This is a genomic window from Streptosporangium fragile, from assembly GCF_039534445.1.
Lineage (GTDB): Bacteria > Actinomycetota > Actinomycetes > Streptosporangiales > Streptosporangiaceae > Streptosporangium > Streptosporangium fragile.
In genome coordinates, this window is record NZ_BAAAVI010000001.1 from 55371 (window position 1) to 113041 (window position 57671).

Here is a 57671-nt window from a genome sequence, read left to right on the forward strand (position 1 = left end):
CGGGTTCGGCGGTCTCGTCGGGCGAGGCGACCCCGGTGGCTCCGGCGAGCGTCGCGGCCCCGGCGGGGGCGGGCGGCGCGGGCTGCGCCGCCGGAGCGAGGGACGGGTCACCGACGAGAATACGCCGGTGCAGGCTCGTCAGGTCGGGGCCCGGCTCGATGCCGAGCTCTTCGATCAGCGTGGTGCGGGTGTCGGCGAAGGCGGCGAGGGCCTCCGCCGTACGGCCGCACCGGTAGTAGGCCAGCATCAGCTGGGCGCGCAGCCGCTCTCGCAACGGGTGGTCGGCGCTCAGCGCGATCAGCTCGGACAGCACGTGGGAGTGCCTGCCCAGCTCCAGGTCCAGGTCCATGAGGACCTCCACCGCGCTCATCCGCCGCTCGGCGAGCCGGCCGCGCTGGTGCTCGACGTAGGGGCCGACGGCCCCGGCCAGCGGCTCGCCCGCCCACAGCGCGAGGCTCGCGCGCAGACTCTCGGCGGCTCTCGCCAGGTCGCCCGCGCGCCGGGCGGCCTCGCTCTCCTGCACGCCCCGCTCGAAGCGGACCAGGTCGAGGGCTTCGCCGTCCAGCCGCAGCGCGTAGCCCCGGCCCACGGAGGTCAGCAGCTCGGGGCGGGTCCGCGGCGACCTGCCGGGTTCCAGCACCGCCCGCAGCCGCGAGACGTAGGTGCGCAGCGCGCCGAGCGCCCGGGGCGGGGACTCGTCACCCCAGATCGCGTCGATCATCTCGGCCGGCGTCACTGCCCGGCCTTCCCGGAGCAGGAGCATCGCGAGAATGGAGCGCTGCAGCGGGGTGCCCAGATCGAGCTCGGCCCCGTCACGCCATGCCTGGACAGGGCCGAGCACGGCGAAGCGCAACCCTTCTCCGCCGCCCCGAACAGCCATTTCCTGAAGCTCCGCCCTACCGAAAAGCTTTATGGCCAAATGATAGATCCTTCGTCGCTTACTCCGCGGGGAGAGGCTTGCTCGTTAACCCGGCCGTTGATCAGGCGTTAATCGGGCGTTGAGCCGTGTCCGTGATGCTGAGCCCTGTCGGGCATGGCCCTTACGGGGGCGGCCATGCCCGACGGGGGCAGCGGATTGCGGGTATGAAGAGCCGGCGGCGGTGACGAGGAGTGGTCTTCCGGCGTCTCGCCGATGATTTTCGTAAAAAGGCTCGGGTGAACATCAGGCCCGTCCGGTCTCCCGGGCGGGCCTTTTGTTCCATTAAGCGCTATAAGTGATGATTATCGGGATTATGCGGCCTCGACCATGCCCATCCGCGCGTGCAGCCGTTCTCGGACGAGTGGCCATTCCGAGCTCAGGATCGAGTAGTACGCGGTATCTCGGACCGTGTCGTCGGCGCCTCGGCTCTCCGCCCGCCGCACACCGTCAAGGTGCGCGCCGAGGGCCTCGATGGCGGTCCGGGATCGTACGTTCCGTACGTCGGCCTTGAGGGTGATGCGGTGGACCTGCCAGGTCTCGAAGGCGAGTGAGAGCATCAGGTACTTGCTCTCCCGGTTGACACCCGTGCCCTGGGCCGAAGCGGCCAGCCAGGTGTAACCGATGTCCGCCACGGACGGGACATCGCCCACCGCCCCACGTGCGCCCGGCGGCCAGGGCATGGGGCCCTGCCAGTACTCCAGGTGCATGAGACGGGTGGCACCGACCACGCGGTCGGTGTGGAGCCACCGGATGGCGAAGGGCAACGTGCGGCCCTCCGCCTGCTCAGCCAGAGCGGCCTCCACGTAGGAGACCATCTCGTCCCGGCCGTTGGGGACGCGAGTGAAGGCGTAAGTGGAACGGTCCTCACTCGCCGCGGCGACGAGGTCGTCGACCACCGCGAGGCTGAGCGGTTCCAGGCGCACGAGGCGCCCGGACAGGGTGACAAAAGCGGGCATGAGCACATGATGGGGGCTCAAACGCATGTGTGATGCCAAACGAAACAGGACATCTTGGTGAGCATCCAGGGATGCGTCCGACCTGCGGTACTCCATGGTGCGAATGCCCAGCTCAGCAGCGCTTACGCCACCTCGGACGGGCGCGGGTCCGGGGTAAAGTTTCACCAAAGTGATGCCGGCCTCGATCACCTCGCCGCGGGGGCCGGAACGGGGGAGGCGGGCCGGGGCGAGCGCGGTCGCCGCCGCGTGGTGTTCAGCCCGTCCAGGGCCTCGTCCAGGTGGTCCAGGGAGGCGGAGATCCAGGGCAGCCCGAGGGGGTCGGGGGCGGTCAGCGCGGCCAGCCGCCGCTCGGCCGTCTCGCCGTACAGCAGGCTGGTGGCCACCCGCACGCGCAGGGCCGCGGGATCGTCGCCGAAGGCGTGGCCGGGGAGCACCCCGACGCCGTACCGGTCGAGCAGATGCGCGGTCAGCTCGGCGGCGGAGGCGAAGTCGAGGCCGGCGAAGTCGGGGTAGAGGTAGAAACCGCCCTGCGGCCGGTCCACCCGCACGCCCGAGCGGACGAATCTCTCGTACACCGCCCGTGCCACCGCGCCGTGCAGACCGCGGCTCCGGTCGATCCGCTCGACGAGCTCCGGCGGTTCGGTGTAGGCGTACGCCGCCGCCTGCTGGACGGGCGCGGCGGGGCTGGACCAGATCTCGCTCGCCACGGCCAGCAGCCGGTCGCGCAGCGCGGCGGACGGGAGCCTGGCCACACCGATCCGCCAGCCGCCCAGAGCCAGGCTCTTGCTGAGCCCGCTGGTGATCACGGTGCGCTCGGGAGCCTGCTCCGCGGGGCTGAGGAAACCGGCGGACGGGTCGTGGACCAGGTCGCGGTAGATCTCATCGGAGATGATCATGAGGTCGAGCTCGCGGGCCACCTCGGCGATCCGCCGGATCGTCGGCGCGGTGGCGAGCGTGCCGGTGGGGTTGTCGGGGAGCGTGACCAGCAGCGAGCGCACGTCGCGTCCCCGGGCGCGCGCGTGCAGCACCGCGGAGGCCACGTGCTCGGGGTCCGGCACCCCGCCCTCTCCGGGGGGCGTCGGGATGAGCAGCGGGCGGGCGCCGACCAGGTCGGCCTGGGCGGCGTAGCTGACCCAGCTCGGCATCGGCAGCACGATGTCGCCGCCGATCGCCAGCAGCAGGCCGTACAGCAGCGGTTTGCTTCCGGGACCGCAGACCACCAGGCCGGGGTCGGTGGGCAGGTTCCGCCGCGCCCAGTATCCGGCGGCGGCCTCGCGCAGCGCGGGCGCCCCGGCGACCGGCCCGTACCCGTTCTGCCCGGCCGCCGCGGCCAGCCGCTCGCGCAGAGCCGGATGAACGGGCAGCCCAGCCTCCCCGAAGGCCAGGTGCAGCACCCGCTCGCCGGCGCGTCGTCTTCGTTCGATCTCCTCGTTGGCCGCCAGGGTGGCGGAGAGGGTGATGTCCATCTCGGGTCCCTTCCTCATTGCGGAACGTTCCCCAGCCTGATGGGGTGAAGGCATCAGGACAAGCTTCGGTTGTTGTGGGTGGGCGTAAGGAGAACTGATGCTTGATCTGCGGAGACTTGCGGTGATCTGCGAATTCGCCCGCCGGGGCAGTATCGCGGCGACCGCGGCGTCCCTCGGGTACAGCCCCTCGGCTGTCTCCCAGCAGCTGGCCACCCTGGAGCGCGAGACCGGGGCCGCGCTGCTCGACAGGACCGCCAGGAGCGCGGAGCTGACCGACGCGGGGCGGCGCCTGGTCGAGCACGCCGAGCGCATCCTGGCCATGGTGGAGACCGCCGAGTCCGACCTGTCGGCCCAGGCCGCGACGCCGTCGGGCCGGGTGACCGTGACCGCCTTCCCGACCGCCGCGGTGGCCTTCGCGCCCGCGCTGGCCAGGACGTTGCGCCGGCACAGCGCGCTCACCCTGCGGATGGGCCAGGGCCGCTCCGGGCGCGGCATGCGCGAGGTGCAGTCGGGGGAGGTCGACATCGCGCTGGTCGACGACTGGTACGGCTGGGTGCGCGAGTCGGACACCATCCGGGTCTTCCCGCTGCTGCGCGACCCGCTGGTGCTCGTGGTGCCGCGCAAGCACCGGCTCGCCTCCCCGGACGTCCCCGTCGACCTGCACGAGCTGCGGGACGAGCCGTGGATGGCGACCCCGGACGGTGAACCGTCCCGGCTGGCGGTGGACCGGCTGATGGCCGGGGTCGGCGGCCACCAGCCGGTGCCCTGGGAGTTCGAGGGACTCGGCACGATCCTCGGCCTGGTCGCCAAGGGCATCGGCATCGCCGCCGTCCCCGCCCTGGTGCTGGCCGCGGGGGTGCGCGGCGTCGTCGTCCGGCGGCTGCCCGGCACCCCGATCGGCCGGGACGTCCTGGCGATCGCCCGGGCCTCCGGCGTCCACCGCCCCGCCGTCTCGGTCACCCTCCGGGCCGTCCACGTCGCCGCCCGGCTGCTCGCCGCCGACCTGGAGGCGGTGGAGCTCGCCTCCCGGTAACGTCGGCACGTGCCTCCCTCCTACACGCTCGAACGCCTGCTGAACGACGGCGGGTCGAAGCTGGTCGCCGGGGTCGACGAGGTCGGCCGGGGTGCCTGGGCCGGGCCGGTCGCGGTCTGCGCGGTCGTCACCGACCTGTCGGACCCGCCCGCCGGGCTGACCGACTCCAAGATGCTCAGCCCCGCCCGCCGTGCCGCCCTGGTACCCGAGATCATCACCTGGGCCGCCGGGGTCGGGTACGGCGAGGCGTCACACGAGGAGATCGACGAGCTCGGCATGACCGAGGCGCTGCGCCGCGCGGCCCGCAGGGCGCTCGCCGCGTTGCCGGTCCGGCCCGACGTGGTGATCCTCGACGGCAAGCACGACTACCTGGGCGCGCCGTGGCCGGTGCGGTGCGAGGTCAAGGCCGACCTGTCGTCCGTCTCGGTGGCCGCGGCCTCCGTCGTCGCCAAGGTCCGTCGCGACACCCACATGGCGTCGCTGGGCTGCGCCGAGTACGGCTTCGCCGACAACGCGGGCTACCCCTCCCCGGTCCATCAGGCGGCCCTGGCCTCGCTCGGCCCGACGGAGCACCACCGCCTGTCCTGGTCCTACCTGGACGACCTGCCGCGCTGGCGGCACCTCAAGAAGCACCGCGACCCGCGCGCCGGTGAGGGCCAGCTCGGTCTCTTCGCCTGAAGATCGCGGTCCTCCGGGCCGGTCGCTCCGGACCGGCCCGTCGGACCGTGGTCTCTCGGGGCGTGCCGGCGTGCTCCGAACCTGAGCCGTCCCGGCCCGCCACGCCGCCGGCCGGTGGACGGTCCGCTGGAGGCGTCCGCGGGAGGCCGGGAAGCCCCTGTGTTGCGGGGGTCTGCGCGACACCGGGGAGCGCCGCCATGTCGGGCTCCGCGGTTCGCGTCCGACATCATCGGAGGGTGCGTATCGGAGTCTTTCTGGTGGCGGCCGGGTTCCCCGGCCGGGAGCCGGGTCAGGTGCTGCGGGACACGGTGGAGGCGATCGCCGTCGCGGAGGAGGTGGGGTTCGACGACGCGTGGATCGCCGAGCACCACTTCATGTCATACGGGGTGTGCCCGTCGGCGGCGACGCTGGCCGGGGTGGCGCTGGGCCGCACCACCAGGATCCGGATCGGCACGGCGGTGAGCGTGCTCTCCACCCGGCACCCGGTCGACCTGGCCGAGCAGGCGGCGATCCTCGACCAGACCTCCGGGGGACGCTTCACGCTCGGGGTGGGCCGGGGCGGGCCGTGGGTGGACCTGGAGGTGTTCGGCACGGGTCTGGACAGGTTCGAGCGCGGTTTCCGCGAGTCGCTCGACCTGCTCTGTGACGCGCTCGCCCGGGAGGAGGTCTGCGCGGACGGGGAGTTCTTCTCGTTCAGGAAGGTGCCGATGGTGCCGGCCGTCCGGCTCCGGCCGGTCGTCGCGTGCACCTCGCCGGAGACCGTGGCGATCGCCGCCGAGCGGGGGTTGCCGATGCTGCTGGGCATGCACGTCGGCGACGCGGAGAAGGCCGCCGTGCTGCGGGACTACGCGGCGCTGGCCGGGGACCCGCCGTCCCCGGCCGGTCACGTCGCGGCCGCCGTGGGCCACGTGGCCGACACGACGGAGCAGGCGGTGCGGGAGCTCAGGCAGGCCATGCCGCGCTGGCTGGAGCCGGGCCTGGCGGGCTACGTGCCGGTGGACGGGCGGGCGCGGCCGCCGCGCGACATCCCGGGATACGTGGACTTCCTCTGCGAGACGCATCCGGTCGGCTCGCCCGAGCGGTGCGTGCGGAAGATCCTGCGGACCGCGGAGGCCACCGGCCTGCGGCACCTGATCCTCATGGTGGAGGGTGCGGGAGACCACGCCCGCACCCTCGCCAACATCAGGCGGCTCGGGGCGGAGGTGCTGCCCCGGGTCCGCGGTTGAGATCTCGTGCCGTCGTGGGTGTCAGCAGTCGACGAGCTCGGGGCTCTGGTTGAGGATCTGCGACCTGGCGGTGACGAACTCCGCGTGGGCCGCGGTGGCGGACGGGGCGAAGACCGCGACCCGGTGACAGTTCTGGAATGCGAGCTTCACTCCGAAATGACGCTCCAGCGCGCCGCGCATGGCGTCACTGGCGAGGGCACGCAGGAGCTGGCCACGCGCGGCCTCGTCCGGCGGGGGCACGGTGTTGTCGGCGAACTCGGCGCCGGTGTGCTCGCGCTGCTTGACCAGATCGCTGATCAGCGACCAGGCGTACGGCAGCGAGTCCCGGACGCAGGCGACGAACGCCGCGTCGTCCACCTCACCGGCCTTGGCCTGGTCGAGAAGATCGTTCGAAACGGTCAGCGACATGCTGCGTTCTCCTCTCAGAAGGGGATCAATCAGACATTAGGTGAAGCGTGGTGATCTCTCCATCTAGCGGGAGAGCGACACTCGCGTGGGGCCGAAGACGAAGTCGGGGTCGATCTGCGCGGCGAGATCCTCGCCCGTGGCCCTGTTCGCCCAGGCCTCGGCGTTGCGGAGGTGGAAGAGCACGGCCTGGTGGCCGAAGCGGTCCCAGTTTTTCTCCTGGGCGTCGAGACGCTCCAGGATCGTCGCCAGGGCCGCGGTGTTGGCCGGTTCGAGGTCGCCGAGGGTGAACGGGCGGCCCTGCTCCATGGCGCGGATCGCCGCGGAGTGCTCCAGGCAGACGAGCAGGTCGTCACCGACCTGCTCGCGGAGGAACGCCACGTCGTCCGGGCCGTGCACCTTGTTGCCGATCACCGCGATCGGCACCTCGTAGTCGGCGGCGTAGTCGCGGTACTGCCGGTAGACGCTCACCCCCTGCCGGGTCGGCTCGGCGACCAGGAAGGTCATGTCGAAGCGGGTGAACAGCCCCGAGGCGAAGGAGTCGGCCCCGGCGGTCATGTCGACCACGACGTACTCGCCCGTGCCGTCGACCAGGTGGTTGAGGTACAGCTCCACCGCGCCGACCTTGGAGTGGTAGCAGGCCACGCCCAGGTCGTCCTCGCTGAACGGGCCGGTGACCATCAGCCGCGGCCCCTCGGGCGTGGGGATCGAGAAGCCCGCGTGAATCGGGTCGTCCTGCTCGTCGAGACGGAGCAGCCGCGAACCGCGCCCCGGCGGGGTGGTCTTGACCATGGCGGAGGCCGAGGAGATGCGAGGGTTGTCACCCCGCAGGTATTCCTTGATCTCGGCCAGGTGCGAGCCCATCGGGCGCGGCAGCGCGCTCTCGTCCAGACCGAGGACCATGCCCAGGTGCTGGTTGATGTCGGCGTCCACGGCGACGACCGAGGAGCCCCGGCTCGCTGTGTATCTCGCGAACAGCGCCGACAGAGTCGTCTTGCCGCTGCCGCCCTTACCGACGAATGCCACCCTCACGACGACGATCCAATCTGACGATGAAAACCATTGCAACTCCTTCGGGGGGACCATCATGCCACGCCCGCCAGGTGTGTGTGACGGCTATCACCAGGAGAAACAGGCGAGTGGCGGGACGGATGGGGTGGTTTCGCCGGATTAGGTGGGACTTGATCGTTTACCGGAGCCGTCGGCGTTGGGTAGCCCCCCGGCCGTACGGGGCGGCGGCGTCCGTCTTCCCGGGGCCCGGCGAGGAGACATACCAAACCGTATGGCATGGTGAGTGCGCGGCCGCGGTGCGCGGCCGGCCACGCATTCCCGGCAGGAGTGACCATGTCGCGAACCGTCGAACTCCCGCAGCTCCGCGCCCTGACCCAGGGCGCCGACCACGTGGACGTCAAGACCGTCCGGGGCGATCTCACCCTCGGCGAGTTCCTGGCCGGTCTCGTCGGCTGGGAGCCGGGCTGGATCCGCTTCCTCTACCGGGTACGGGGAGTGTTCGTGCGCCTGCTCGGCATGCGGCAGAAGGACATGCCGTCCGCCGCGGGCATCCGGCCGGAGGACATCTCGTTCACACCCGGTGACAAGCTCGCGTTCTTCACCGTCGTCGAGGGCGAGGAGGACCGGTACCTGGTGGCGGGCGCCACCGAATCACACCTCACCGCCTACCTGGCGGTGGTGGCCGAGCCGGGACGCTTCCACGTCGTCACGATCGTCAAGTACCACCGCTGGACCGGCCCGGTGTATTTCAATGTGATCCGTCCCTTCCACCATCTCGTGGTGCTGAGCATGGCCAGGGCCGCCGTCGGACGGTCGCGGGACGGGAGAAACCGGTAGGGGGTCTTCGGAGGCCGGTCCGGCGCGCGGGCTCGCGGCGCGGCTGCGGCAGGGTCTGCGGGAGGGGGGATCCCGGCGGCCGTCAGCCGCAGACGGTGTCGAGCGTGACAGTGCTCACCCCGGCGCGCGCCCCGGTGACCCCTCCCGGGACCTCCGGGCCGTCCTCGGCGGGACCGGCCGCGCGGGCGGCGGCCGAGGCGCCGGGCGTCGCGGAGGACGACGGGCGCGCGGGCGGCTTCGCCAGGGCGGCGGCGGCCTCGCGCTTGATCAGGTCGTAGTCGGGGTAACCGGTGTTGATCAGCGGCGGGACGAACTGCAGGCTTCTGATCTCCGCGTTCTTCACCTTCCCCGCCAGATCCACCAGGGCGGGCAGCATCTCACGCGGGATGTCGGTGGAGACGGCATTAACCGCGGCGGCGGCCAGCCTCTCGAAGCTCCTGAGCACCGTCACCGGGTCGGCCTGCTTGGCCACGGCGTTCATCAGGCACTTCTGGCGGCCCATCCGGACGTAGTCGTCACTGAAGGTGCGGGACCTGCCGTACCAGAGCGCCTCCTCGCCCGACAGTTTGCGCCTGCCCGCCTCGATCAGGCCCTCGTTCTGCCTGCCGTACACGATGGGCTCCTTGATGCGGACCCGCACGCCGCCCATCGCGTCGACGATCTCCACGAAGCCCCACATGTCGACCATCGCGTAGTTGGTCACCTCGATCCCGAGGATGCCGCTGACGGTCCTCTTCAGCAGGGACGGCCCGCGGTGGTTCCTGGGCGTCCTGGGCATGATCTCGGGGTGGTCCTCGGCGTACTGGTAGACCTCGTTGAGCAGGCCGGGACTGTAGGGCGGCTCGCCCTGGAAGCCGTCGGGGAAACGCTCACGGGCCGGGCCGGGCGGCATGGGGACGTCCTCCAGGTTCCTCGGCAGCCCGAACAGCACGGTGTCACCGGTGCGGGTGTCCACACTGGCCACGGTCATGCTGTCGGTGCGGATGCCGACCCGGTTGGCCGCCGCGTCGGCGCCGATGAGCAGGATGTTGATCCGCTCGCGGCCGTTCCACGGGTCCACCGGGACGGGTGTGGCGCTCTTGGCGAACACCGAGGTCACCACGGTCTGGGAGACGTAGGCCAGCCGGGCCGCGTAGGCCATGGGGGCGATCACCACCGCGCACAGCAGGCCGATCGCGGTGGCCGACAGCAACTGGGCCGTGGTGGTGAGCGACTCCGGCCGGACGAGCAGGTAGGAGCGGATGATCACGGCCACCGTGGCGGTCGCCAGCAGCAGCGCGGCCAGCGCGAAGGCCCACAGCCAGACGGGTTGCACGGCGAGGGCGAGCAGCGCGGGTCCGGCGGTCAGCGCGGCGGTGGTGACGCCCGCGGCGAGGATCAGCTCGATCCCCAGCAGCAGGGCGCCCGCCAGGCGGCGGCCCACCCAGATGTGGGCCAGACCCCACACGACGGCCGAGCCCACCGCCAACGCCAGGCTTGCCCCGACACCCGCACGTCCCCCACTACCTGCCATTTTTCTAACATCTCCCGTCCGTCTCCCCCTTGCATCACAGGTTAGTAACGCTTTTCGGATGAATGGCCATGTGGCCGTACGACGCGCGGGCGCAGGCCGGTCAAGGTTCGGTGACCGGGGCACGCCGGGCCGGGGGAATGTCAAGTTCCAGTCAAAAACGACACTTAATTGGTTTTGCACCGTAAGTGGGGGGATTCCCAGGTAAGGCAGTGAAGGGGGACACCTGGTGCGTAAAGTGATCAGTGCTTTTCTGATCGTGCTCGGCTGTGTCCTCGCTCCGGTCGCCCTGTTCGGCTTCTGGACGGCGCACGCTCTCATCTCACCGGGGCGCTACGTCGAGAGCGTGGCGCCGATGGCCCGGAACTCGGACATTCAGGACGCCGTCGCCAACCGCGTCACCGGTGTGATGACCCAGCGGCTCCGCGGCCTGGGCGTCTCGGCCGCCGGTGACCTCGTCCGCACCTCGGTGCGGGCCAAGGTCACCGGCGACGGCTTTCCCACCGCCTGGGAGGAGATGAACCGGGGGGCGCACCGCAGGTTCCTCGCGGTCCTGTACGGCGAGGGCAGCCGGGAACCCACGCTGCGCAGCGACACCGTCTCCCTCGACCTCCACCCGGTGTGCGAGCTGGCCAGGCAGGAGCTGCTGGCGGCCGGGCTCGGGACCGCCGCCCGTCTGCCCGAGCTGCACCCCACGATCCGGCTCGCCCTCTCCGCCGACCTGATCAGGGTGGCCCCCGCCCAGAACCTGCTGGTCTCGCTGAAGTGGATCCTGCCTTTTCTGCCGCCCGCGCTGATGACGGCGGGGGTGCTCCTGGCCCGCGACCGTGAGACCGCGGTCGTCGGCGCGGGTCTCGGCCTGGCCGGAGGCATGTTCCTGCTGGCCCTCGCCCTGTCCCTGGCCCGCAACGTCTACCTGCCCGGCTCCACCGGTCACACGTTGCCCGTCGCCGCCGCGGTCGTCTTCTTCGACGCGGTGACCGGGACGCTGCGGACCGGCGTGCGGGTGTTCTTCGCGGCCGGGCTGCTCGTCGCCGGAACGGTCTTCGTCGCGAAGGTCGGGGTCCTGCGCGCCCGGCTTCCCGTCCCGCCACCGCCGCCCATGCTCACCAGTCTGCGGCGCCCGCGAAGGATGTCGCCGTGGGTCGGTAGCCGAGCCGGTCGCGAGCGGCCGTGATGTCGAGGGTCCGCTCGACGGCCAGGTGCCCCGCGGCGTAGCGGGTCAGGCGGGGCGGGTGGGGCCGGCGCAGCAGCCGGAACGCGGTCTCGGCGGCCAGGGCGGCGGGGCCGGCCAGCGAGAGCGGGAGGTAGGACGGCTCGGCGGCGATGCCGCGTTCCCGCAGGATCGCGCGCAGGGCGTCGTCCAGGACGACGGGCTCGGCATCGGTCACGTTGAAGACGCCATGCTCGACCGGGCCCGCGGCGGCGAGCAGGCAGGCCCGCGCGAGGTTGTCCACCGAGGTCAGGCTGATCCGCTGGCGCCCGTCGCCCACCGCGAACAGCCGCCCGCCCCGGACCGCGTCGAGCACCCGGGGCAGCAACGTGGTGTCGCCCCTGCCGTAGACGGCGTGCGGGCGCAGGATGACCGCCCGGTCCAGGCACCGCTCCGCGGCGGCCTTGGAGGCGCCGTAGGCGTTGGCGTACCGCCCGACCGGGGCCTCGTCCTCGGTGGCCAGCACGGTCGGCCGGAACGGGTCGTACACGCTGGCCGTGCTGACGTGTACGAACCTGGCGCCGGGGAACGCCGCGGCGGCGTTGCGGGTGCCGTCCACGTTGGCCGCCCAGATGTCGCGCGGCGGCCCCCAGTCCGTGACGCTCCCGGCGCAGTGGATCACCGCGTCCGCCTCGTCGAACTCCGGCCGTTCCCCCAGCAGGTCCCACGGTGTGTACGGCGCCCCGCCGACGTGCGCGGGGTCCACCGAGGACCGCCTGCCGAAGGCCGAGACGGCCCAGCCCTCGCGCGCCGCCGCCCGGCAGACCGCCCCGCCCACGAACCCGGAGGCGCCGGTCACCGCGACCCGCAGCCGCGGGCGGGACGGCCCCGTCCCGGTCCCGGCCGCGGATCCCGGCTCGGCCCCCGTCCCGGGCTCAGGCACGGCGGGCCACCAGGGCGCGCAGTGCGGCGCGGTCGAGCTTGTCGGCCCGCCCCGAGCGGGGGAAGGCGTCCAGGGTCTCGATCCGGTCGGGCAGCGCGGCGGCGTCCACGATCCCGGGCAGTGCCTTGCGCAGCAGGCTCTCGTCGTAGCCGTCCGCCGGGACGACCGCCAGTACGACCTCCTCGTCCCCCGTCTCCGGGTCGGCGAGCCCCACGATCGCGGCCTCGGCCACCCCGGGCAGCGCGGCGACGCCGGGTTCGTACAGGCCGGGGTAGATGTTGAACCCGTCGCGGAGGATCATGTCCTTCTTCCGGCCGAGCAGCACCAGCCGGCCCTCGTCGAGGCGGACCAGGTCCCCGGTGGCGACCTCCTGGAGCGGTTCCTCACCCAGGTAGCCCCGGGCGAGGTGGGGCCCGGAGACGAACAGCTCCCCGTCGTCGGCGATCCGGACGCCGACACCGGGCAACGGCGCCCCGAGCAGGTCCCCCCCGTCATGGGCCAGCTTCTCCCGCGCCGAGGCGACGGCGATCGGCAGCGCCTCGGTCATCGCGTAGACCGACAGCACCTCGGGCCCGGCCTCGACCGCCCGGCGGAGCACGCCCGGCGGGGCGGGCGCGGCACCGAGCAGCAGGTAGCGGAGCGTCCGCGGCAGCCTGGGGGTCTCGCGCAGGAGCCTGTCCAGGCGCACGGGGACGGCGAAGGTGTGGGTGGCCCGCCGCTCGGCCAGCTCCGCGGCCTGGTCCCCGCCGCCGGGCAGCGACCAGGTCGCCCCGGCCATCAGCGCGGGCAGCCCGAGCATCAGCTGGTCGGTGTGCACGACGTCGCCGGGGCCCAGCGGGAACGCGCTCCTGAACAGCTCCAGCCCGGCGGCCAGCGACCCCCGGGTGTGCACCACGCCCCGGGGGCGCGCGGTGGTCCCCGAGGTGAAGATCACTGCCGCCGCCTGGTCCGCCACCGCCCGGTCCGTCATCCGGTCCGCTGCCGCCTGGTCCGCCGCCCCGCCCTGTCCGGCCCGGCCGGCGAAGTCGCGCAGGACCCGGGAGAACCGCAGCGCGCCGCGGGGGACGCCGGGCAGCCACGGGCCCGTGTAGAGGTGCCGTACGGGCCTGCCCGGGAGCGGCTCGCGGAGGTTGGGCAGGAGCAGGCCCCGGCGGCGGGCGAGACCCTTCAGCGGCCCGTTCAGGAGGTGGAGCAGCGACTCGGTGACCACCCAGGCCGGCCGGGTGGCCGCCATGCGGGCGGCCAGCACGTCGGGAGCCAGCCCGGGATCGGCGAGCACGAGCGTCCCGCCCGCCGCCACCGCCCCCAGCGCCAGCACCACCGCGTCCACCCCGGGCCGCACCGCGAACATCACCCCGTCTCCGGGCCGCAACGCCCCGCCGGCGTCCCCGCCGGACATCACCTCGCGGACCACGGCCACCCGGCGGGCCAGTTCGCCGTAGGAGATCTCGCGGCCCCGGCCGTCGATGAGGGCGGTCCGGCCCGGCTCCCGCCCGGCGGTGGCCGTGATTCCGCTGACGATGTCGTTCATGCCGCGCTGATCCACAGGTTCTCGTAGGTGGGGATGAGGACCCGCCTGGCCGCGCGCCGCCCGACGACGCGCACCCGGTGGGCGAGCAGGACGGCGGCCACCGCGCGGATCTCCGCCAGGGCGAGCGGGTAGCCGATGCAGAAGTGCGGTCCGGCGCCGAACCAGAGCCGCCGCAGCTCGGGCGGGTGCCCGCGGGACGGGTCGAACGGGCCGTACGCCCTGGCGCAGTTGTGGGTGACGATCAGCACCCGGTCGCCCGGCCGTACGGGCACCCCGCCGACGTGCGCGGCCACGCTCACCGAGCGCAGCATCACCGGGGTCGGCGTGGTGACCCGCATGGCCTCCTCGATCACCCGGTCCAGGTCGTCCACCGGGGTTCCGTGGTCGTGCAGGAGGGCGACGAGCCGGGGGACGAAGGTGGCGACCGTCTCGGTGCCCGTCAGGAAGAACGCCCCGGCCGCGCCCCTGGCCTCGGCGGCGGACAGCCCCAGGGCCCGCATCCGGCCCATGACCGTGGACTCGTCCCCGGCCTCGTAGGCGGCCTGGGCGATGTCGCCGATCCGGTCCAGCACCCGCCGGGCGATCGCCACCTGCCGCTCCGAGAGCCGCCGCGAGCGCAGCGAGACCATCGAGACGACGCGCTCCCCGTCCGCGAACAGCTCGCGGGCCCGCGCCTCGGAGACCTCGCCCAGCCCGATCACCCGGCAGATCACCGCCCCGGCCATCACCCGCATGGCGTCCACCAGGTCCACGGTCTCGCCCCGGGCCAGCCGCGTCGACAGGTCCGCGAGCGGGCGCCGCAGCACGTCGTCCACCTGCGCGGAGACGTACGAGGTGGTGAACAGCGGCATCAGCTTCCTGCGCAGTGCGAGGTGCGCCGGGCCCTCCATGTTGAGCAGTACGGAGGGGCCGAGCACCGGCGTCCACAGATCACCCGGCGATCCGGGGCCGTCCTTGCGGAAGCGCTCGTCCGTCAGCACGGCGCGCGCGACGGCGGCGTCGTTGACCACGACTCCCAGGCCGGGAACCCGGACCACGGGGCCCAGGCGGGCCAGCAACCGCATGAGCGGGTAGACCACGGGATGCGCGGCCAGATAGAGCCGGGTCTCGTGGTTCACCGGATGTCGATCACTTCGGGACGGTAGTGGTGGTCGGCGTACCAGGCCAGGGTGCCCACCAGCCCGTACGCCCGGAGCCTGCGCACCGAGCCGAAGACCACCACGTCGCGGCGTGAGGCGTACGCGGAGGTGAGCATCCGCACCCGGTTGACCAGCGCCCGGTCCTCGTGCACCTCCTCGATCGCGGTCCTGGGGAAGCCGCCCGCCCGCTGGTAGAGGTCCGCGGTGATGGCGAGGGCGCAGCCGGGCATCATCACGTACGGGCCCCGGTAGCGCGGATCCCGGTTGCCCGGCCGGAAGCGCCCGAAGGTCGCCGCCACCTGGATCACGAACGGGATGAGGTGGCGTTCCCAGAGTTTCAGCGGGAACTCGTCGGTCCGGGGCCGCAGCCGCCCGCCGACCATCTCCAGGCCGTCACCGAACGCCCGCCGGATGTTGCGCACCCAGTCCGGGCGGGGCAGGCAGTCGGCGTCGGTCCTGGCCAGGTGGGTCGCGCCGCGCGCGATGGCGTGGCGCATGCCGGTGTCGGAGGCGGCGCCCGTGCCCTTCCTGGTCTCCACGATCACCTCGACGCCGCGCCGCCGCACGATCTCGGCGGTGCCGTCGGTGCTCGCGTTGTCCACCACGAGCAGCGTGAAGTCCCGGTCGTCCTGCCCGGCCAGTGCTTCCAGCGTCGCCTCGATGCCCGCCGCCTCGTTGTAGGCGGGGACGATCACCCACAGGTCCATCACATCTCCGCCAGCATCACGCCGGTGCTGATCCCGCCGCCGAGCCCGAGGAGCGCCACCCGGTCGCCCGGCTGCCAGCCGCCGAGCGCGAGCTGGAGCGGGAGCGAGGTCGAGGCGCAGTTGCCGTGCTCGGGCAGGCTGACCACGAGTTTGTCCTCGGGGATCTGCAGCACCCCGGCCAGGAAGCGCAGGTAGGGCAGGGCCACCTGGTGCACCGCCACGATCGCGAAGTCGTCCCAGGTCAGCCCGGTGCGCTTGAGCGCGTTGAGGAAGATGTCCGGGCCGGCCAGCTCGAACGCCTCCTTGAGCCTGCGCCCGTCGCCCCGGAAGTAGGAGTACTCCGGGTCGCGCGGGTGCGCCGAGCCGCCGCCCGGCAGCGTGCCGATCGCCCACGCCGTGGAGTCGGCCGCGAAGTCGCGGTAGAAAATGCCACGTTCCATATCCGCGGTGACGAGCACCGCGGCCCCGGTGTCCGACAGCGTGTAGCCCGCGAAGGAGTCGACGAACTGCGCGCGGTCCCTGACCCGCCACCGGATCGCCCGTGACGGCACCTCGCCCGAGCAGACCAGCACCTTGCGGTGCGCGCCGGACAGGATCAGCGCCTCGGCGACCTGGATCCCGTTCAGCATGCTGTTGCAGGCGTTCTTGACGTCGAACACCGGGCAGGAGAGCCCGAGTTTGGCCGCCACGATGTGCGCGGTCGCGGGCTCGACCATGTCCTGCGAGGCCGACGCGAAGATGAGCAGGTCGACGTCCGCGTGGTCGAGCCCGCGCGCCGCCTCCGCGGCCAGGTCCGAGGCCTGCTGGTCGTCGCCGGCCACATGGCGCGTGCGGATCCCCGTCAACCGCTCTATGACGCCTCCGTGGGGCACGTAGCCCTCGATCCGCCGCTCCACGTCCGCGCTGGACAGGGTCCGTTCCGGCAGACAGGTCGCGACGCCCGTGATCCGGGCTCTCATCGATCTCCCTCGATAGCGTCAAATCTCCATATATTCGCGCAATGTATCGGAAAGGCCGTCATTTGTCCTGGTCATGAGGGCGAGATATGGCTCATGGCCGGGGTAATCGGAACGGTGCGCCCCCCGTCAGGCGGGGTCCACCGGGTCCGTCGGTTCTGCCGGTTCTGTCAGGACAGTTGGGTCTGCCGGGGTCGCCGGGTTTGTTGGCCCCGCGCGGGGACGGGCCGCGGCGGTACGGGGCGGTACGGGGTGGTGGGGTACGGCGGTCGCGTACGGCGCCGGGCGGGGAGTGACGATCCGGGACGGCGCGACGTGGCGGCGCGACGTGGCGGGGCGGACCCCGGCTCCCACCGGGCATGAGCGACCCTCATATGGGTAGCCGGTGTCGCCATGAGCGACGTTCGGACGGGGACGGTGACCACGAAGGTCCCCGCGCGGTTGGACCGGCTGCCATGGTCACGATGGCACTGGATGATCATTATTGGCCTCGGCACCGTCTGGATCCTCGACGGTCTTGAGGTGACCATCGTCGGCAACCTCTCCGCCCAGCTCGCCAAGGAGGGCAGCGGTCTGGCGATCACCCAGGCCCAGGTCGCCGGCACGGCCGCCGCCCTCTACGTGGCCGGAGCGTGCCTCGGGGCGTTGTTCTTCGGCTGGCTCACCGACCGGTTCGGGCGCAAGAAAATGTTCATCATCACCATGGTGGTCTACCTTGTCGCCACCGCCGCGACGGCGTTCTCCTTCTCCGCCTGGTGGTTCTTCCTGTTCCGTTTCCTCACCGGGTTCGGTATCGGCGGCGAGTACGCCGCCATCAACTCGGCCATCGACGAGCTCATCCCGAGCCGCCACCGGGGCCGGATCGACATCATCATCAACGGCAGCTACTGGCTCGGTGCCGCGGGCGGCGCGCTGCTGACCGTGCCGTTGCTGAACAACCTTCCCGTGAACATCGGCTGGCGTGTCGCGTTCGGCCTGGGCGTGGTGCTCGGCCTGGCCATCCTGCTGGTCCGCAGGCACGTGCCGGAGAGCCCGCGCTGGCTGTTCATCCACGGCCGGGACCGGGAGGCCGAGAGGCTGGTCGACGAGGTCGAGGAGCGGGTCGAGCAGGAGAAGGGCGTGCGGCTGGAGGAGCCCTCGCGGTCGATGACCATCCACCAGCGCAGGTCGATCGGGTTCGGGCAGATCGCGCACACCATGGTCGCCCGCTACCCCAGGCGTACGGTCCTCGGCCTGTCGCTCTTCGTCGGGCAGGCGTTCCTCTACAACGCCATCACCTTCGGGTACGCGCAGATCCTGTCGACCTTCTTCGGTATCGACACCGACGCCGGATACTTCTTCGCGGTCATCGCGATCGGCAACTTCCTCGGCCCGCTGCTCCTCGGGCGGTTCTTCGACACGGTCGGCCGCGTTCCCATGATCTCCGGCACCTACATCGGGTCCGGTCTGCTGCTCCTCGGCACGGCATGGTTGTTCAACCAGGGCGTACTGACCGCGGTCACGCTGACCGCCTGCTGGTGCGTGGTGCTCTTCTTCGCCTCCGCCGGGGCGAGCGCCGCCTACCTGACCGTCAGCGAGATCTTCCCGATGGAGACGCGGGCCATGGCCATCGCCTTCTTCTACGCGATCGGCACCTTCGTCGGCGGCGTCGCGGGTCCGCTGGTCTTCGCCGGTCTCGTCGAGAGCGGAAGGCCCGGTGACACCGCGCTGGCCTTCTGCATCGGTGCGACGCTCATGATCGTGGCAGGGCTGGTGGAGGTCTTCCTGGGGGTCAGGGCCGAGGGGAAGGGGCTGGAGGACATCGCCCGGCCGCTGAGCGCCGCCGCGCGTTGAGGGGCTTCGGAGTCCGAGCGCCGCCGCGCGTGGGGGGCTCCGGAACTTGAGCGCCGCCGCGCACTGAGGGCTGACGCCGTGCGCCGCGCGCCGGGAGATCCGGAGCGCTGAGCGCCGCCGCGCGTCGCGGACCGGCCTTGTGCGCGAGGCCGTTGGACGGAAGGGAGGCTTGATACGATAGTGATTATCATTTGAGCACCTGTTCAGGAGTATGCCCATGAAAGCCGCCGCCCGCCTGGACACGTGCACGACCGTCGAGCCCGACGAGGCCAGGGTGGCGGCGACCCGCGACCGGCTCGTCACCTCGGACGAGGCCACCCGGCTGGCCGAGCTGTTCCGGCTGCTGGGCGACCCGACCCGGGCCCGGTTGCTGTACGCGCTGCTCGAAGCCGGTGAGTTGTGCGTCTGCGATCTCACCGAGACGGTCGAGGTCAGCGACACCGCCGTCTCGCACGCGCTGAGGCTGCTGCGGACGGCGGGCATCGTGGCCAGCCGCCGGTCCGGCCGGATGATCTACTACCGTCTCGCCGACGCCCACGTCCGCATGCTCCTCGACCTCAGCCGCGAGCACCTGCGTCACGAGATCGTGGAGGGCTGACCCGCGGGGTTGCCCGGGAGCGGCCGCGGCCCTGCGTCCCGTCGCCCGCCCTCGTCCGCGTGGTCACGCCACCGCCCCGCGCCTCATAAGATCGTTGACCATGCTCGGCGGTGTCGCCCGGGCGGCTCGCACCCTCATGTCCGGACCGGCCCGCCGAGCGGTCGCGGACCCGTGAGCCCACCGGGCGGTGGTGTCCTGCCCGCGTTCCGGGGCAGGAGGGTCCTCCTTGATCATCCGATCGCCGGGACGGCCCGGCGCTTGGTGGTCATCTCGATGGAGGTTACGCATGCGTGGTACGGCTCGCGCGCTCGCCGCGGCGGTCGCCGCTCTCACCCTCGGCCTGGTCGCGGCCTGCTCGGGTGCCGGTGACGGGCAGGGCGGTGACAAGCCGGTCGGCCAGGCCCGGTCCCCCGAGGGCCGGAAGACCGTCACCCTGAAGTACTGGACCTCGTTCCCGGCCGAGACGACCCTCGAGAAGGCGCTCGCCGCCTTCGAGCAGAAAAACCCCGGCATCGAGGTCGAACTGGACGTGTTCGACGAGGCCGAGTACCGCAAACGGCTGCCCGAGGCCCTGAAGGACGGGGAGGAGATCGACGTCGTCGGCCTCCCGGCCCCGGAGACGGCCGACACGGTCAAGGACAGGCTCCGCCCGGTCTCCGACTGGGAGAAGGCGCTCCCGGGCGGCTGGCGGTCCAGGCTCGACGAGCGCGTGATCGGCCAGGCGACCGAGGCGACCGGGGACGGCACGCTCTACTCCGTCCCGATGGGTTCCACCGGCGGCGTGGTCATGTACGTCAACGCCGCGCTCCTGTCCGAGCTCGCCGAGGACCTGCCCGAGAGGGCGGCGGACCTGGAGTCCATCGTCACCCGGGTCAAGAAGGAGCTTCCCGATGTCCGGCCGATCGTCTTCTCGGGCGAGCCGCGCCGGTTGGAGGAGATCCTGTTCACCCTCTCCGGTCAGACGGACCCGTCGCTCGCCGGTGACGTGCTCGCCGGTCGCAAGCCGTGGAACAGCCCCGCGCTGGTCTCGGCGCTGACCGACTACGCCTCGCTCTTCGCGCGGGGCGTGATCGACAAGTCCGTGCTGGACCTCAAGGGTGACGGCCCGGTGGAGCTGTTCGGCCAGGGCCGGGCCCTGTTCCTGGTGGACGACTCCGCCCAGGCCCGCCTGCTGTCCGCCGACTACCGCAAGACCGCCGGGATCTCCCTCGACGACGTCGGCGCAGGTGCCTTCCCCGTCCTCCGGCCCGGTGGCAAGCCCGTCGCCCGAGGTCTGGCCGCGGGTCTCGCCGTGCCCACGTCGTCCAAGCACGTGGAGGAGGCGGCCAAGCTGGTCGAGTTCCTGGCGATGGGGGACGGCGTCCGGACGTGGTCCGCGGACCTGACGATGGTCCCCGCCCTCAAGGATTTCCAGACGGACCCCGCGGCGCTCACCACCGACGCCGCGAAGGACGGCTACGCGAGGATCCGGGAGCTCGTCGGCACCGGCGGCCCCGCGCGCCACTCGACCGAGGCCTTCCTCGACGAGGTGGAGGGCGGGGTCATCGGCGACCTCGTCCGCGGCCGGACCACCCCGAAGAACGCGGCGGACAAGCTGGACAAGGAGTGGGCCGGCGGCCGTTACGCCGGCAGGTGACCGGTCCCGGCCCCGGGTCATGTTCCGGCGGGGACCGGAGCCTGACGCCGGGCCATGTTCCGGTGTGACCGGTGTTCGGCTCCGGGGCACGCTCCGGCGGGAACCCGAGCCCGGCCCCGGGTCATGTTCCGGCGGGGACCGGTTCCGGCGCCGCCGGGCGGAAGACGCGGCGGTAGGCCGTCGGCGAGACGCCGATGGCCGCCTGCAGGTGCTGGCGGAGCGAGGCGGCGGTGCCGAACCCCGCCCGCAGGGCGACGCCGTCGACCGGCAGGTCGCTGGTCTCCAGCAGGCGGCGGGCCAGTTCCACCCGCTGCCGGATGAGCCACTGCCCCGGGCTCAGCCCCACCTCGTCGCGGAAGCGCCGGGTGAAGGTGCGGCGGCTCATCCGGGCGTGGGCGGCCAGCTCGCTGAGCGGGAGCGGCCGGTCCAGGTGCTCCAGCGCCCAGGCCCGGGTCGCCGAGGTGGTGGCGGTGGACGGCTCCGGGACGGGGCGTTCGATGAACTGGGCCTGGCCGCCGTCCCGCCACGGCGGCACGACGCAGCGCCGGGCCACCTGGTTGGCCACCTCGGTGCCGTGGTCGCGCCGGACGATGTGCAGGCAGAGGTCGATCCCGGCGGCCACCCCGGCCGAGGTGAGCACGTCCCCGTCGTCCACGAACAACACGTCCGGGTTGACCTTGACCCGGGGGAACAGCTCCTGGAAGTGCCTGGAGTGGCTCCAGTGGGTGGTCGCGGGTCGGCCGTCGAGCAGCCCGGCCGCGGCGAGCACGTACGAGGCGGTGCAGATGGAGACCAGGCGGGTGCCCGGCCGGATGCCCGAGAGCGCCTCGGCCAGGGGCGCGGGGAGTCGTCCTTCGGTGTATATCGCGCCGAGCGCGTGGGTGGCCGGGATGACCACGGTGTCCGCGCCGGCCAGTGCCTCGGCCCCGTGGCCGACCGTGATGGAGAAGTCGGCGTCGCTCCGGACCGGCCCGCCGTCGACCGTGCAGGTGATCACCTCGTAGAGCGGTGTCCCGTCCGGGAGCTTGGCACCCCCGAAGATGCGGGGCGGGATGCCCAGCTCGAAGGGGATGACCCCGTCCAGCGCCAGCACGACGATCCTGTGCATGGCCTGATTCTTGCATAAGCCATATCCGGGCCACCCGTCCCGGACCCTTTCCACACCGGTTCCCGCGTCAGACGGGGATGCTCGTCGACAGCGGCAGCCGGAGGATCAGGCGGGCTCCGCGGCCGTTGGCACTGTCGGCGGCGTACAGCTTGCCCTGGTGGGCCACCGCGATGTCCCGGGCGATGGGCAGGCCCAGGCCGGTCCCCCCGGCGTCGCGGCTGCGTGCCGAGTCGAGGCGGGTGAAGCGCTGGAAGACCCGCTCGCGTTCCTCGGGCGGGATGCCGAGCCCGTCGTCGGTCACCTCCAGCACGGCCTCGCCGTCCTCGCCGGCGACCCGGATCCGCACCTCGCTCATCGCGTGCCGCTCGGCGTTGGCGAGCAGGTTGGTCAGCAACCGGGTCAGCTGGAGCCGGTTGCCCTGCACCAGGACGCCGGGCTGGAGGTTCAGCAGCACCCGGTGCCGGGACGGCCGCCGCTCCACCTCCGTGGTGACGAGCGCGGCGAGGTCGACCGCCTCCGGAGAGGCGTGCACCCCGGCGTCGAGCCGGGCGAGCAGGAGCAGGTCGTTGACGATGGCCTGGAGTCGCTCGGCGTCGTTCAGCGCGGAACATATCGTCACCGCCGGGTCCTCGGCCTCGGGGTCGGCGAGCGCCAGTTCGAGCTTGGTGCGCAGCCCGGTCAGCGGGGTGCGCAGCTCGTGGGAGGCGTCGGAGGCGAAGCGGCGCTGGTTCTCCACGGCCCGCTCCAGCTTGTCGAGGGTGGTGTTGATGGCCTCGGTGAGCTGCGTCACCTCGTTCCGGGTCTCGGGGACGGAGATCCGGCGGCTGAGGTCCGAGGCGGTGATCTCGGCCATCTCGGCGCGGATCCGCGCCACCGGTTCGAGGGTCCGGCCGATCATCCGCCAGGTCAGCCAGCCGAGCAGCGCGAGGAGCGCGACGCAGAAGAGCCCCAGGGCGATCTCAAGGGTGAAGGTGCTGAGCACCGGCGGGTGGATTCCCGCCGCGTAGACCACCACGTCCCCGTAGGCGGAGATCTTGTTCCGGACCCCCACGATGGCGAAGCACGTCCGGTTCCCGTCGGGGGAGGTCACGCAGGAGGTCGTGTCCACGCGGAGGTCGCCGCTGGTCGGCCGAGCCCTGGTCATCGGGGGCTGCCCCTTCATCGCCGGACTGGCGGCGACCACCGTGCCGTCGCGCCCGATGATCTGAAGGCGGATGATCCGGTTCGACGGCGGGATGGTCTCCACCCTCGGCCCGTCGTCGGCGGCGACGGACGCCTTCCTGGCCGCCTCGGCGGTGCTGTTGACGAGGTCCGCCAGCACCATGGCCCGTACCCCCTGCGATGTCGCCAGCGCCCCCGCCCCGAGGATCAACGCGAAGGCGACGAGCGTGGTGAGGGTCACCCGGCTTCTGATCGAGCGCGGGCGTCGCAGTCTAGGCACTTTCCCCCCTGAAAAGCGGCTTTGACATAAAAAGTCGCCATTCGTCCTATTTGTAGGCGGTCGATGTTCACGGGGGCGTAAAGACCGGTCAAGCTTTTTAGTTGAAAAGAGCAATGGCTCCGAGTTCGCTCCGGGAGGCGACGCCCAGCTTGGGGTAGGCCTTGTACAGGTGGTAACCGACCGTGCGCGGACTGAGAAAGAGCTGGGCGGCGATGTCGCGGTTGGACAGGCCCTGCGCGGCCAGGCGGACGATCTGCAGCTCCTGGGGAGTGAGCCTGGCCAGCACTCCGGGCGCGGGCGCGGCCGGCGCCGCGGACCCGGTGGCGCCCAGCTCCGTGCGCGCCCGGTCGGCCCACGGGCCGGCCTCCAGTCGCTCGAAGGTCTCCAGCGCGGACCGCAGGTGGGTGCGGGCATCGGCCTTCCTGCGGGCGCGGCGCAGCCACTCGCCGTAGAGCAGCTCGGTCCTGGCCCGCTCGAAGGGCCGCCCGCCGAGTTCCAGCGCCGCGGTGAAGTGCTCCTCCGCGTCCTCCAGGAGGGCGCGGCAGCGCAGCACCAGGGACTCGGCCCACGGGCGGCGCGTCGTACGGGCCCATTCCCGGTAGCGGGCGAAGGCGCCGGCCACGCGTTCCGGGGCGCCGAACCGCACGGCCGCCTCGACCAGGTCGGGCACGCACCGCGTCTCGGCCACCTGGTGCCCGCCGGCGAAGGGCTCCAGCCGGGACAGCGCCACCTCCACCCGGCCGTGGCCGAGGTCGAGCACGCCCCGCGCCCAGAGCGCCCACCGCGCCCCGGCCACGCCGCCCATGAGCGCCTCGTCCGCGTGTCGCGCGCAGCGCTCCTCGTCACCCTCGAGCGCGGCGTGGTAGGCCAGGAAGCCGTTCATCTGGCTGACCCACTGCCCCTGCCCGGCGTCGCGCGCGATGCGCAGGCTCTCGGTGGCGGTGGTCAGCGCGTCGCGGGGCCGTCCGCCGAAGAGCTCGGTCTCGGCGAGGAAGAACAGCAGCGCCGGCAGCACCCCGATGCTGCCCAGGGCGCGGCTCTCGGCCACCAGCGCCGCCGCGACCTCGCCCACCTCCTCGTCCTGCCCGGCCACCAGCCCGACCCCGCACGCCTGGACCAGGTCCCGCGGATCGCCCGCCCCGGCCTGCCGGGCCCGGGCGACCACCCCGGTCAGCGACGGCGGGGCCTCGCTCCGGGACAGGACCGCGGTGACGAACTCGACGACCGGCGCCATCGGGTCGTCCGGGGGCAGGTCCAGGGCGCCGAGCCTGGCCGCGGCGCGGTCGAGTTCGGGCGCGCCGAGGTACCAGGCGCTGTGCGTCGCCTGCATCAGCATCCGCGCCGCCCGCCCGCCGCTCACCGCCGCCGCACCCGCGAGCAGCGCCTCGTACGCGGTGTGCGGCGATCCCCGGAGGAAGTCGGCGGTCGCCCGCACGTGCGTCAGCCGCACCCGGAGTTCCGTCTCCCGCGCTTCTCCCGTCCGCCCGGCCAGGGAGACGAGCCGCCGGGAGCCCCGCTCGGCGAGTGAGGCCGCCCGATCCGCCTCACCCGCCCAGGCAGCGGCCTCGGCGGCCAGCGTGAGCCGGAGCGCCTGCGCCCGCGGCTCCGCGCTCAGCCGGGCCGCCCGCTCGTAGGCGGTGGCCGCGGCGGCGTACCCGCTGCGGCCGCTCGCCCGCACGGCGGTACGCTCCAGCTCGGCGGCCACCTCCTCGTCGGGTCCCGTCGCGGCCATGGCCAGGTGCCAGGCACGCCGGTCGGCGTCCTCGGGGCGGTCCAGCACGTCGGCCAGCGCCCGGTGCACGGCCAGGCGCAGGCTGGGCGGGATCCCCTGGTAGACGGCCGCCCTGACCAACGGGTGGCGGAAGGTCATGGTCCCCTCGTCGACCCGGACCAGCCCCGCGCGCTCGGCCGGGTGCAGATCCTCCAGGAAGTCGCCGAAGCGGGCCGCCGCCCGCAGTACGACGTCCAGGTCACCGGTGTCCTCGGCCGCGGCCACCGCGAGCAGGCCCTGCGTCGCCTCGGGCAGCACCCGGACCTGGCCGAGGAAGGCGTCCTGGACCCGGCTGGTGAGCGGGAGCGCCGTGCCGTCGGAGGGCGCGGCGGCGGGCAGTTCGATCAGCGCGAGCGGGTTGCCGCGCGCCTCGGCCAGCACGCGGTAGCGGACGACGGGGTTGATGTCGGCGCCCAGCAGGGCCGCCGCGGCGGCGGGGTCGAGCCCCCGGACCGGCAGCTCCGGCACGCCCGGTGCGACGAACGGCTCCCGGGCGGCGAAGAGCACCGTCACCCCCTCGGCGTCCAGCCGCCGCGCGGCGAACAGCAGCGCGTCGACGGACGCGCGGTCCAGCCACTGGGCGTCGTCCACGAGCACCAGCAGGGGGCCGTCCTCGGCCAGCTCCGACAGCAGGGAGAGCACCGCCAGGCCGATCAGGAGCCGGTCGCCGGCCTCCACCGAGGCCAGTCCGAAGGCGGCGCGCAGCGCCCTCTCCTGCGGCGCGGGCAGCGCCGCGGCCCGGTCGAGCACCGGCCGCAGCAGCAGGTGCAGCCCGGCGAAGGGCAACTCCGCCTCCGACTCCACCCCGGTGCCGCGGATCACCCGCATGCCGTCCGCGGCGTCGGCCGCGTAGCCGAGCAGCGCGGTCTTGCCGATCCCCGGCTCGCCCCGGATGAGGAGGGCGCCGCTGCGGCCCGCGCGGCACTGCGCGAGCAGCCGGTCGATCACGGCCTGCTCGGCGTCTCTCCCACGCAGCATGCTCGCACCTTACTCAACCCGGACGATCAGGGCTCGACCGGGACGATCAGGAGCCGCTGCACGAGTCGTGCGTGGCGTCGAAGCCCTTGAGGCTGTCCGTGTCGTCCCGGGGAAGCTCCTTGAGCCCCTGCCAGTCGTCACCGATCGTCAGCACGAGCCGCCCCGTGGTCGCCCGGGCGACGGGCAGGCCGGTCGAGGCCAGCAGGTCACGGCTGAGGGTGGGCGCCTTGGCCGCGCCGTTCGGCGAGTAGGCGATCGTGGTCTTCGGGTACGGCTTGTGCCGCGCGTCGCCGACCCTGGCGATGTGGTAGCCGCGCTCCTCCAGCTGGACGGCGACCAGGGTGGCCAGGCCCGACCGGGTGGTCCCGTTGCGCACCTCGACCTGGATCTTCGACCGGGGCACCCGGGACTGCCCGCCCTTGACCCCGGACCCGGCGATCGCCTGGTCCGTCGCGACGATCCGGAACAGCTTCGTGCTCTGCGGCTGGACCCACTCCACCCGGCCGGGGTAGGTGAGCGAGTAGCGCCAGGGGGTGGTGATGAAGTGGATCTGCCCGGCGGCCAGGCCCTGGGCGCTGACCGCCAGGTCCTTCATGACGCTCGGGGTCAGGCCCGGGTCGGTGGTCACCGAGCTGGTCGCCGCGTCCAGGAAGGAGTAGAGCCGGGCGGGGTCGGTGAGCGTGTCGCCGCTCATGACCTTCTTGACCATGGAGGCGATGAACATCTGCTGGCGCTGGATGCGCCCGATGTCCGAGCCGTCGCCCAGGCTGTAGCGGGCCCGGACGTAGCCCAGCGCCTGCTCGCCCTTGAGGACCTGGCGTCCGGCGGGCAGGTGGAGCAGGGCCTTCTTGTCGTCGATCGGCTCCGGGACGCAGACCTCCACCCCGCCGATCGCGTCGACCATGCCCTTGAAGCCGGTGAAGTCGACCTTCACGAAGTGGTCGATGTGGATGCCGGTGAGCGCCTCGACGGTCTTCCAGGTGCAGGTGATGCCGCCGGAGTTGAACGACTCGTTGATCAGGCCCAGGTGCGCCTGCTGGCCGGGCAGGCCCTGCCGGGCCCGGCAGGCGGGGAGCTGGACCATCGAGTCGCGGGGGAAGCTGATGACCATCGCGTTGTCCCGCTTGGGGGAGATGTGCGCGAGCATGATCGTGTCGGTCCGCTCGCCCGCGACCCGGCCGTACCTGGCGTTCTTGCCGTTGCGCTGGTCGGAGCCGACGATCAGCACGTTCAGCGCCTTGCCGGCGACCTTCGCGGGCCGGCGTCCGAGATCCTCCGGCTGGACGTCGACGTGCTTGACGTTGCCGGTCAGCTTGACGTAGGCGCCGGTCACCGTGCCCGCCACGCCGAGCACGACGGCGGTGACGGCGGCCACCAGCCACCACAGCCACCTGCGGCGCGGCCGGGGCGGGCGCCGTCCGGACGACTTGGGGGGCACGTCGATCAGTCCGCTGCTCACGTGTCTCCTGGAGGGGAGGGGCCATGGCGTGCGCCCGTGGCCGATGAGCCGTATTCCGGCCGCCGCCGAGTGTACTGATCTTCAGCCCGTTCGGTGCGGACCTCTCCCGTCCTGCCCCGTCCCGCCGCATCCAGGCCCGTACGCATGATCTCGCCCCGTCCTGCCGTGCCCCGTCCCGTGTACGGAGTCCTACCCCCTCGTGTCGGATGCTCTCCGTGCTGCTCCGCCGGTGAGGTTCTGTCCCGGGGAAGCGCCTGTTACGATCCGCCGGTGGTCATCCGTGACGGGAATCTCGGCGACGTCCCCGCCGTCCTGGCGATGTTCGACAGCGCGGTGGCGTGGCTGGTCGCCCGGGGGCGCACCGGCCAGTGGGGCAGCGAACCGTTCTCCGCCGACCCGGCCCGCGTCGAGCGGGTCACCGCGTGGGCGACGTCCGGCTGGATGCGCATCGCCGAGCTCGACGGCAGGCCCGCGGGCTCCGCGGTGGTGGGGGCGCCGGTGCCGTACGTCGCCCCGGCGTCCGAGCCCGAGCTGTACGTCCAGAGCCTGGTCATCGACCAGAGGTTCCACGGCCGCGGGGTCGGCGCCGCCCTGCTGGACCGCGCCCGCGCCGAGGCCGTGGCGCTGGGGGTCGGGCTGCTCCGGGTCGACTGCTACGCCGGTGACGACGGCCGGCTGGTGAAGTACTACGAGGGTCAGGGCTTCGCCAGGGCCGAGACGTTCAGCGTCGGAGACTGGCCCGGCCAGGTTCTCCAGATGCGGCTCCTCCCGGACCGGGTTGACCTCGACCAAGGTTGAGGTCGCACCCTGGTCAGTGCAGCCTGATCAGAGGGGGACCACCGTGCTCGACATCGCAGTCATCATCGCAAGCACTCGCGAGGGGGGCGTCGGGACGAGGGTGGGCCGGTGGTTCCTGGACGAGGCCGGCCGCCGCGGCGACCTGCGGCTGGACGTGATCGACCTGGGCCGTACCCCGCTTCCCCCGATCCAGCCCGCGCGTTCGGGCGGTCGCGGTCCGGGCGGCACCGGCGGGCTGAACGGTTCGGGCGACTCCGGTGGTCCGGGTGACTCCGGCGGTTCCGGTGGCTTCGGTGGTTCGGGTGGCTTCGGTGGTTCGGGCGGTTCCGATGGTTCGGGCCGGCTGAACGGCTCCGGCGGCTCCGGCGGCTCCGGCGGCTCGGGCGGCACCGGTGAGGAGGCCCGCGCGCTCGCCGCGAGGATCGGCGCCGCCGACGGTTTCGTGGTGGTCACCCCGGAGTACAACCACGGCTACCCCGCCGCGCTGAAACTGGCCGTCGACGCCGTCCGCCGGGAGTGGGCGGCCAAGCCGGTCGGCTTCGTCTCCTACGGCGGGGTCTCCGGCGGTCTGCGCGCGGTGGAGCAGCTCCGCCTCGTCTTCGCGGAGCTGCACGCGGTCACCCTCCGTGACACCGTGAGCTTCCACGGCGTGCACGACGGCCGGTTCGGCGGGAGCGGCGGCCTGGCGGACCCCTCCGGCGCCCCGGCCGCGGCCAAGGTCATGCTCGACCAGCTCGTCTGGTGGGGCACCACCCTGCGCGAGGCCCGCGCGGCCCGGCCCTACCGCGTCTGACGCTCCCCGCCGGCCGGCGCCCCTGCCGCCGTCCCGCCGGGGTTCCTGCTCGTCCGCCGGCCGGCGCCCCTGGCGCCGTCCCGCCGGGGTTCCTGCTCGTCCGCCGTCCCGCCGGAGGCGCTTTCCCGTCCCCCACCGCTGCCGGGCGGTCCTTGGGGCGGCCGCTCCCGCCGGGCCCGCGGTTCCTCGCCCTGCCCGATCCGACCGGCCTGATCCTTCCCCCCGGGGGCCGTCATGCGGATGAAACTTCCAAGAGGGAGGATTGTCAGGGTATTTCCAAAATTTGGGGGATTCTTGGTTGGCGCACTCGATCACCGCTACCGCGGTGAGCACCCCATCCGTACGCTCGCCTACCTCTTCCGGGAAGAACGCCTCAAGCTGATCGCGGCGGTCGTCGCCTTCCTGCTCAAGCACAGCCCCACCTGGTCGCTGCCGCTGGTCACCGCCAACGTCATCGACGTCGTGATCGGCCGGAGCCCGATCGCGAACCTGTGGCTCAACACGGGTGTGCTGCTCGTCCTGCTGCTCCTCAACTACCCCTTCCACCTGCTCTACGTACGCTGCATGCACGGCGCCATCCGCCGGGTGGGCACCAGTCTGCGCTTCGCGCTCTGCCGGCGCATGCAGCAGCTCTCCATCGGCTACCACTCGCGGGTCAGCGCCGCCGTGCTGCAGACCAAGGTCATCCGGGACGTCGAGAGCGTGGAACAGACCACCCAGCAGACCGCGGACATGGGCCTGTCCGCGCTCACCATGATGGTCGGCGGCCTGGCGGCGATCGCCGTGCGGGTGCCCGCCGCGATACCCGTCTTCCTGGTGGTCGTGCCCGCCGCCGCGCTGCTCGTGATGCACATGCGGACCCGGCTGCGCGACGACAACGAGAGCTTCCGCCGCGAGGTCGAGCAGCTCTCCACCCGGGTCAGCGAGATGACCACGCTCATCCCGATCACCCGCGCGCACGGCCTGGAGCAGGACGCCCTGCACCGCGTCGACGGCACCCTGACCAAGGTGCTGCGCAAGGGCCTCCGGCTCGACCTGCTCAACGGCAGCTTCGGGGCGATGGCGTGGATCCTGCTCAACACGCTCGGCGTGGCCTTCCTCGCCGGCTCCGCGCTCGTCGCCTACTACCAGGTCATCCCCATCACCGCCGGCGACGTGGTCATGCTCACCACCTTCTTCGCGACCCTCACCGCCGCGGTCACCTCGCTGCTCAACCTCACCCCGGTGATCAGCAAGGGGCTGGCGTCGGTGCGGTCGATCGGCGAGGTGCTCCAGGCCCCCGACCTGGAGCACAACGCGGGCAAGGAAGAGGTCACCGAGGTACGCGGCGAGGTCGAGTTCCGCGACGTCGAATTCTCCTACGGCGACGGTCCCGCGGTCACCGGCTTCGACCTCCGGGTGGCCCCGGGTGAGACCATCGCCCTGGTCGGCCCGTCGGGCGCGGGCAAGTCGACCGTGCTCAGCCTCGTCATCGGCTTCCTGCGGCCCACCGCGGGCCGGATCCTGCTGGACGGGCGCGACATGGAGACACTGGACCTGCGCACCTACCGCAGGTTCCTGTCCGTCGTGCCGCAGGAGTCCATCCTGTTCGAGGGCAGCATCAGGGAGAACGTCACCTACGGCATGGCCGGCGTCTCCGAGGAGCGGGTCCGGCAGGCGCTCCAGGACGCCAACGCGCTGGAGTTCGTCGACCGGCTCCCCGCCGGGCTCGACACCGTCGTGGGGGAGCGGGGCGCCCGCCTGTCGGGCGGGCAGCGCCAGCGCCTGGCCATCGCCCGCGCCCTGATCCGCGACCCACGCGTGCTCGTCCTGGACGAGGCCACCTCCGCCCTGGACACCCGGTCGGAGGCGCTCATCCAGCAGGCGCTGAGCCGCCTGGTGGCCGGGCGCACGGTCTTCGTCGTCGCGCACCGGCTCTCGACCATCCGCAGCGCGGACCGCATCGTGGTCATGCGCGACGGCGGGATCGAGGAGGTGGGCACGCACGAGGAGCTCATGCGGATGCGCGGCGTCTACGCCGGACTCCGGGGCGCCCAGCTCGCCTGAGCCCGTGCCCGGGTGCTTCCCGGACACCTTTGGTTCGACGGTTCGATGCCTGGACGTTTCACCATCGGCCTCCTCGTACCCGGACGTCCCAGTCCAGGGGCGCCCGGGTCGCGCCGTACCGGGCCTCCGGGTACCCGGCCTCCGGGTGCGGGGGCCGGAACGCGAGGAGGGTGCGGGACCGGCGTCCCGCACCCTCCCGGGTGGTCAGACGGGTTCAGCCCGTGGCGCCCGCCGACGGCGGGTAGATGCGCAGCCAGTCCACCTCCATCCACGCCTCCCCGCCGCTGCCCTGGCCCGGGAACCAGTCGAGCTGCAGGCAGACCGACATCGGGCTCTGCGTGGAGTTGGCCGAGCGGAACCACTCCTGCCCGTCGATGTAGCCGACGACGCTGCCCGGGCTGATCTCCACCGCGTAGGTGTGCCAGGTGGTCATGTCGATGTTGGCGTGGGCCTGCTCCTGACCCTGCGGGGTGTGCAGGAAGAAGTTCGGCCGCTGCCGCTCCGGGTCGTCGATGACCTCCAGGAAGTCGACCTCCTCACCCGTGGAGCTGCGCACGTTGCCCCCGCCGTCCTTGGGCCAGAGCAGGGCGACCGGGTGGTACGACCCCGCCCCCGGGTACAGGCGGATGCGGGTCTCCCAGCGCCCGTAGGTCTGGTCGTGGCGGGCGGCCAGTCCGGCGGTGGTCCCGTCGGCGCGCCCGTACAGGTAGAGCGCCCCGTCACCGAGGTAGAGCTGCTGCGGGGAGCGGCGGCCGTTGCCCGCGTGCCCCGGCGAGTCGTAGAACACCCAGTCGGCCTGGTCGAGGTACTGGTCGTCGAACTCCGCGCACCAGGTCGGCGCACCCCAGTTGTGGGTCTGGGCCGCGCTGACCTCACCGGCCGCGGCCGCGGCGCACGGGGCACCGGAGACCACCTCCCCCTGGGCCGCGCTGAGGGTGCTCACCGCCAGCGCCGCCACCATGCTGAGCACGGCCACCCGCACGTGGGATCTGGTGATCATCATTACTCCTCCCAGGATCTGGCGCAGCGCGTGGAGGGACTGAAGCTCCAGCAGCCGGTGCTCGTCGGGCTGGGAGCCCAGGAAACGGTGGGGCTCGGCACCGGTTCGGCCGGTGCGACGGGCGGCGCGAACACCCAGCGCGGCGCCTGGGGCGGTGACGACCGCTCCGTGGCGATCAACTTGACCTCGGGCGACTCCATGGTGCGGCTCCGCCAGGGCGCCAGGCTCCAGCACGCGCTCAGGTCATCGGGCGCGCAGGACTCCTCGGCCGGGCGCCTGAGCGGGGGCAGGGGTACGACGGTCCGGGCCGAGGAGGGCGGGGCCGGGAACGCCACGGCCGTCGGTACCGCCTGTGGCTGCTCGACCGGAGTGGCCGGATCGGCGACGGAGGTGGGGGTGGGGGTGGGACGTGAGGTGCGCTCAAGCCACGTCGGCGGCCCGCTCTGCACCGGGGTGGCCGGCGGCCGGGCCGTGAACGTGGGAGCGGCGGTCGGCGCCGTCGTCACGGTCGGTCTCGGCGTCCCCCGCAGCCGGGTCGGCGTCGCCGGGGACGTGGCGGAGAGCGTGGCCGAGGGTTTGGCAGTGGGTTTGGCAGTGGGCTTGACGGTGGGCCTGAACGTGGGCCAGGCGGTGGGTTTGAACGTGGGCCAGGCGGTGGGTCTGAATGTGGGCTCGACGGTGGGTTTGAACGTGGGCTCGACGGTGGGCTCGGCCGTGGTGGTCGGGCTCGGTGCGGGCTTCGTCGCCGTGTCGGACGAGGTCGGGGAGGGGACGGGGGTGTCCCGGGGTTCCGGGGCGCGGCTGGAGGTCGCGGTGGGCTCGGCACCGGTGGCCGTCGCCGACGGCTTGGCCGTGGCGGAGGGGGCGAAGGTGGGTTTGGCGGTGGTGGATGAGGTGGGGGTGGGTTTGGTCGTGGCGGAGGGGGCGAAGGTGGGTTTGGCGGTGGTGGATCCGCTGGTGCGCGGCGCCGGGGTGGACCGGGTGCTCCGCGAGGGTTCGTCCGCGGACCGGGTGTCGCCGGAGGGAGCCGCGGTCGGCCGGGCGGTCCGGGAATCGGTCGGGGCCTGCGACTGCCTGCCCCGGGGCTGCGCCGCGAACGGCTCGGCCCGGGTGCCCCGATCCTGATCCGGCTGCCGGCGGGGGGCCGCGTCCCGGTCCGTGGTGCGGGCGGGGGCGGGGGAGCTCTTGGTCGCGGGATCCGGCGAGGTGTCGTCCGCCTCCGCGGGACCGGGCGACGCGTTGTCCGCGGGGGCCCGGCTCCCCGTCTCGGCGGGTGCGGGGCTGTCCGGTGTCTCGGACGACCGGTCGCCGCCCGAACCGGAGGAGCCGGAAGACTCGGGGGGAGAGGCGTCCGCGGTCGGGGCCGCCTCCCGTGAGGGGCTGTCCTGCTGGGCGGGCGGCTCGGCGGCGGGAGGAGCGGGAGCGGATTCCGGCGCCGTCGGCGGGGTGGAGGTCAGACCGGGATCGGCCAGCGCGGTCCACGGCTGGGCGATGACCGCGCTGGTCGTCGCGGAGACGGCGGCCAGCAGGAGGCCGGAGACCAGGGTGACGCGCCGGGACGAGCTGCGTGGGGGCATGGGAGGCTCTTCCTGGATCTATTGAGTGGACGCCGCACCGGAGATCGGCTTCCAGCCGGCGGCGGTGAATTCAGGGGTGCCCGGAAGGGCGACACGCGGCACGGAGGTGGCGAGCGGGTCGGGGATGTTGACCCAGTCGCCCTGGTTCGCACCACGCATGCCGGGCCGCCAGGCCATCAGCAGGCTCATGGCGTAGGGGCTGGAGTAGGTCGGGCCGGTGTCCTGGTCGCCCTTGGTCGCGGTCACCTGGACGAGGATCGAGACCTGCACCTGGTCCTGGCCGCGGGGACGCCACTGGACGCCGATCGTCCGCGTCCGCATGGCGGCGCCCTCGGGAAGGGCACCCTCCCTGGGCAGCCCGAGGATCTCCCGCCATCCGGCGACGGCTTCGCGCGCGCCCGCGCGGGCGGCGTCGTGCTGCTCCGGCGGCGCGTACAGCACCGCGGCCTGCTCGGCCTGCTCGACGTCCAGGGTCCACGCCGCCTCCAGCGCGGCCGCGGCCGCCGAGGCCGCACCCAGCTCCGTGTGCGGGAACCCGACCGGGTAACCGGCCGCGCCCTCGTAACCCGACGGCGGGGCGAACAGGACGGTGTCGCCGGTGGCGGCCGAACTGGACATGTCCGCCGGGGCGGTGTCGGGGCGAAGGATCTGCCACACTCCGGCCGCGAGAAGGATCACCCCCACGATGGAGGCGACCACGATGAGCATCCGCCGCCGGGCGCGCGGCGGGGGGCCCAGATCCCAGTTCAGCGCGGGATCCTCGGCGACCGGCCGCACTAGTGGCTCCGGTCGGGACGCTGGCCGAAGGCCTGCCCGGCCGCCGCGGCCAGACGCAGGTACGCGCCCCGGGTCGTGGGCCGCAGACGGATCAGGTCGACCTCGGCACCCTCCTTGAGGTGGGGGTCGTACGGGATGCGGATCACGGCGCGGCACCGCGAGCTGAAGTGGCGTTCCAGCAGGTTCAGGTCCACGTCGGACTTGGGCTCCACGGCGTTCAACACGACGATGGCGTTCCTGACCAGGTCGGCGTGGCCGTGGGCGGTCAGCCAGTCCAGGGTCGCGGCGGCCGAACTCGCTCCGTCCACGGCCACCAGGCTGACCAGCACGATCTGGTCGGCCAGCTCCAGCGTCGCGCCCATGGCCCCGTGGAGCAGGCCGGTCCCGCAGTCGGTGATGCAGATGGAGTAGTAGCGCTCGATGAGCCCGGCGACGGTGCGGTAGTCGTCGGCGTTGAACGCCTCGCTCACCGCCGGGTCGGTGTCGGAGGCGAGGACCTCCAACCGGGCGGGCGACTGGGAGGTGAAGGCGCGGGCGTCGGCGTACCGGAGGATGTGCGGGGCCTCGGCGAGCAGGGTGCGGATGGTCGCGGCCGTCTCGGACTTGACTTTGAGCCCGAGGGTCCCGCGGTCGGGGTTGGCGTCGATCGCGATCACCCGGTCGCCCCGCAGGGAGGCCAGGGTGTTGCCGAGGGCGACGGTCGTCGTGGTCTTGCCGACCCCGCCCTTGAGGCTCATGACCGCGATCCGGTGGTGCCCGCTCGCGACGGGGGTCTGCGCCTGCGCGATCAGCGTCCGGCGCTCCACCTCGGCCGCGGACTCCGCCGGCACGATCCGCCCGCCGGAGAGTTGCCAGATGAGGCGGCGCCACCCGCCGGTCGGCTCGGGGCGGCGGTTGGTCAGCAGGTGCTCCGCGGTGAGCGGCACCGTTTCGTGGAACTGCTCGGCCGGGTTGGAGTGCGATGCCTGGATGTGGGGGGAGGTGTCCGTCATTGCCAAGTCCTTTCGAGAGGGCTCTCGTGGGAAGGGGACGGGGCTGTCAGCAGGTCCGCCAGCGCACCGTCGCGGTGATCGAGTCGTCGGGGCCGTGGACGGTCAGCGGTGCGGTGACGGAGGCGGGGTTGCCGCACCAGTTGCGGATCCGGTGGGCGCGCAGGGTGACCACCTCCGTCTGCCCCTGCCGCAGCGTGCCGTCGGAAGGGCTCACGGCCAGGCCGGGGGCGGAGATCCGCCACTTCAGCGGTTCTCCGGAGACGGTGAGGACCATGCTTCCCTGGCCGAACTCGTCCAGCGTCACCACGGGCGGGACGCGCAGGCGCGCGGCGAGCCCGCCGTCCCGTGGTTCGGCGGGGGCGCCGGCCCGGGGCGGGCCGGCCCGGGTGGCGGAGGACTGCAGGGAACTGTCGGGCTCCCCGGCCTCGATCGCCGGGCCGAGCAGGTTCATCCCGGTCAGGGTGCCCGCCGCGCCCGCCACGACGATGATCACAATCTTGATCGTCGTGTTCCTGATCCGGGTGCCCGCCCAGCTGAGCGCCTCCAGCACGCGGATCCCCGCCCCGTCCGTCACGTCGTCCGGGCGGTTGTCGGGTTCGGCGTAGATGCTCAGCAGCGGGATCTGCGCGTCGTCGCGCATCTCGACGGAGGCCTGCCCGGTGATGACGACCGGCTCGGTCGCGGTGGCGGGTTCGGCCCTGGTGAGTTCGGTCCTGGTGAGTTCGGTCTTGAGGGCGGGCTCCGGGGCGGTGGTCTGCCGGGGGATGGTGGCGGTGACCTCCTCGCTCTGGGCGAGGACCTCGCGTGCCCACACCTGGGTGAGCAGGGCGTCGTAGAGCGGTGTGTCGTGTCCCGTCACGGGCGGTGCCGCCGGCGGGCGCGGACGGGCGCGCCGGGGCGGGAGGGCGGGAAGCGGGGGCAGCCCGGACGGCGTCGTGGAGCCTGTGCCGGTTTCGCGTCCCGCACCGGTTCCGTGTGCCGTGTCCGGTCCACCGGTCGTGTTCGCCGTGTTCGCTGTGTTTGCCGTGCTCGTCGTGCTCGCTGTGCTCGTCGTGTCGCCGGCGCCTCCCGCCCGGGTTCCGCTTCCCGCGCCGGCCCCGTCGCCGGAGCCGCGCGTTACCTGCGGCTCTTTCGCGTTCCCCGGCGCCGTCGAGGCCGGCCGGGGACCCACCGGCGGGTAGGGCGTCGTGCCGAGCCTGGGCGCGGGCAGCGCCACGGCCGGGGGCGCGGGCAGGACCGGCGAGCCGGACGGCGACCGCTCCCGGGAGTTCGGCGACGTCGGTGAGCCGGGCCCGGATCGGCCGGGGGAATCCGGCGCGGAGGGTGCCGGGGGGCCGGCCGGGGTGGACGGTCCCGGCGCGGGCTCGGGACGGGGGCGTACCGGCTCGGGGGCCGGAGAACCCGCCGGGGACCGTGCCGGCTCCGGGGGAAGGGCGTCCGCCAGCCGCTGCCGCTCCTCGGCCGAGAGCGGCGCGACCGGCGGGTGGGAGATCATCTGCGGCACCGTGTAGCGGATGTTGATCGGCCGCGTGCACACGGAGCACCTGATCATGTGGGAGAGCAGATCCGTCCGGGCACCGGCCGGGTCGGCCGGGGGACGCGCCCGCTGCCCGGACGGGAACGCGGCCGCCACCAGCGGGGCCAGCTCCGGGCAGACCCGCCGCCCGCAGGTGAGCGCGTCCAGCCCGCTCACCAGCGTCTCGATCAGGTCCTGGGTCCGGGTGGCGAGCCTGCCCACCTCGTCCTCGGGCATCGCGAGCACATGGCAGACGTCCTCCAGGGCGAGCCCGTGGCGGTACATCAGCCTGAGCGTCTCCGTGCCCAGGGGGTCGACGATCGTCCACGCCTGCTCGATCAGCAGGACGTCGGGCATGCCGGGGCCCGACCCCGGTACGTACCGCTCCTGGAACCCAGGGGCGGTCCGGCAGACGCGGCGCAGCGCGGCCAGCAGCCGTCCCCGGACCGTGACCCCCTCGGGAGCGGTCTCGGTCCGGCCGGCCGCCAGCGCGGCGACGACCGCGGCGCGTGCCCGGTCGGCGCCGAGGTGCGAGGCGGCGTAGTCCGCCAGATGCGCGCCGTGCTCGCGCACCCAGGCCGCTCCCCGGCCGGGGCCGGGCACCGCGCGTCCGGTTCCGGTGGGTCCGCTCATGGGCCGGTGTACGGGTCCGGCTCGATCTGGCCGGGACCGGGCTGGGCGGGGGCGGTCCGGGCCGGGGGGAGCTCGCCGGGGCCCGGTTGGGCGGGGGCGTCCTGGCCGGGGCCAGGCTGGGCCGGGCTCAGCCGACCCTGGTCGGGTTGGGCGGGATCCCGCCCCTGGTTCTCCGCCGGGTCCTGTCCCCGGTTCCCTGCCGGGTCCTGTCCCTGGTCCCCTGCCGGGTCCTGTCCCTGGTTCCCCGCCGGCTCGTCGCCGGGACCGGGCTGGGCGGGGTTCTGCCCCTGCGGGTCCGGGCCGGGCTGCGCGGGCGCGGTCTCACCGGGGACCTGCCGGGCGGGCTCCGTCAGCACGAGTTCCAGGTTCCGGTAGGGGAGCCCGGTGAACTTGGTCCAGTTGCTGACCTCACCGGGTGCCGGTTCCGCGTACAGCCAGCGGATGAACGCCGGCCACAGGCACGAGTCGCGCGGGATCATCCGGCCGCCCTGAGCCTGGGCCTGGCCCTGTCCGTTCTGCGACGCGTTGAACGTCTGGAGCTCCTCGGCGGTGTAGTCGCGGCACGGCGGGGTGCCGGGCGGGGCGATGTTGAGGTCCCACACGCCGTTCTCGTCCGTGTAGCGCATGTCCCTGTCCAGTCCGAGAGCCTCGTAGGCCCGCCGCATCAGCTCCGGGTCCTTGAAGACCGGCAGCACGTCCTCGGCGTTCTGCCCACCGGGGAGCTGCGGCGTGGGCGGGCGCAGGACGGTCCCGTCGGGGGCCTGCGTGTCCGGCTGAGAGGGGCCGGGGTCCGCCGGCGGGACCTGCTGCACGCCGACCTCCGGCCCGGACGGCCGGGCACCCGTCTCCGGCGGGACCGTCGGCTTCACCTCGGACGTGGGGTCGTCCGTCGGCCTGGTCGCGGGCGGCGCCGTGGAAACCCTGGCACCACCCGAGGGCATGATCGGCCCGGCGGTGCCACCGGGAAGCGCCGGCCTGAGGGTGCCCGTCGGCCGGGTCGGCCGGGGGCCGTCGTCGCCGGGCCGGGACGGCTGGGCGGTGACGGTGTACTGCGGCGGCCGCAGGCCCCCTGTCGACCGCGGGGTGTTTCCGGGCTGGGACGGCTGCGGGGTGACGGCGGGCTGGGACGGCCGCGCGGTGTTCCCGGGCTGGGATGGTTGTGTGCCGCCCGTCGGCTGGGGTCTGCCGGTTCCGGAGTCGCCCGTCGGCCGGGGCCGCGGCTGCGTGCCGTCCGTCGGCTGGGGCCTGTCCGGTCCGGGGCCACCGGGGGACTTCGTCCTGCCCGTGCCGGTGGGCGCCTTGGACGGCGTGACCACCTCCACCTTCTTCTCCACCGGGCGTTCGATGACGCTGCCGTTGTCGTTCTCGCTCTCGGAGATGTTGCCGCTGATCTTCTCCGTCGGTGTCGGAGCGGGTGGTTGGGCGACTCTGGTATTCACCACCGGGGGCGGTTGCGCCGGCGCCTGGCGTCCGGGATCGGGGGCGGGCTGCACCGGAGCCGAGGTGCCGTTGTCCCGCGGGGCGGAGGTCTTCGCCGGGGCCTTGGCACTGCTCGACGGTTTGGCACCGGTTCCCCCCTTGGGAGCGGAGGTCTCCTGCGGCGGGGGCGGGGTGTTCTTGGGGTTGCCGGGCCGCTGCGGCAGGGCCGCGGCGGCACCGGCGGTCGCCAGGACGGGCAGGCCGAGGCAGCCGTCCGCGACGGCGCCGAGCGCGCGCCCGTCGATGGTGGCCGACAGGCAGACCCGCTGCTCCTTGAGATCCTTGGCAGCGCCGCTGACGGTGCTGCCCGCGTCCGAACCGGAGAGCGGGAGAGGCTGGTCGCCCCCGGGCGACACCTGCGACGTCCACGCCCCCGCCTGGTCGTCCAGGAGGTACGTGCCCGCGGCCAGGCGTACCGCCTGCCCTTCGAGGGGGTTGGCGCGGGTGGCGATGACGGTTCCCAGCCCGGCGCCGGCGCCGAACACGCCGATCGCGACACTCGCAGTGATCACCGTCGCGCGCGATGGCTTACGTGAGGGTGTCGTCATGAATGTTCCTTTTCTTCGGTGGAGACGTCAGTCGCCGTGGCTCTCCAGGACGTCGCTCCACTCGCCCAGGACGCGAGCGGGCTCGTTCGAGCCGGCGGGGGGAACATGGGTCACATACATGCGTCCGTAAGTGGCGCTCACCGAGTTGGCGAAGGACTTGTTCCGGGTACGGACGGCGGCCGAGCCCTTCAGCCTGACCGTCGCGCCCGGCTTCTCCGCCGTGCGAACCTCGGTGGAACGGGCGCCGTACCAGACCAGGGCGCCCCCGTCACTGGTCCTGAGCGCGCGTACCGGTCCCTCAAGCCGGTACGACAGGGTGAGCTTCCAGTCGGCTTGCTCCAACTGGGCGCGTTCCTGTTGCCAGAAGCGCGCGGTGTCGCTGGTCCACGGTCCCTCGTCGAACCGTGAGTCCGTCTCGGCCCGCTCCAGGCTCGCCAGGTGGGCGCGGGCGATCTGGCGCGGGGTCGCGATCAGCCCCGGGGCGTTCTCGGGCAGGCTCGTGGCGTAGCCCTCGGCGTCGGTCGCGATCTTCGGGAAGCGCGCGGGGGTGGCTCGCGTGTCGGCGGCCGAGGCCACCAGCCGCCAGCCGCCCGGGGCAGAGCTCATCACGTCGACGACCCTGGCCACCCCGGGCTCGTACGAGACCGCCACGAACCAGTCGGCCTCGCCCGCCACGCGGCGTGGGATCCAGATCTGCGGGTTGGGCCAGATCCCGGACGCCAGTGACGTGCCCTGCATCTCGGCGGTCTTGAAGCCCGCCCGGGTCATCTCCAGGGCGAGCCCGTGTTCCAGTTTCCCGACGGCGTCCTGGTCCTTGCGGGCCTGGGCCGCGGACAGCCTTCGCTGGTAGCGGCCGTGGATGCCGTACGCCTCCTCCTGGGTGAGCTGCGGCGCGCTCGGCCGCGCCGACGGCCCGGCGGACGGCGGGGCGGTCGTCGCCGCTCCGGGCTCGTCCGCGGGTTCGCCGGTGGGGTTCGCCGCGGGCTTGTCCGTGGGTTTCGCCGTGGGCTTGTCCGCGGGTTCGCCGGTGGGTTTCGTCGTGGGCTTGTCCGTGGGTTTCGCCGTGTCTTCTCCGGCTGCGGGTTTCTTCGTGCCGGCGGTGCCGGGAGTCCGGGACGGCTCCGCGGTGCCGCTCCTGCCCGGCCGCGGGGTGGACCCGGGGGACTGCGCGGAGCCGGAGGCGTCCGGAGTCGCCGACGGGGACGGGCCGGCCTGCCCCCAGCCGCCGTCGGAGGCGTCGGGGGTGGGGTCCGACGCCAGGGACGGGCCGGAGGGCGTTCTGGTCACGAGCCAGAACGCGGATACGGCGATGATCACCAAAACCGCCGTGAACAGAATGACCTTCCGCCAATCGAATGACAGGAGGCGCTCGGGATGCCAGTCGGATGAGTGTTCGGAATCATGTCTGGCGGAAGCACCGCCGCGGCCAGAGGACCCAGCCTGCCCATCTGGGAAATCTGATGCACGCCATGACATAGGTCCAAATATTAGACTGACGGTGATCTATTGGGAAGGTAAAGGGCCGAGTAATTGGCACTTATAGGTTATCGATTTAAAAATAACACTTAACTTCCAATAGGGTCCGACCGAAAATCGTGATCCCTCTGCCTGCTGGCATGCCTCCGATGATCGGTGACGGTCGTTCTCTAGAGACGTCTGGATCTCTCGTAGTTTCGGACACTCCTTCACGTTTCCCGGTGAGCTGCCATTTCTCGCGAGCGGGCCTGTCGTTCGCCTTCCGTTGGCGTTTCCGTCGCCCGCCCGTACGTCCGGCGTCAGACGATGATCGGGGAGGAGTTTTCCACTAAAGGATTGGGCAAGGGATCATATCAAGTTGATATGAATGCGTTTCGCCTGATTCGCTCTTCGGCTCCGGCGCCCGCCCCGGGAATTGGAGCCCCCTTTTCCCGGCGGGTCCGGAGAGGCATCCCGGCCCCGTTCCGATCCGGCCGCCCGGCGGCGGAACCCGGGCGGGGCCGGATCCGCGGGCCCCAAGGAGTTCCGGGGCCAAGAAGGCTCCGGGGCAGGGAAGATCGAGGGGACGCCTCGGACGGGAGCGCGACGGCCACGTCTCACCCGCCGGCCGAGCCGCCCCTGCCTTCGCCCCAGGCGGTCAGGCGACGCAGGCCGTACTCCACGGGACCGTAGCGGTGAGCGCGCAGCCACCAGGCGCTCAGTCCGAGCAGGACCGTGTAGATCACGGCGGCGACACCCATCACGGCGAGCGGGGAGAGCCACCCGGCCAGGCCCAGGCCGTAGCCGGTGAACACCAGGCAGGCCAGCACCGACTGGCCGACGTAGTTGGACGCGGCGGACCGGCCGGCCGGGACGAGCGCGCTCGAAACGGAGGGGGCGCGCCTGATCACACGGAGCAGGGTCGCCACGTAGGCGGCGGCGAGCAGCGGCGAGGTCACCGTGTTCAGCGCGAGCACCAGCGTCTCCGCGGTTCCGCCCCGCCCCGACGTCACCGCGTACAGCACGCCGGCCGGCAGGCCGATCCCGAAACCGGCCCACTGCGCCCTCGGGACGAGACGGGCCCACCGCTCGGGCTCCTCGAACAGGCGTGCCTTGCCGGCCGCGAACCCGAGCAGGAACAGGGCCATCGCCATCGGCCCCTGGAACAGCCAGATCAGCAGCGCCGTCCGCGGGTACTGCGTCAGGTGCAGGCCCAGGTAGTCGAGCGGGTCGCCGGTGGTGGCGGCGAGCGCCCGCGCGGCCTCCGCGGCCTCCGCGGGGTTCGCGGCCGGAGCCGGCGCCTCCGGCGCGAGAACGCTCAGCCAGGCGAGCAGCAGCCAGAGGACCGACAGCACCGAGACGATCACCGCTGCGGCGGTCACGGCGGTCCGCACCCGGATCCCCCGAGAGGCCAGCAGCACCAGCCCGAGCGCGGCGTACAGGGTGAGGATGTCGCCCACCCAGAACAGCAGGCCGTGCAGCACGCCGATCACGAACAGGCCGAGGCACCTGCGGAGCGTCCTCGCCCGCACGCTCGCCCCCGCCCGCCGCGCCGAGCGCATCTGCAAGGTGAAGGAGTAGCCGAAGAGGAACGCGAAGATGACGTAGAACTTCGTCTCGACCAGCGCCTGCACGGCGAAGCGCACCGGTCCCCCGCCGCCCGCCTCGCCGCCCATGGTGGACAGCAGGGCGGGGTCGGCGAAGAGACCGATGTTCGCGACCAGGATGCCGGCCAACGCGAAACCCCGTATCGCGTCGACCTCGTGAATACGTGACCGGGTCGTGGCGTCGCTCTGCGTCATCTTCTCGACACTAAGGGTCGAGGTGTCCGCGCACATCGGCTTTTGGCATATGCCGGGATCGACCAAAGTCTCATCCGGACGGGCCGATGGGCTCGGGCCGTGCCCGAAGCCCCTCCGGGCCGTCTTCGGAGCGGGCGCGGGCGGTGGACGTGGGAGCCGGACGCGGAAGGCGCCGGATGGGATTCGAGACGACCGAGTGGGGTAGGGGGCGTTTCAGCACAAAAGCGAACTGACGCCACGGCCCCGTACGGAGAGCAGTCGAGAGCCCGCATCGCGACGCCTGCCCGCCGGCCGGACCGTCGTCCGCCATCGCCGCCGACCGCGTCCGTACCCGGCTCCCGCCCCCCAGCCGTGGAACGCCGCGCGCAGGCCGACACCGCAGTACGCGTCGTCCGCGCGTTCCCACGGGTGTGATGTCCCGGCCGGGGCGGTGCCCGGGAGCGTGACGTCCTCGCCGACGGGGTGTCCGGCCGGTGCGACGTCCGGGCCGGGGCGTCCCCGCCGGTGCGGGGGAGCACCGGGGCGGGGAGCCGTCAGTCCCGAGACGAAAGGATCATGCGATGCCCATTTCGGAAGACGCAAGCGTGCTCTTCGTGGGAAACGCCACCCTGCTGATCCGCTACAACGGGTTCACCCTGCTCACCGACCCCAACTTCCTGCACCGGGGACAGCGTGCCTACCTCGGCTACGGTCTGACCTCCCGGCGGCGCACCGACCCGGCGATCGACCTGGACCGGCTCCCGCCGCCGGACGCCGTGGTGCTGTCCCACATGCACGGAGACCACTGGGACCGGGTGGCGCGGAGGGGACTGGACAAGAACACGCCGATCGTCACCACACCCCACGCCGCCCGTCGTCTCAGGCGCCGGGGCTTCGGCGCGGCCGTCGGCCTGCACACCTGGCATGACCACGAACTGTACCGGGACGGTCGCACACTGAAGATCACAGCGCTGCCCGCCCGGCACGCGCCCGGCGCCGCGCAGATGCTGTTTCCGCCGGTCATGGGCAGCATGCTGGAGTTCTGCGGCACCGACGGCCGGGTCGACCTCCGCATGCACATCAGCGGTGACACCCTGATGGACCACCGATGCCTGTCGGGAATCCCCCGGCGCTTCCCGGACATCGACCTGGGGATCGTGCACCTGGGCGGGACCAAGATCCTGGGGATGATGGTCACCATGGACGGCGAGCAGGGTGCCCGGTGGATCAACCTGCTCAACCCGCGGACCGTCATGCCGGTGCACTACGACGACTACACCGTCTTCACCTCGCCCCTCGACGACTTCCGGCACCACGTCGAGCGCGCGGGGTGGGCCGACCGCGTGCGGTACGTCGCCCGCGGCGAGAGCATCCCCCTGCCGGCACGGCGCGCGGTGGACATCCCCCCGGCACGGCAGGGGGAGACCTCACCGGCGCAGCACGAGGCGGAGGGTTCTTCGGGGCGGCACGGGCCGGGTAGATCGTCATAGGCGGTCGCGGACGGCCGTGATCCGGTGGAACCACCGGGTAGGGATCGTACGGGCGGCCGGACGGGGATCGTACGTGAGGGACGGGACGGTGAGGCGCACCGTCGGACGGGGATCGTACGGGTGGCCGGGCGGTGAGGCGCGCACCGCCGGACGGGGATCGTACGTGAGGACTGGACGGGGACGCATGGCGGGCGAGTTCGACGCCTCCGCCTACGGGCGGAGCATCGCTGACATCTACGACACGACGACCGATGCCCTTCCCACGGATTCCGCGGTGGATCGGCTCCATGATCTCGCCGACGGCGGACCCGTCCTGGAGTTCGGCATCGGCACCGGCCGGCTGGCCCTGCCCCTGGCGGCCCGGGGCCTGGCGGTCGCGGGGATCGACGGCTCGGCGGAGATGGTCCTGGTGCTGCGTACCAAAGCGGGAGGCGACCGCGTACCGGTGACGCTGGGCGACTTCGCCACCACCCGGGTCGAGGGTGAGTTCGCCCTGGTCGTCCTCGCGGTGAACACGATCTTCGCCCTGCCCTCGCAGGAGGCCCAGGTGAGCTGCTTCCGCAACGCGGCGGCCCATCTGCGTCCGGGCGGCAGGTTCGTCGTCGAGGCCTGGGTGCCCGACCTGGGGGCGTTCCGGAACGGGTCGGCGCTGCGGTTGCTGTCACTGGGCGAGGACGCGGTCGTCGCCGAGGCGGCCCGGCTGTCCGCCGCCGACCAGATGATGTACACCACCAGGATCAGGATGACCGACGCCGGGCTGCGCCTGCTGCCGGCCAACCACCGTTACGCCTGGCCGGCCGAGCTCGACCTGATGGCCCGCCTGGCCGGCATGGAACGCGAACACCGCTGGTCCGACTGGACGGGCGCCGCGTTCACCGATGACAGCCGCGCGCACGTGTCGGTCTACCGGATCTGACGCCATCCGCGGCACCCCTCCGGCACCGCCGGGGCAGCGCGGGGGGGCGTCACACGCCGGAGGCGCCGGTCGTCTCCGCCCGCGGTCGCGAGGCCGGACATCCACGGTGGAGAGAACGCCCGGGCCGGTGGGCACAGTACGGCGCGGTATCCGGGGCGGTGGTGGTTTCCACGTGATAATCCACGTGTGACTGGATATTCCAGGCGATTATTTCTTCAGCTCAGCGGTGTCGCCGCGGCTGGAGTGCTTGGAGCGCTGATCCCGGCGGACGCCGCGCACACACCGGACGACTCCTTCGCCCTGCTGCGCCGCAACTGGCGGGACGTGACGGCGGGCTCGGGGTTCGACGCGGCGGCCGAGCCGTACCGGACCCGGCTGACGAAGCTGGGGGCGGCGGCGGCCCGATACCGGGACACCATGGCCCCGGCCGACGCGTCGCTCTGGCCCGGCCTGGCGTTCCCCTCGTTCGCCGCCACCCCGAGGCGGCTGCAGACCATGGCCCGCGCGTACGTCCTGCCCGGAACCGGCCTGACCGGTGACGCGAACCTGGCCGCGGCCGTCGCCACCGGCATCGACCACTACCGGCGGCGGGTGTACGCCGCGGGCGCGGACCCGGTCGGCAACTGGTGGCACTGGCAGATCGGCGTCCCCAGGACGCTCCTCGACGCGGCCGTGCTGATCGGCCCGCACCTGACCGACCGGCAGAGCACGGCGCTCCGGGACGCGGTGGACCACTTCGTCCCCGAGTGCCGCCTGGACGACTACAGCGGCACCAGCACCGGGGCCAACCGCGTGGACCTGTGCACGGTGATGCTGCTCCGCGCCATCCTCAGGTCCGACCCGGGGAAGGCCGCGCTGGCCGCCTCGGCGCTCTCCCCGGTCTTCCCCTACGTCGACGAGGGTGACGGGTTCTACCGGGACGGCTCGTTCATCCAGCACACGTCCATCCCCTACCAGGGCGCGTACGGAGCGTCGCTGCTGTCCGGGCTCGCGACACTGTTCGCGGTGCTGCGCGGCTCGCCCTGGGAGATCACCGACCCGAACCGGCAGGTCGTCTTCGACATGGTCGAGAGGTCGTTCGCCCCGTTCGTCCGCAACGGCTTCTGCATGGACCTGGTCCGCGGCCGGGGAGTCGGCCGGGAGCCGTACGGTGACCACCGGAGGGGACGCGAGATCGCCGCCTCGATCCTGCTGCTGGGGGACGCGGCCTCCGCCGCCGAGCGGGCCCGCTGGCAGGCCGTGGTCAAGGGGTGGGCGCTGCGGAACACCCGCACGCCCATGCTTGACGCGGCCGAACGCAGCGATCTGGCGTTCCACGCCCGCCTTGCCGCGATCCTGGGCGACGGCGCGATCCCCGCGGCCGACGAGCCCGCCGGGCACCGGCTGCTGCCGATGAGCGCCCGCGCCGTCCACCGCCGGCCGGGCTGGTGCGCGGGGCTCAGCATGGCCTCCTCCCGGATCGGCCACTACGAGCACGGCAACGGCGAGAACCTGCGCGGCTGGCACACCGGCTCCGGAATGCTCTACTGGTGGGCCGAGGGCCACGACGACCAGTATTCCGACTCCTTCTGGCCCACCGTCGACCCCTACCGCCTGCCCGGCACGACCGTCTCCACCCGGCGGCTGCCCGACGGCGCCGGTGAGGCGTGGGGCGACACCTGCCCGCCGGGCCGCTGGGTGGGCGGCGCCACCGACGGCACGTACGCGACGGTCGGCCAGCACCTGAACGGCCTGGAGAGCACGCTGGAGGCCTTCAAGTCGTGGTTCTTCCTCGACGACGCGATCGTCTGCCTGGGCGCCGGGATCACCGCCGAGGACGGAACGCCGGTCGAGACCATCGTGGACAACCGCAGAACCGGCGCGCCCCTCACCGTGGACGACAGGGCGGGCTGGGCGCACCTGGAAGGGCACGGCGGCTACGTCCTGCCCTGCGCCCGCCTGCGCACGCTGCGCGAGGAACGCACCGGAGGCACGGAGCCGGTGACCCGGAGCTACGTGACCCTCTGGCTCGACCACGGTGTCGACCCCCGTTCGGCCGGTTACGTCTACCTGCTCCTGCCGGGCGCGAGCCGGGCGGCGACCCGGGCCCGCGCCGCCGACCCCGGCTGGGCGCGCGTGCTCGCCAACACGGCCCGCCGGCAGGGCGTCCAGGTCCCGTCGCTCGGCATCACCGCTGTCAACTTCTGGAACGACGGAGTCGCCGGCGCCCTGGCCGCCGACGCCCCGTGCGCGGTCCTCGTCCGGGAGCGCGGCGACGGCACGGCCACGCTGACCGTGTCTGATCCCCGGCGCGACCTGAGCGAACTGACCGTGACCTGGGACCGGCCGGTGGCCGAGGTGCTCCACGGGCACCCACTCCTGACGAGCGCCACGACCGGCGCGAAGCTCACGCTCACCTTCGGGTGCCTGGCGGACCGGGAAGGCGGCTCGGAGACGGTCACCGTACGGCTCGGCTGAGGGGCCCGTTCCCGGATCTCCCGGCAGCCGGCGCCCGAACGGTGACACTTGACGAAGGGGTTCCTGGCGATCCGGCAGGCACTGCGACACCGGGCATTGCGAGACGGTCCGGCCGCCACGGCCCACCAGGGACCGGAGCCAGGTGACGGCGGTCACGAGTGACGCTCTGCCACGCCCGTGGCACCCGGTATCGCGCCGACGTCGTGCACCGGCCACCGCCGCAGCAGCGTCGCGGCCACCGCGGCGATCACCACGAGTGGCGTCCCCACCCACGCCAGGCCGATCAGCAGCAGGGTACGGCGTTTGTCCGGCCCCCACGTCAGACCCGTCTTCCGTCGCCAGTCCCAGGGATGTCCCGTGCCCCGGTTCAGCAGCCAGACGACCAGAACACCGACGGTGGGCAGGACCATCAGGGCGAAGGAGGTCAGAACCGAGGACAGCGGGGACTCGAACGGCGAGCCCGGCTGTTCACCCCGCAGCCACAGCGGCAGTGCCACCAACCAGGCCAGACCATAGGTCACGGCAGAGAAGACGATCAGATCCCGACGCTTGTCGCCGGTCACGACAACCTCCTGCCCTCGGCGGCACGACGATCCGGGATACGAGGTCCGGCTGCCGGGGACACCGTAGCGCGATCTTCAATCGAGCATGCTGCTGTAGCGCCCGGAAGCCGGTGACGGTTGCGGGCGACGACAGCGTAGACGCCCTGCGCCGACCAGCGGAACGGGACGAGATCCAGAGCGCTTCCCGCGAAGGTGATTCCCCGCCCCGGCTCTTGAGCAGCGCGGCGCCGGTACCTGCGGCCGCGCTCGTCGATCCACCGGATCGCCCGTCGGCACTTCCACCCGGGTGAGACCTGACCGGTCCGGATCGTCCCTTGCCAGGAGGCCACCACAGCCGGTCGTCGCAGATCGGGTGGACGTCCGGTACGGCGGGAACCGTCTTGCCGACCCTGATCAGGAACTTCTCGGACCTGGCCGGGCGGTGCTCCCGCGGACGAGGAGGCGGACGGGCAACTCGACGCGGGCGGGCGGTGAGGTGTCGCCGTTGACACGGGCGAGGAGCCGCCGCGCGGCCTCCGCCCCCATGTCGTAGACCGGCTGCCGGATGACGGTGATCGGGGGCGTGGTGATCGCGGTCCAGTCGAGGTCGTCGAAGGTGACCAGGGAGATGTCGTCGGGCATGGTGAGGCCCGCCTCGCGGAGGGCGACCACGGTGCCGAGCCCCATGATGTTGTCGCTGGCGAACAGGGCGGTCGGAGGATCGGGCAGGGCCAGCATCCGGCGCACCTCGTCGCGGGCCGCTTCCTGCGAGTAGCGGGGGACACGGCGGGCCAGGCGGCTGTCGACCGGGACGCCGGCGGCCCGGTGGGCACGCAGGTAGCCGTGCGCGCGGGCGGCGGAGGGGACGATCACCCGGTCGTCCGGCCGCTCGGAGACCCCGTCCGGGACGGAGCGCGCCGCCCACTCGTCGTCGTCCGTCACCGGGCACCGGGCGTCGTCGCCGGTCACCGGGCTCTCCGCGACCAGGGCGATGCGCCGGTGCCCGAGCGCCAGGAGGTGGCCGACCGCGGTCTCGGCGGCGGCGACGTTGTCGATGCAGATGGAGTCGGCGGGCACGTCGGCCAGGGCGCGGTCGATGAAGACCAGCGGGGTGCCGGACTCCACCACCGAGCGCAGGTGCGGTGCGTCGCCGACACCGGTGGGGGCCAGGATGATGCCGTCGACCTGCTTGACCAGCAGCGCGCGGACCGCCTGCTGCTCCAGGTCGAGCCGCTCGTCGCTGTTGGTGAGGAACACGTCGAAACCGTGCTGCCGGGCGACGTCGGAGACGCCGCGCATGGCGTTGGCGAAGAACGGGTTGACGATGTCCGCGCCGACGAAACCGATGGTCCTGGTGGTCTTGGCGCGCATGCTGCGGGCGACGTCGTTGGGCTGGTAGCCGAGGCGGACCGCAGCGGCGAGCACCTGCTCGCGGGTGGCGGGGCTGACGTATCCGTAGCCCCCGAGCGCCCGGGCCGCGGTGGCCATGGAGACACCCGCTTCACGCGCGACGTCCTTCGCCGTCGGTTTGCCGACTGCTGTCGTTTCGCACCTGCCTTCTCGCTGCGGGCCCGTGGCGCCGGGGCTCCGGTCGGGACCCGTCATGGTACCTGTGACGGAACGTGTTTGAGGCGCTCCGGCGGCGGTCGCGGGGACCGCCGCGCGTTGACGCGGGTGCCTGCCGGGGCCGTGCCGCCCGGCCGGGCGGTGGCCCCGGACGTTGTCACCCGGGCAGAGCGGCCTCGTCAGTACTCGACGGTCCACATGTAGCGGCGGGTGGCCAGCGGGTGTCCGGTGCGGGCCGCGAAGTGGTGGGCGATGCTGGTGGTGACGCCTTCGAACGCGTATTCGGCGAAGAGCGGCCGCATCTCCTCGGGCACGCCGGGGAGGCTGAAATCACGGCTGTCCACGGTCAGCGTCCGCTTGGCGTACCTGCTCAGGAACGCGGCCGTCCGCTCGGCGACGGGCCGGGAGGTGTCCTCTCCGAGGAAGAGGACGACCGGGGTGGAGTCGTCGACGACCTCGAAGGCGCCGTGCAGGAACTCGTTGGCGTTGAACGCCGCCGCGTGCTTCCACTGCATCTCCTGCAGGTAGCACATGGTCAGGGTCTGTGCGGCGTCCACCAGCGGCCCGGAGCCCAGCACGTAGACGACCGGGTCCTGGTGGAACCGCTCGGCGATGGCGGCGCTGATCGGGTCGGCCTCGGCGTAGACGGCCGGCAGCGCCTCGGGCAGCGCGGCGAACGCGCGGCGGGCCCCCTCGTAGTCGGCGATGGCACCGGTGTGCTTGAGCAGGCTCCAGCCGAGCAGGCCGAGCAGTACGGCCTTCGCCTCCGAGCCCCTGTGGAGCAGGAGGTGCTCGCAGGCCTTTCCGAACAGGCTCTCCGGGTCTTCGGTGAGGCCGACGACCGTGGCGCCCGCCTCCCGGGCCGCGGTGGCGGCGGCGGCGGTCTCCTTGGTTCCGCCGCGTGCCGAGGCGGCGATCACCAGCGACTCCGGGCCCAGCCGGGCCGGCAGCGCGTGGGTGAACTCGCTGGCGTTGCGGCGGTGGACGGGACGGTCCAGCCGGGTGGACAGCAGGTATTCCAGCGTCCCGTAGGCCATCTGCGAGCCACCGCAGCCCAGCAGGTACACGTCGGACACGCCCGCCGCGACGGCGTCGGCGATCAGCTTGTCGACGTGCTCGTCCAACTCCAGGGCCGCCGTGATCTTCTCGGCCAGCCGGTCGGGCAGGCCGAGGGGGAGGACGGGGGTCACGGTCTCGGTGGTCACGAAGGGGGCTCCGTTCGTCGGATCGGGGCGCGGGGCGCCCCGGGCCGGGGTGAGGCGGCTGGAGGAGACTCTGATACCGGTCTCACATCCACGATGTGATAACGATCTCAGGGTGATTCCGGGCTGTCAAGCGACGCCCCCGGCGGGAGCCGGACCCGGCCCCCGCACCCACCACCGGCCGCTTCCCGCCGCCGGTTTCCCCCGCGCCGGCTCTCGGTTTCCCCGGCTTCCTCCAGGCCGGCTCCCGGTTTCCCCGTCGCCGCCTGGGAACTGCCGGAGAACCCGCTCGACGCCCACGCGGAGCCGCGGAGCGGTGCCGTGCCCGACGTCGCCCGAGGCCCGAGATCCGCGAAAGGAACCGGAGGTCCTGCCGGCGACGTGGGACGTCCCGGCACCGGAGGCCCGGGGCACCGTCATGGCACGCCAGCAGATCGCCGAGTGCGACCGCAGGCTCTCGCAGCACCGCGCGGCCATGGAGGCCGCCCTCCGGTTCGACCTGGAATCGTCGATCCCGGTGACCCTCCGGACGTCCGGGCCGCATGCCGGGCACCACCGGCCGCGCGTACCATTCGACGGTGGAGGTTCTGGAGCCGGAGGAGTGGCGGGCGCGGGCGGAGGCCCACCGGCAGCGGGTCGAGGCATGGACGGCGCCGCACCTGGCGCGCAGGGCGCGGGGCGAGGCCCATCCCGTCGAGGACTTCTTGTTCACCTACTACGGGCACCGACCGGCGCGGCTGCGGCAGTGGCATCCGGGCGCCGGGGTGGTGCTGAAAGAGGCACGCGACTTCGGCCGCGACTACCTCGACACCCCCGAGGGGGCCACGCTCGACACCGCGGCGCTGATGGACAGGCGCGGGCCCACCGTCGAGTGGATCGCGCAGCTGCTGGCCGCCACCGCGGCACGGCCGGCGTATCTCGGCTGCTTCGGCCTGCACGAGTGGGCGATGGTCTACAAGACCGCGGAGGTACGGCATGGCGCCTGGCCGCTGCGGCTCGGCGGGGAGGAGATCGCGCAGGTCGTGGAGCAGCGGGGCGTGCGGTGCGGCCATTTCGACGCGTTCCGCTTCTTCACCCCCGAGGCACGCCCGCTCAACGCGCTGCAGCCGACGCGGCAGCGGCAGCGGGAACTGGAACAGCCGGGCTGCCTGCACGCCAACATGGACCTGTACAAGTGGGCGTACAAGCTGTCACCGCTGGTGAGCGGTGAGCTGGTCGCCGACTGCTTCACACTGGCCCGTGACATCCGCGTCGTGGACATGCGGGCCAGCCCGTACGACCTGAGCTCGCTCGGCCATCGGCCGATCCGGATTGAGACGCCCGAGGGGCGGGCCGAGTACGCCGCCGAGCAGCGGGGGTTCGCCGAGCGGGCGCGGCCCCTGCGGCGACGCCTGCTCGACGCCTGCGAACGGCTGCTCGCCGGCGCCCACCGCCCCTGACCCGCGGCACCCGGGCCGGGCTTCCGGCCCTTGCGGCCTCCCGGCCCCGGCGGTGACACCGCCGGGGCCGGACCACCCCGTCGTATCGGTGGAGCGGGGATGTGAGTGGGACATCGTCATCGCCCTGGCCGCCGCCCACGACGTGATCACCGATCAGGCGGGCCGTACGGCCTGGTGCCGCCTGGACCGGCCCACGCGTGAGGCGACCGAACCGGAGACGAACCGGTGAACGCCCCGATCGCCGTACCGGTCCTGAACGGTCGCCGTCCACGCGTACGAGGATGCTCGGCCTTCGCGGGCAGTCACCGCCGGACGAAAGAAAAAGTCCTGGTCACTTTGGCGAGTGACCAGGACTCCTGGTGTATCAGTGTGGTGTCCGAGGGGGGACTTGAACCCCCATGCCCCGCAAAGGGCACTAGCACCTCAAGCTAGCGCGTCTGCCTATTCCGCCACCCGGACTTGGTGCCTGCACGCGAGACCGTCATCTCGCGTCGGCGAACTTAGGTTAGCAAACTCTCGAGCGTGCGTCATATCGGTAAGGGGGGAGGGTCCGGCCGAGGTGCCGGGGAGGGGGACGCGGCGGCAGGATGGGGAGTGCAAGTCGTAGCGAACCCAAGGAGTCCTACATGACCGCGCTCAACGGTGAGGACGAGGTCGTCGAGCTGTGCCGCGACCTGATCCGGATCGATTCCACCAACGCCGGTGACAACTCCGGACCCGGTGAGCGGGCCGCGGCCGAGTACGTGGCCGAGAAACTGGCCGAGGTCGGGCTGGAGCCGAAGATCCTGGAGTCGGACAGCCGCAGGGCGAATGTGGTCGCCCGCATCGAGGGGGAGGACTCCTCGCGTGACGCGCTGCTGCTCCACGGGCATCTGGACGTCGTCCCCTTCAACGCCGACGACTGGACCCATCACCCGCTCAGCGGGGAGGTCGCCGACGGGTGCGTCTGGGGGCGCGGCGCGGTCGACATGAAGGACATGGACGCGATGATCCTCGCGGTCGTGCGGCAGCGGCTCAGCGAGGGGCGCCGGCCGCCGCGGGACGTGGTGCTGGCGTTCACCGCCGACGAGGAGGCCGGAGGCCAGTACGGCGCGCAGTGGCTGGCGGAGGAGCACAAGGGCCTGTTCGAGGGGTGCACCGAGGCGATCGGTGAGGTCGGCGGGTTCAGCGTCTCCATCGACGAGGCGCGCAGGCTCTACCTGATCGAGGCGGCGGAGAAGGGCATCGCCTGGATGCGCCTGACCGCGACGGGCCGGGCCGGGCACGGTTCGATGCTCAACAGCGAGAACGCCGTGACGGAGCTGGCCGAGGCGGTCGGCCGCATCGGGCGGTACGAATGGCCGGTGCGGCTGACCCGGACGGTCAGAACGTTCCTGGAGGAGACCTCCAGGGCGCTGGAGATCGAGTTCGATCTCGACGACGCGGAGAAGACCGTGGCGAAGCTCGGCCCGCTGGCGCGGATGATCGGTGCCACGCTGCGCAACACCGCCAACCCCACGATGCTGCAGAGCGGTTACAAGGCCAACGTGATCCCGCAGACCGCGACCGCGCACGTGGACGGCCGCTTCCTGCCGGGGTACGAGGAGGAGTTCTTCGAGACGATCGACGAGCTGCTCGGGCCCAACGTGACCAGGGAGTTCGTCTACCACGACATCGCCGTCGAGACCGGGTTCGACGGGCCGCTGGTGCGGGCGATGGCCGACTCGCTCCTGGCCGAGGACCCGGGCGCGCTGGCCGTGCCGTACACGCTGTCGGGCGGCACGGACCTGAAGGCGTTCAGCCGGCTGGGCATCCGCGGGTTCGGGTTCGCGCCGCTGAAGCTCCCCGCCGACCTGGACTTCTCCGGCATGTTCCATGGTGTCGACGAGCGGGTTCCGGTGGATTCGTTGCAGTTCGGGGTCCGGGTTCTTGACCGCTTCCTGGACGGGTGCTGAGACATTCCCCGGAAAGTCGTTGCTCTGACTGGGGGTAGTGCTAACGTAACTCTCCGTTGAGGGGATGGCTCGTGTTCGAACGGGTCGTCCAGAGTTTTGGGGAGGTCACGTGGCACGCATGCCGCAGGAGCAGTGGGGGGCGTTTTCGCCTGCTGCTCGGCGCGTGCCCGTGGCCGTTTCCGCCGACGACACGATCCTCGCCCGGGATGACCGGATGGCGCGGTTCGCGGCCGGCATTCGGCGGATCGCCAGGCGAGCTTTCGCGATCGGTGGCCTTCTGGTCGCCGGATGGCTGCTCGCCGTCGTTTTCGGACTCCTTGGCGCCGCTCCCGCTGCCGCGGAAACCACCGCGGAGACGGGAGCAGCCGGCTCCGGCCCCCTCGGCGCAGCCGCTTCCGGATCGGCCGCGCAGGTCGATGGATTCCCCACGGGCAGCGGTGGGCTGTCGGCGCCGGACAACGCCGCAGCCATGGCAGGGCGGGGTGTGGACGGGCTGACCAGCCAGTCCACGCCGGGATCCCCGGCGCCCGCCACGGCCGACCACGGTTCTGGCGCCAATGGATTCGTGCCCCAGACCAGTGGCGGATCCGGCCCCTTCGGGCCGGGACCGGGGGACATCTCGCGGTTCGTGTACGACCCGAGGCTCACGGCGCAGCGTCTTCCGCTGGCGTTCGTGCTTCCCCCTGTCGTCCGCACAGCGGCGGACGACCCTTCTTTCTCTCCTGACTGACTCCGTCCTGCAGGCCGGTGCCACCCTCTTTCCGGGTGCCCCGCCGGTCGCGGAGCGTGCCTGAGTCCCGGAGGTACGGGAGACCCCGCATTACGGAAGGTCCCTCGTTACGGGAGATTCCCAAGATTCCGGGAGCCGCTCCACCGGTGAGCGGTGAGCAGGACGACGAGCAGAGCAGCAAGCAGTTCCCATCCCTCGTGACGGCCGCAGGGGCCTCCGCTGAGTGATCCCGATCGGCTTCCGCCCTACGGACCCGACCGGCTTCCGCCGTAGGGGCCTGACCGGGCTCCACCACGTGGATCCGATCAGACCCCGCCCCGCGGACGAACGGTCTCCGCCGTACGGAACAGGCCGGACGATCTCCGCCATACGGACCCGAGCGGTCTCCGCCGCGTAGATCCGGCCGGCTCCCGTCGTACGAACCCGAGCGGACCGGGCTTGGCGCGGCCTCACGCGCCGTCACGAGATGTCAGGTACCCCCCAAGAACCAACGGAGGAGCGTCAATCATGCGTACGTGGGTTAAGGGCTCGGCCCCCGCGGCACTTCTCGCACTGGGTGTCATGGCCCTCGGCAGCGGCACGGCCTTCGCCGACACCGACGGCGACCATTCCGTCGGCGGCGGCAACCAGGTCAAGCTACCCATCTCCCTGCCGATCGACATCAGCGGAAACGCCGTCGGCGCGGCGGGTAAGTCGACCGCCTCCTCCGAGGGCGGCGCCTCCGTCGAGAACGGCGGCGGCAGCGGGATCTCCGACCGGACGTCCGGGCGGAGCAGCATCCTGGGCGGAAACCAGGTCGACGCCCCCGTCAGCGCGCCGGTCAACGCCTGTGGCAACGCGGTGGCGGTGCTGGGCGGATCGAAGGCGGGATGCAAGGGCGGCGCCTCGGTCGGCGACTCCGGCAGGGGCGGCGCGGGGGGCAACCGCACCAGCGGCGAGCACAGCGTCCTCGGCGGCAACCAGGTGGTGGCGCCGATCACCGCGCCGGTCAACGTCTGCGGCAACTCCTTCGCGATTTTCGGCGGGGCGACGGCGGGGTGCAAGGGCGGCGCGACCGTCAGGAACTCCGGGCCGTCCGGTGCCGGGAGCAACCGCACGTCGGGCCGGTCCTCGGTGCTGGGCGGCAACCAGGTGGTGGCGCCGATCACCGCGCCGGTCAACGTCTGCGGCAACTCGGTCGCCGCGCTCGGGGGGGCGTTCTCCGGCTGCCGGGGTGGGGCCGAGGCCACCCCCGGTCGTCCCGGCCACCCGGGTCGTCCCGGCCACCCGGGTCGTCCCGGTCACCCGGGCAAGCCGGGCTACGGCGGGCACGGCGGGCACGGGCCGCGACCCGGCTGGGGCCTCGGCCACCCCGGCAACGACACCGACGGGCGCTTCGGGGCCGGCAGCGGCAACCAGGTGATCGCGCCGATCACCCTGCCCGTCAACGTCTGCGGCAACGCCGTCGGCAACGGCCGGGCGGGCTGCACCGGCGGCGTGTCCGCCGAGAGCGGCAGGGGTGCCGGTGCGGGCGGTAACACCACGTCGGGCCGGTCCTCGGTGCTGGGCGGCAACCAGGTGGTGGCGCCGATCACCGCGCCGATCAACGTCTGCGGCAATGCCGTCGCCGTCCTGGGGGACGCCTTCGCCGGCTGCCGGGGTGGCGTGTCCGTCAAGAACGGCGCTCGGGGTGCCGGTGCGGGCGGTAACACCACGTCGGGCCGGTCCTCGGTGCTGGGCGGCAACCAGGTGGTGGCGCCGATCACCGCGCCGATCAACGTCTGCGGCAACTCCGTGGCCGTGCTGGGCAAGGCCGACTCCGGGTGCCGCGGCGGCGCCTCGGTCTCGCCGAACGGCAGGGGCGGCGCCGGGGGCAACCGCACCAGCGGCGAGCACAGCGTCCTCGGCGGCAACCAGGTGGTGGCGCCGATCACCGCACCGGTCAACGTCTGCGGCAACGCCGTCGCCGTCCTGGGTGACGCCGCCGCGGGCTGCCTCGGCGGCTCCCGGGCGGGCGGGCCGTCCGGTGGCCACGGCGGTGGTCACGGCCACTGGGGCGGCAAGCCCGGCAGCCACAAGACCAGCGGCCTGCTCCCCGAGGTCCCGCAGGCCGGCGCGGTCGGCGAGGCGGCGGCCGACCGGCAGGCCCCTGCCGACCTGCCTCTCGTCGGCGAGGCCGCCGGCCTGCCCGAGCTGCCTGTCCTGCCCGGCGGTTCGGTGAGCGAGCGGGCCCAGGAGTCGCGGGGCGGTTCGCCGCTGGAGCCCGTCACCGATGCGGTCTCCTCGACCCCGATCGGTGAGCTCGGCCTGATGAGCGCCGCTCAGCCCGTCGGGGTGACCGGGATGAACGTCGGATCCCTCGCCACCCTGCTGATCGGCGGTCTGGCCGCCGCCGCGGCGACCTTCTTCGCCGCCACCCGCCGTATTCGCTTCACCAGGAAGTAAGAAACAACTCACCTGAGGGACAAGTCTTCCCGGAGCCACCGAGGAAGACCCGCGAGCGCCTCGCCGGTGATGAGGAAGGACGGCCGCGCCCCCTGGGGCGCGGCCTCCATCCCGCCGGCGAGGCACGGACGCTTTGCCCGCTCCGGGGGCGCGGCCCGGGGCGGGCAAAGCCATGTCCTCGATCACATGGTCTTCATCACATCGTTCTGGTCACACGTATGATCTTCCGGCGCAACCGGACGTCGCGGCGGCCGTCGGGATACAGTCTCAGGCGGTCGAGTT

General features: G+C 72.7%; 47 protein-coding genes and 1 tRNA gene (2 of these 48 cut by a window edge). 21 read left to right on the forward strand and 27 right to left on the reverse strand.

What is annotated here, in order from left to right:
* From ABD841_RS00300 to ABD841_RS00310, 3 genes are all read right to left on the reverse strand, one after another.
* A protein-coding gene (locus ABD841_RS00300; RefSeq protein WP_344966498.1) for an AfsR/SARP family transcriptional regulator crosses the window boundary here: on the reverse strand, positions 1-880 show its 5' end (the start). The gene continues 2225 nt to the left of window position 1, outside the view; the window shows 880 of its 3105 coding nt (coding positions 1-880); it begins with the start codon at positions 878-880; the stop codon falls past the left edge of the window.
* Positions 881-1230: 350 nt separating this feature from the next.
* Entirely contained in the window at positions 1231-1875 is a 645-nt protein-coding gene (locus tag ABD841_RS00305; protein WP_344966500.1) for a GNAT family N-acetyltransferase, read from the reverse strand.
* 185 nt (positions 1876-2060) lie between these two features.
* Positions 2061-3341: a pyridoxal phosphate-dependent aminotransferase gene (locus tag ABD841_RS00310; protein WP_344967031.1), complete on the reverse strand. Its 1281-nt coding sequence runs from the start codon at positions 3339-3341 to the stop codon at positions 2061-2063.
* A 97-nt stretch (positions 3342-3438) separates the two neighbouring features.
* On the opposite strand from ABD841_RS00310, the gene ABD841_RS00315 reads away from it, so the two are divergent.
* The 3 genes from ABD841_RS00315 to ABD841_RS00325 all read left to right on the forward strand — a co-directional run bounded on the left by ABD841_RS00315 (position 3439) and on the right by ABD841_RS00325 (position 6278).
* Positions 3439-4374 (forward strand): LysR family transcriptional regulator, encoded by a 936-nt coding sequence (locus ABD841_RS00315; RefSeq protein WP_344966502.1) that lies wholly within the window; start codon positions 3439-3441, stop codon positions 4372-4374.
* A gap of 9 nt (positions 4375-4383) precedes the next feature.
* Positions 4384-5052 (forward strand): ribonuclease HII, encoded by a 669-nt coding sequence (locus tag ABD841_RS00320; protein ID WP_344966504.1) that lies wholly within the window; start codon positions 4384-4386, stop codon positions 5050-5052.
* Positions 5053-5288: 236 nt separating this feature from the next.
* Positions 5289-6278: an LLM class flavin-dependent oxidoreductase gene (locus tag ABD841_RS00325; RefSeq protein WP_344966506.1), complete on the forward strand. Its 990-nt coding sequence runs from the start codon at positions 5289-5291 to the stop codon at positions 6276-6278.
* A gap of 21 nt (positions 6279-6299) precedes the next feature.
* On the opposite strand, the gene ABD841_RS00330 is transcribed toward ABD841_RS00325, so the two are convergent.
* Together ABD841_RS00330 and ABD841_RS00335 are read right to left on the reverse strand one after the other, a co-directional pair.
* Entirely contained in the window at positions 6300-6686 is a 387-nt protein-coding gene (locus ABD841_RS00330) for an SCO5389 family protein (protein WP_344966508.1), read from the reverse strand.
* A gap of 63 nt (positions 6687-6749) precedes the next feature.
* Positions 6750-7715, reverse strand: a complete 966-nt coding sequence (locus ABD841_RS00335; protein ID WP_344966511.1) for an ATP-binding protein — start codon at positions 7713-7715, stop codon at positions 6750-6752.
* A 312-nt stretch (positions 7716-8027) separates the two neighbouring features.
* On the opposite strand from ABD841_RS00335, the gene ABD841_RS00340 reads away from it, so the two are divergent.
* On the forward strand, positions 8028-8531 hold the full coding sequence (locus ABD841_RS00340) for a DUF2867 domain-containing protein (RefSeq protein WP_344966513.1): 504 nt from the start codon (positions 8028-8030) through the stop codon (positions 8529-8531).
* Positions 8532-8613: 82 nt separating this feature from the next.
* Here the strand turns inward: ABD841_RS00340 and ABD841_RS00345 are convergent, their stop codons facing one another.
* Positions 8614-10044 (reverse strand): LCP family protein, encoded by a 1431-nt coding sequence (locus ABD841_RS00345; RefSeq protein WP_344966515.1) that lies wholly within the window; start codon positions 10042-10044, stop codon positions 8614-8616.
* Positions 10045-10270: 226 nt separating this feature from the next.
* On the opposite strand from ABD841_RS00345, the gene ABD841_RS00350 reads away from it, so the two are divergent.
* Positions 10271-11218: a hypothetical protein gene (locus tag ABD841_RS00350; protein WP_344966517.1), complete on the forward strand. Its 948-nt coding sequence runs from the start codon at positions 10271-10273 to the stop codon at positions 11216-11218.
* Here the strand turns inward: ABD841_RS00350 and ABD841_RS00355 are convergent.
* Genes ABD841_RS00355 through ABD841_RS00375 form a run of 5 tightly spaced genes read right to left on the reverse strand, consistent with a single transcriptional unit; the run spans position 11148 to position 16473 of the window.
* Positions 11148-12137, reverse strand: coding sequence for an NAD-dependent epimerase/dehydratase family protein (locus ABD841_RS00355; protein WP_344966519.1), 990 nt, complete (start codon positions 12135-12137; stop codon positions 11148-11150). The genes ABD841_RS00350 and ABD841_RS00355 overlap by 71 nt on opposite strands.
* Entirely contained in the window at positions 12130-13668 is a 1539-nt protein-coding gene (locus tag ABD841_RS00360) for a class I adenylate-forming enzyme family protein (protein WP_344966521.1), read from the reverse strand. Before ABD841_RS00360 ends, ABD841_RS00355 begins: the two co-directional genes overlap by 8 nt.
* Positions 13665-14786, reverse strand: coding sequence for a cytochrome P450 (locus tag ABD841_RS00365; protein WP_344966523.1), 1122 nt, complete (start codon positions 14784-14786; stop codon positions 13665-13667). The genes ABD841_RS00360 and ABD841_RS00365 overlap by 4 nt, the downstream gene beginning before the upstream one ends.
* Complete coding sequence (locus tag ABD841_RS00370; protein WP_344966525.1) at positions 14783-15514, reverse strand: glycosyltransferase family 2 protein; 732 nt, start codon at positions 15512-15514, stop codon at positions 14783-14785. The genes ABD841_RS00365 and ABD841_RS00370 overlap by 4 nt, the downstream gene beginning before the upstream one ends.
* Positions 15514-16473: a 3-oxoacyl-ACP synthase III family protein gene (locus ABD841_RS00375; RefSeq protein WP_344966527.1), complete on the reverse strand. Its 960-nt coding sequence runs from the start codon at positions 16471-16473 to the stop codon at positions 15514-15516. Before ABD841_RS00375 ends, ABD841_RS00370 begins: the two co-directional genes overlap by 1 nt.
* 471 nt (positions 16474-16944) lie before the next feature.
* Here ABD841_RS00375 and ABD841_RS00380 point away from each other — a divergent pair, with 471 nt between their 5' ends.
* From ABD841_RS00380 to ABD841_RS00390, 3 genes are all read left to right on the forward strand, one after another.
* On the forward strand, positions 16945-18303 hold the full coding sequence (locus tag ABD841_RS00380; protein WP_344966529.1) for an MFS transporter: 1359 nt from the start codon (positions 16945-16947) through the stop codon (positions 18301-18303).
* A 217-nt stretch (positions 18304-18520) separates the two neighbouring features.
* Complete coding sequence (locus ABD841_RS00385; RefSeq protein WP_344966531.1) at positions 18521-18901, forward strand: ArsR/SmtB family transcription factor; 381 nt, start codon at positions 18521-18523, stop codon at positions 18899-18901.
* 286 nt (positions 18902-19187) lie between these two features.
* Positions 19188-20537 (forward strand): ABC transporter substrate-binding protein, encoded by a 1350-nt coding sequence (locus ABD841_RS00390; RefSeq protein WP_344966533.1) that lies wholly within the window; start codon positions 19188-19190, stop codon positions 20535-20537.
* Between the two features lie 121 nt (positions 20538-20658).
* Here ABD841_RS00390 and ABD841_RS00395 read toward each other — a convergent pair whose 3' ends face one another.
* From ABD841_RS00395 to ABD841_RS00410, 4 genes are all read right to left on the reverse strand, one after another.
* Positions 20659-21645 (reverse strand): GlxA family transcriptional regulator, encoded by a 987-nt coding sequence (locus tag ABD841_RS00395; RefSeq protein WP_344966535.1) that lies wholly within the window; start codon positions 21643-21645, stop codon positions 20659-20661.
* Positions 21646-21712: 67 nt separating this feature from the next.
* Positions 21713-23086 (reverse strand): sensor histidine kinase, encoded by a 1374-nt coding sequence (locus ABD841_RS00400; protein ID WP_344966537.1) that lies wholly within the window; start codon positions 23084-23086, stop codon positions 21713-21715.
* Positions 23087-23183: 97 nt separating this feature from the next.
* Positions 23184-25835, reverse strand: coding sequence for a helix-turn-helix transcriptional regulator (locus ABD841_RS00405; protein WP_344966540.1), 2652 nt, complete (start codon positions 25833-25835; stop codon positions 23184-23186).
* Between the two features lie 46 nt (positions 25836-25881).
* Complete coding sequence (locus ABD841_RS00410) at positions 25882-27294, reverse strand: LCP family protein (RefSeq protein ID WP_344966542.1); 1413 nt, start codon at positions 27292-27294, stop codon at positions 25882-25884.
* A 270-nt stretch (positions 27295-27564) separates the two neighbouring features.
* Between ABD841_RS00410 and ABD841_RS00415 the strand changes: the two genes are divergently transcribed.
* From ABD841_RS00415 to ABD841_RS00425, 3 genes are all read left to right on the forward strand, one after another.
* Positions 27565-28092, forward strand: a complete 528-nt coding sequence (locus ABD841_RS00415) for a GNAT family N-acetyltransferase (protein WP_344966544.1) — start codon at positions 27565-27567, stop codon at positions 28090-28092.
* 43 nt (positions 28093-28135) lie between these two features.
* Positions 28136-28885: an NADPH-dependent FMN reductase gene (locus tag ABD841_RS40700; protein WP_425581923.1), complete on the forward strand. Its 750-nt coding sequence runs from the start codon at positions 28136-28138 to the stop codon at positions 28883-28885.
* 294 nt (positions 28886-29179) lie between these two features.
* Positions 29180-30931: an ABC transporter ATP-binding protein gene (locus ABD841_RS00425; RefSeq protein WP_344966546.1), complete on the forward strand. Its 1752-nt coding sequence runs from the start codon at positions 29180-29182 to the stop codon at positions 30929-30931.
* Between the two features lie 214 nt (positions 30932-31145).
* Here ABD841_RS00425 and ABD841_RS00430 read toward each other — a convergent pair whose 3' ends face one another.
* Entirely contained in the window at positions 31146-31931 is a 786-nt protein-coding gene (locus ABD841_RS00430) for a glycoside hydrolase family 16 protein (protein ID WP_344966548.1), read from the reverse strand.
* A gap of 30 nt (positions 31932-31961) precedes the next feature.
* Between ABD841_RS00430 and ABD841_RS00435 the strand changes: the two genes are divergently transcribed.
* Both ABD841_RS00435 and ABD841_RS00440 read left to right on the forward strand, forming a co-directional pair.
* Positions 31962-33056, forward strand: a complete 1095-nt coding sequence (locus ABD841_RS00435) for a hypothetical protein (protein WP_344966550.1) — start codon at positions 31962-31964, stop codon at positions 33054-33056.
* Positions 33057-33116: 60 nt separating this feature from the next.
* Positions 33117-33533 carry a hypothetical protein gene (locus ABD841_RS00440; protein WP_344966552.1) on the forward strand — a complete coding sequence of 139 codons (417 nt, stop codon included), beginning with the start codon at positions 33117-33119 and terminating at the stop codon, positions 33531-33533.
* Here ABD841_RS00440 and ABD841_RS00445 read toward each other — a convergent pair.
* The 6 genes from ABD841_RS00445 to ABD841_RS00470 form a co-directional block, all read right to left on the reverse strand.
* A complete protein-coding gene (locus tag ABD841_RS00445; RefSeq protein WP_344966554.1) occupies positions 33527-34285 on the reverse strand; it encodes a hypothetical protein in 759 nt (252 codons plus the stop codon). The genes ABD841_RS00440 and ABD841_RS00445 overlap by 7 nt on opposite strands.
* On the reverse strand, positions 34285-35277 hold the full coding sequence (locus ABD841_RS00450) for a MinD/ParA family ATP-binding protein (RefSeq protein ID WP_344966556.1): 993 nt from the start codon (positions 35275-35277) through the stop codon (positions 34285-34287). Before ABD841_RS00450 ends, ABD841_RS00445 begins: the two co-directional genes overlap by 1 nt.
* 46 nt (positions 35278-35323) lie before the next feature.
* A complete protein-coding gene (locus ABD841_RS00455) occupies positions 35324-37426 on the reverse strand; it encodes a hypothetical protein (RefSeq protein WP_344966558.1) in 2103 nt (700 codons plus the stop codon).
* Positions 37423-39453 (reverse strand): hypothetical protein, encoded by a 2031-nt coding sequence (locus ABD841_RS00460; RefSeq protein WP_344966560.1) that lies wholly within the window; start codon positions 39451-39453, stop codon positions 37423-37425. Before ABD841_RS00460 ends, ABD841_RS00455 begins: the two co-directional genes overlap by 4 nt.
* Positions 39454-39480: 27 nt before the next feature.
* Positions 39481-40770 carry a DUF8094 domain-containing protein gene (locus tag ABD841_RS00465; RefSeq protein ID WP_344966563.1) on the reverse strand — a complete coding sequence of 430 codons (1290 nt, stop codon included), beginning with the start codon at positions 40768-40770 and terminating at the stop codon, positions 39481-39483.
* A gap of 755 nt (positions 40771-41525) precedes the next feature.
* Positions 41526-42710, reverse strand: coding sequence for a DUF418 domain-containing protein (locus tag ABD841_RS00470; protein ID WP_344966565.1), 1185 nt, complete (start codon positions 42708-42710; stop codon positions 41526-41528).
* A 560-nt stretch (positions 42711-43270) separates the two neighbouring features.
* Between ABD841_RS00470 and ABD841_RS00475 the strand changes: the two genes are divergently transcribed.
* The 3 genes from ABD841_RS00475 to ABD841_RS00485 all read left to right on the forward strand — a co-directional run bounded on the left by ABD841_RS00475 (position 43271) and on the right by ABD841_RS00485 (position 47552).
* Positions 43271-44179: an MBL fold metallo-hydrolase gene (locus ABD841_RS00475; RefSeq protein ID WP_344966567.1), complete on the forward strand. Its 909-nt coding sequence runs from the start codon at positions 43271-43273 to the stop codon at positions 44177-44179.
* Between the two features lie 163 nt (positions 44180-44342).
* The gene (locus tag ABD841_RS00480; protein ID WP_344966569.1) at positions 44343-45095 is read left to right on the forward strand and encodes a class I SAM-dependent methyltransferase; all 753 of its coding nucleotides are present in this window, start codon (positions 44343-44345) and stop codon (positions 45093-45095) included.
* 243 nt (positions 45096-45338) lie between these two features.
* Complete coding sequence (locus ABD841_RS00485) at positions 45339-47552, forward strand: polysaccharide lyase 8 family protein (protein ID WP_344966572.1); 2214 nt, start codon at positions 45339-45341, stop codon at positions 47550-47552.
* Between the two features lie 152 nt (positions 47553-47704).
* On the opposite strand, the gene ABD841_RS00490 is transcribed toward ABD841_RS00485, so the two are convergent.
* The 3 genes from ABD841_RS00490 to ABD841_RS00500 form a co-directional block, all read right to left on the reverse strand.
* Positions 47705-48115: a hypothetical protein gene (locus tag ABD841_RS00490; RefSeq protein ID WP_344966574.1), complete on the reverse strand. Its 411-nt coding sequence runs from the start codon at positions 48113-48115 to the stop codon at positions 47705-47707.
* A gap of 393 nt (positions 48116-48508) precedes the next feature.
* Complete coding sequence (locus ABD841_RS00495) at positions 48509-49699, reverse strand: LacI family DNA-binding transcriptional regulator (RefSeq protein WP_344966576.1); 1191 nt, start codon at positions 49697-49699, stop codon at positions 48509-48511.
* 140 nt (positions 49700-49839) lie between these two features.
* Complete coding sequence (locus ABD841_RS00500) at positions 49840-50865, reverse strand: SIS domain-containing protein (RefSeq protein WP_344966578.1); 1026 nt, start codon at positions 50863-50865, stop codon at positions 49840-49842.
* Between the two features lie 575 nt (positions 50866-51440).
* Between ABD841_RS00500 and ABD841_RS00505 the strand changes: the two genes are divergently transcribed.
* Complete coding sequence (locus ABD841_RS00505; RefSeq protein ID WP_425581924.1) at positions 51441-52301, forward strand: 3-methyladenine DNA glycosylase; 861 nt, start codon at positions 51441-51443, stop codon at positions 52299-52301.
* 88 nt (positions 52302-52389) lie between these two features.
* A complete protein-coding gene (locus ABD841_RS00510) occupies positions 52390-52530 on the forward strand; it encodes a hypothetical protein (protein WP_344966582.1) in 141 nt (46 codons plus the stop codon).
* Between the two features lie 141 nt (positions 52531-52671).
* Here ABD841_RS00510 and ABD841_RS00515 read toward each other — a convergent pair.
* A tRNA-Leu gene (locus ABD841_RS00515) sits at positions 52672-52760 on the reverse strand.
* 167 nt (positions 52761-52927) lie between these two features.
* Here ABD841_RS00515 and ABD841_RS00520 point away from each other — a divergent pair.
* The 3 genes from ABD841_RS00520 to ABD841_RS00530 all read left to right on the forward strand — a co-directional run bounded on the left by ABD841_RS00520 (position 52928) and on the right by ABD841_RS00530 (position 57389).
* Complete coding sequence (locus ABD841_RS00520; protein WP_344966584.1) at positions 52928-54235, forward strand: M20/M25/M40 family metallo-hydrolase; 1308 nt, start codon at positions 52928-52930, stop codon at positions 54233-54235.
* A gap of 118 nt (positions 54236-54353) precedes the next feature.
* Complete coding sequence (locus tag ABD841_RS00525) at positions 54354-54965, forward strand: hypothetical protein (RefSeq protein WP_344967033.1); 612 nt, start codon at positions 54354-54356, stop codon at positions 54963-54965.
* A 507-nt stretch (positions 54966-55472) separates the two neighbouring features.
* Positions 55473-57389: a chaplin family protein gene (locus ABD841_RS00530; RefSeq protein ID WP_344966586.1), complete on the forward strand. Its 1917-nt coding sequence runs from the start codon at positions 55473-55475 to the stop codon at positions 57387-57389.
* Between the two features lie 196 nt (positions 57390-57585).
* Here ABD841_RS00530 and ABD841_RS00535 read toward each other — a convergent pair whose 3' ends face one another.
* Positions 57586-57671: the end of a DUF5703 family protein gene (locus ABD841_RS00535; protein WP_184543236.1), read on the reverse strand. It continues 100 nt past the right edge of the window; 86 of the gene's 186 nt are visible here — the last part of the coding sequence; its start codon lies off the right edge, out of view; its stop codon occupies positions 57586-57588.

Bases quoted from the DNA above. Each gene is read 5' to 3' on its own strand.
- ABD841_RS00315 (WP_344966502.1), top strand. From the start codon at position 3,439: ATGCTTGATCTGCGGAGACTTGCGGTGATCTGCGAATTCGCCCGCCGG.
- ABD841_RS00470 (WP_344966565.1), bottom strand. From the start codon at position 42,710: ATGACGCAGAGCGACGCCACGACCCGGTCACGTATTCACGAGGTCGAC.
- ABD841_RS00360 (WP_344966521.1), bottom strand. From the start codon at position 13,668: ATGAACGACATCGTCAGCGGAATCACGGCCACCGCCGGGCGGGAGCCG.
- ABD841_RS00450 (WP_344966556.1), bottom strand. From the start codon at position 35,277: ATGACGGACACCTCCCCCCACATCCAGGCATCGCACTCCAACCCGGCC.
- ABD841_RS00520 (WP_344966584.1), top strand. From the start codon at position 52,928: ATGACCGCGCTCAACGGTGAGGACGAGGTCGTCGAGCTGTGCCGCGAC.
- ABD841_RS00310 (WP_344967031.1), bottom strand. From the start codon at position 3,341: ATGGACATCACCCTCTCCGCCACCCTGGCGGCCAACGAGGAGATCGAA.
- ABD841_RS00455 (WP_344966558.1), bottom strand. From the start codon at position 37,426: ATGAGCGGACCCACCGGAACCGGACGCGCGGTGCCCGGCCCCGGCCGG.
- ABD841_RS00370 (WP_344966525.1), bottom strand. From the start codon at position 15,514: ATGGACCTGTGGGTGATCGTCCCCGCCTACAACGAGGCGGCGGGCATC.
- ABD841_RS00525 (WP_344967033.1), top strand. From the start codon at position 54,354: ATGCCGCAGGAGCAGTGGGGGGCGTTTTCGCCTGCTGCTCGGCGCGTG.
- ABD841_RS00380 (WP_344966529.1), top strand. From the start codon at position 16,945: ATGATCATTATTGGCCTCGGCACCGTCTGGATCCTCGACGGTCTTGAG.
- ABD841_RS00395 (WP_344966535.1), bottom strand. From the start codon at position 21,645: ATGCACAGGATCGTCGTGCTGGCGCTGGACGGGGTCATCCCCTTCGAG.
- ABD841_RS00345 (WP_344966515.1), bottom strand. From the start codon at position 10,044: ATGGCAGGTAGTGGGGGACGTGCGGGTGTCGGGGCAAGCCTGGCGTTG.
- ABD841_RS00475 (WP_344966567.1), top strand. From the start codon at position 43,271: ATGCCCATTTCGGAAGACGCAAGCGTGCTCTTCGTGGGAAACGCCACC.
- ABD841_RS00330 (WP_344966508.1), bottom strand. From the start codon at position 6,686: ATGTCGCTGACCGTTTCGAACGATCTTCTCGACCAGGCCAAGGCCGGT.
- ABD841_RS00340 (WP_344966513.1), top strand. From the start codon at position 8,028: ATGTCGCGAACCGTCGAACTCCCGCAGCTCCGCGCCCTGACCCAGGGC.
- ABD841_RS00430 (WP_344966548.1), bottom strand. From the start codon at position 31,931: ATGATCACCAGATCCCACGTGCGGGTGGCCGTGCTCAGCATGGTGGCG.
- ABD841_RS00305 (WP_344966500.1), bottom strand. From the start codon at position 1,875: ATGCCCGCTTTTGTCACCCTGTCCGGGCGCCTCGTGCGCCTGGAACCG.
- ABD841_RS00385 (WP_344966531.1), top strand. From the start codon at position 18,521: ATGAAAGCCGCCGCCCGCCTGGACACGTGCACGACCGTCGAGCCCGAC.
- ABD841_RS00375 (WP_344966527.1), bottom strand. From the start codon at position 16,473: ATGAGAGCCCGGATCACGGGCGTCGCGACCTGTCTGCCGGAACGGACC.
- ABD841_RS00460 (WP_344966560.1), bottom strand. From the start codon at position 39,453: ATGACGACACCCTCACGTAAGCCATCGCGCGCGACGGTGATCACTGCG.
- ABD841_RS00495 (WP_344966576.1), bottom strand. From the start codon at position 49,699: ATGACGGGTCCCGACCGGAGCCCCGGCGCCACGGGCCCGCAGCGAGAA.
- ABD841_RS00530 (WP_344966586.1), top strand. From the start codon at position 55,473: ATGCGTACGTGGGTTAAGGGCTCGGCCCCCGCGGCACTTCTCGCACTG.
- ABD841_RS00390 (WP_344966533.1), top strand. From the start codon at position 19,188: ATGCGTGGTACGGCTCGCGCGCTCGCCGCGGCGGTCGCCGCTCTCACC.
- ABD841_RS00405 (WP_344966540.1), bottom strand. From the start codon at position 25,835: ATGCTGCGTGGGAGAGACGCCGAGCAGGCCGTGATCGACCGGCTGCTC.